Origin of the sequence: Streptomyces sp. NBC_01016 (assembly GCF_026341035.1) — a bacterium.
Taxonomy (GTDB): Bacteria; Actinomycetota; Actinomycetes; order Streptomycetales; family Streptomycetaceae; genus Streptomyces.
In genome coordinates this window covers 278,010-335,680 of the sequence record NZ_JAPEOQ010000001.1, presented here as the reverse complement: position 1 = coordinate 335,680, position 57,671 = coordinate 278,010, and the positions used below count along the sequence as shown (strand labels likewise).

Annotated in this window: 45 protein-coding genes and 1 rRNA gene (2 of these 46 cut by a window edge); 28 read left to right on the top strand and 18 right to left on the bottom strand. The window is 70.3% G+C overall.

Annotated elements, in window-relative coordinates; all coding sequences use genetic code 11:
• Positions 1-646: the 3' portion of a hypothetical protein gene (locus OG746_RS01650; protein ID WP_266718650.1), read on the top strand. Its footprint begins 680 nt before the window's first position; only the last 646 of its 1,326 coding nucleotides appear in the window; its start codon lies beyond the left edge, outside the window; its stop codon occupies positions 644-646.
• Between the two features lie 199 nt (positions 647-845).
• Here the strand turns inward: OG746_RS01650 and OG746_RS01645 are convergent, their stop codons facing one another.
• Positions 846-2,345: a peptide MFS transporter gene (locus tag OG746_RS01645; RefSeq protein ID WP_266710972.1), complete on the bottom strand. Its 1,500-nt coding sequence runs from the start codon at positions 2,343-2,345 to the stop codon at positions 846-848.
• Positions 2,346-2,803: 458 nt separating this feature from the next.
• Here OG746_RS01645 and OG746_RS01640 point away from each other — a divergent pair, with 458 nt between their 5' ends.
• Positions 2,804-3,481: a response regulator transcription factor gene (locus tag OG746_RS01640; protein ID WP_266710971.1), complete on the top strand. Its 678-nt coding sequence runs from the start codon at positions 2,804-2,806 to the stop codon at positions 3,479-3,481.
• 124 nt (positions 3,482-3,605) lie between these two features.
• Positions 3,606-4,886, top strand: a complete 1,281-nt coding sequence (locus OG746_RS01635; protein ID WP_266710970.1) for a sensor histidine kinase — start codon at positions 3,606-3,608, stop codon at positions 4,884-4,886.
• Positions 4,887-4,956: 70 nt separating this feature from the next.
• Here the strand turns inward: OG746_RS01635 and OG746_RS01630 are convergent, their stop codons facing one another.
• Complete coding sequence (locus OG746_RS01630) at positions 4,957-5,481, bottom strand: GtrA family protein (RefSeq protein ID WP_266710968.1); 525 nt, start codon at positions 5,479-5,481, stop codon at positions 4,957-4,959.
• A gap of 130 nt (positions 5,482-5,611) precedes the next feature.
• On the opposite strand from OG746_RS01630, the gene OG746_RS01625 reads away from it, so the two are divergent.
• From OG746_RS01625 to OG746_RS01610, 4 genes are all read left to right on the top strand, one after another.
• The gene (locus OG746_RS01625; RefSeq protein WP_524540361.1) at positions 5,612-6,814 is read left to right on the top strand and encodes a 5-(carboxyamino)imidazole ribonucleotide synthase; all 1,203 of its coding nucleotides are present in this window, start codon (positions 5,612-5,614) and stop codon (positions 6,812-6,814) included.
• The gene (gene purE, locus OG746_RS01620; protein ID WP_266710966.1) at positions 6,811-7,353 is read left to right on the top strand and encodes a 5-(carboxyamino)imidazole ribonucleotide mutase; all 543 of its coding nucleotides are present in this window, start codon (positions 6,811-6,813) and stop codon (positions 7,351-7,353) included. The genes OG746_RS01625 and purE overlap by 4 nt, the downstream gene beginning before the upstream one ends.
• An 8-nt stretch (positions 7,354-7,361) precedes the next feature.
• Positions 7,362-8,549 (top strand): dipeptidase, encoded by a 1,188-nt coding sequence (locus tag OG746_RS01615; RefSeq protein WP_266710964.1) that lies wholly within the window; start codon positions 7,362-7,364, stop codon positions 8,547-8,549.
• A 755-nt stretch (positions 8,550-9,304) separates the two neighbouring features.
• On the top strand, positions 9,305-10,525 hold the full coding sequence (locus OG746_RS01610; protein WP_266710962.1) for a dipeptidase: 1,221 nt from the start codon (positions 9,305-9,307) through the stop codon (positions 10,523-10,525).
• Positions 10,526-10,634: 109 nt separating this feature from the next.
• Here OG746_RS01610 and OG746_RS01605 read toward each other — a convergent pair whose 3' ends face one another.
• Entirely contained in the window at positions 10,635-10,997 is a 363-nt protein-coding gene (locus OG746_RS01605) for a VOC family protein (RefSeq protein WP_266710961.1), read from the bottom strand.
• A gap of 87 nt (positions 10,998-11,084) precedes the next feature.
• On the opposite strand from OG746_RS01605, the gene OG746_RS01600 reads away from it, so the two are divergent.
• Entirely contained in the window at positions 11,085-11,588 is a 504-nt protein-coding gene (locus OG746_RS01600) for a CGNR zinc finger domain-containing protein (protein WP_266710960.1), read from the top strand.
• A 16-nt stretch (positions 11,589-11,604) separates the two neighbouring features.
• Here the strand turns inward: OG746_RS01600 and OG746_RS01595 are convergent, their stop codons facing one another.
• The gene (locus OG746_RS01595; RefSeq protein WP_266710959.1) at positions 11,605-12,930 is read right to left on the bottom strand and encodes a UDP-glucose dehydrogenase family protein; all 1,326 of its coding nucleotides are present in this window, start codon (positions 12,928-12,930) and stop codon (positions 11,605-11,607) included.
• A 204-nt stretch (positions 12,931-13,134) separates the two neighbouring features.
• Here OG746_RS01595 and OG746_RS01590 point away from each other — a divergent pair, with 204 nt between their 5' ends.
• Positions 13,135-14,292, top strand: a complete 1,158-nt coding sequence (locus OG746_RS01590; protein ID WP_266710958.1) for an acyl-CoA dehydrogenase — start codon at positions 13,135-13,137, stop codon at positions 14,290-14,292.
• 37 nt (positions 14,293-14,329) lie between these two features.
• Here the strand turns inward: OG746_RS01590 and OG746_RS01585 are convergent, their stop codons facing one another.
• From OG746_RS01585 to OG746_RS01575, 3 genes are read right to left on the bottom strand one after another with little or no spacing between them, the layout of a single operon-like run.
• Positions 14,330-15,073 carry an SAM-dependent methyltransferase gene (locus OG746_RS01585; protein WP_266710957.1) on the bottom strand — a complete coding sequence of 248 codons (744 nt, stop codon included), beginning with the start codon at positions 15,071-15,073 and terminating at the stop codon, positions 14,330-14,332.
• Positions 15,074-15,085: 12 nt separating this feature from the next.
• On the bottom strand, positions 15,086-15,829 hold the full coding sequence (locus OG746_RS01580; RefSeq protein ID WP_266710956.1) for an SDR family NAD(P)-dependent oxidoreductase: 744 nt from the start codon (positions 15,827-15,829) through the stop codon (positions 15,086-15,088).
• 26 nt (positions 15,830-15,855) lie between these two features.
• Positions 15,856-17,133: an LCP family protein gene (locus OG746_RS01575; RefSeq protein ID WP_266710955.1), complete on the bottom strand. Its 1,278-nt coding sequence runs from the start codon at positions 17,131-17,133 to the stop codon at positions 15,856-15,858.
• Between the two features lie 108 nt (positions 17,134-17,241).
• Between OG746_RS01575 and OG746_RS01570 the strand changes: the two genes are divergently transcribed.
• Positions 17,242-17,787: an acyl-CoA thioesterase gene (locus OG746_RS01570; protein ID WP_266710954.1), complete on the top strand. Its 546-nt coding sequence runs from the start codon at positions 17,242-17,244 to the stop codon at positions 17,785-17,787.
• 88 nt (positions 17,788-17,875) lie between these two features.
• On the opposite strand, the gene OG746_RS01565 is transcribed toward OG746_RS01570, so the two are convergent.
• Positions 17,876-19,348 carry an LCP family protein gene (locus OG746_RS01565; RefSeq protein ID WP_524540360.1) on the bottom strand — a complete coding sequence of 491 codons (1,473 nt, stop codon included), beginning with the start codon at positions 19,346-19,348 and terminating at the stop codon, positions 17,876-17,878.
• 175 nt (positions 19,349-19,523) lie between these two features.
• Between OG746_RS01565 and OG746_RS01560 the strand changes: the two genes are divergently transcribed.
• A complete protein-coding gene (locus OG746_RS01560) occupies positions 19,524-20,570 on the top strand; it encodes a glycosyltransferase family 2 protein (RefSeq protein WP_266710952.1) in 1,047 nt (348 codons plus the stop codon).
• A gap of 81 nt (positions 20,571-20,651) precedes the next feature.
• On the opposite strand, the gene OG746_RS01555 is transcribed toward OG746_RS01560, so the two are convergent.
• The 4 genes from OG746_RS01555 to OG746_RS01540 form a co-directional block, all read right to left on the bottom strand.
• Positions 20,652-22,328: an LCP family protein gene (locus OG746_RS01555; protein WP_266710951.1), complete on the bottom strand. Its 1,677-nt coding sequence runs from the start codon at positions 22,326-22,328 to the stop codon at positions 20,652-20,654.
• Positions 22,329-22,414: 86 nt separating this feature from the next.
• On the bottom strand, positions 22,415-24,121 hold the full coding sequence (locus OG746_RS01550) for an LCP family protein (protein ID WP_266710950.1): 1,707 nt from the start codon (positions 24,119-24,121) through the stop codon (positions 22,415-22,417).
• A gap of 277 nt (positions 24,122-24,398) precedes the next feature.
• A complete protein-coding gene (locus OG746_RS01545) occupies positions 24,399-25,664 on the bottom strand; it encodes an LCP family protein (protein WP_266710949.1) in 1,266 nt (421 codons plus the stop codon).
• 126 nt (positions 25,665-25,790) lie between these two features.
• Positions 25,791-26,546, bottom strand: coding sequence for a TIGR03089 family protein (locus OG746_RS01540; RefSeq protein ID WP_266710948.1), 756 nt, complete (start codon positions 26,544-26,546; stop codon positions 25,791-25,793).
• Positions 26,547-27,064: 518 nt separating this feature from the next.
• On the opposite strand from OG746_RS01540, the gene OG746_RS01535 reads away from it, so the two are divergent.
• The 3 genes from OG746_RS01535 to OG746_RS01525 all read left to right on the top strand — a co-directional run bounded on the left by OG746_RS01535 (position 27,065) and on the right by OG746_RS01525 (position 30,675).
• Entirely contained in the window at positions 27,065-28,330 is a 1,266-nt protein-coding gene (locus tag OG746_RS01535) for a peptidoglycan recognition protein family protein (protein WP_266710947.1), read from the top strand.
• A gap of 91 nt (positions 28,331-28,421) precedes the next feature.
• The gene (manB, locus tag OG746_RS01530) at positions 28,422-29,504 is read left to right on the top strand and encodes a mannose-1-phosphate guanylyltransferase (RefSeq protein ID WP_266710945.1); all 1,083 of its coding nucleotides are present in this window, start codon (positions 28,422-28,424) and stop codon (positions 29,502-29,504) included.
• Positions 29,505-29,697: 193 nt separating this feature from the next.
• Positions 29,698-30,675, top strand: coding sequence for a DNA-3-methyladenine glycosylase family protein (locus tag OG746_RS01525; protein WP_524540359.1), 978 nt, complete (start codon positions 29,698-29,700; stop codon positions 30,673-30,675).
• A gap of 72 nt (positions 30,676-30,747) precedes the next feature.
• Here the strand turns inward: OG746_RS01525 and OG746_RS01520 are convergent, their stop codons facing one another.
• From OG746_RS01520 to OG746_RS01510, 3 genes are read right to left on the bottom strand one after another with little or no spacing between them, the layout of a single operon-like run.
• Entirely contained in the window at positions 30,748-32,055 is a 1,308-nt protein-coding gene (locus tag OG746_RS01520) for a coenzyme F420-0:L-glutamate ligase (RefSeq protein WP_266710942.1), read from the bottom strand.
• Positions 32,052-33,023, bottom strand: a complete 972-nt coding sequence (gene cofD / locus OG746_RS01515) for a 2-phospho-L-lactate transferase (RefSeq protein ID WP_266710941.1) — start codon at positions 33,021-33,023, stop codon at positions 32,052-32,054. Before cofD ends, OG746_RS01520 begins: the two co-directional genes overlap by 4 nt.
• 43 nt (positions 33,024-33,066) lie before the next feature.
• Positions 33,067-33,606: a cysteine dioxygenase gene (locus OG746_RS01510; RefSeq protein WP_266710940.1), complete on the bottom strand. Its 540-nt coding sequence runs from the start codon at positions 33,604-33,606 to the stop codon at positions 33,067-33,069.
• 612 nt (positions 33,607-34,218) lie between these two features.
• Here OG746_RS01510 and OG746_RS01505 point away from each other — a divergent pair.
• From OG746_RS01505 to OG746_RS01495, 3 genes are all read left to right on the top strand, one after another.
• Complete coding sequence (locus OG746_RS01505) at positions 34,219-34,482, top strand: WhiB family transcriptional regulator (RefSeq protein WP_127831770.1); 264 nt, start codon at positions 34,219-34,221, stop codon at positions 34,480-34,482.
• Between the two features lie 214 nt (positions 34,483-34,696).
• Positions 34,697-38,386 carry a glycosyltransferase family 2 protein gene (locus OG746_RS01500; RefSeq protein WP_266710939.1) on the top strand — a complete coding sequence of 1,230 codons (3,690 nt, stop codon included), beginning with the start codon at positions 34,697-34,699 and terminating at the stop codon, positions 38,384-38,386.
• Positions 38,383-39,843 carry a DUF5719 family protein gene (locus tag OG746_RS01495; RefSeq protein WP_266710938.1) on the top strand — a complete coding sequence of 487 codons (1,461 nt, stop codon included), beginning with the start codon at positions 38,383-38,385 and terminating at the stop codon, positions 39,841-39,843. The genes OG746_RS01500 and OG746_RS01495 overlap by 4 nt, the downstream gene beginning before the upstream one ends.
• Positions 39,844-39,904: 61 nt before the next feature.
• Here the strand turns inward: OG746_RS01495 and OG746_RS01490 are convergent, their stop codons facing one another.
• Complete coding sequence (locus OG746_RS01490; RefSeq protein WP_266718647.1) at positions 39,905-40,390, bottom strand: metallopeptidase family protein; 486 nt, start codon at positions 40,388-40,390, stop codon at positions 39,905-39,907.
• Positions 40,391-40,711: 321 nt separating this feature from the next.
• On the opposite strand from OG746_RS01490, the gene OG746_RS01485 reads away from it, so the two are divergent.
• The 7 genes from OG746_RS01485 (at position 40,712) to OG746_RS01455 (ending at position 48,527) form a co-directional block, all read left to right on the top strand.
• Positions 40,712-41,089, top strand: coding sequence for a DUF3499 domain-containing protein (locus OG746_RS01485; RefSeq protein WP_266563502.1), 378 nt, complete (start codon positions 40,712-40,714; stop codon positions 41,087-41,089).
• Positions 41,090-41,235: 146 nt separating this feature from the next.
• Positions 41,236-42,852: an L-lactate permease gene (locus OG746_RS01480; RefSeq protein WP_266710937.1), complete on the top strand. Its 1,617-nt coding sequence runs from the start codon at positions 41,236-41,238 to the stop codon at positions 42,850-42,852.
• A 159-nt stretch (positions 42,853-43,011) separates the two neighbouring features.
• Positions 43,012-44,379, top strand: coding sequence for a phosphomannomutase/phosphoglucomutase (locus OG746_RS01475; RefSeq protein ID WP_266710936.1), 1,368 nt, complete (start codon positions 43,012-43,014; stop codon positions 44,377-44,379).
• 246 nt (positions 44,380-44,625) lie between these two features.
• Positions 44,626-44,796 carry a Trm112 family protein gene (locus tag OG746_RS01470; protein WP_266710935.1) on the top strand — a complete coding sequence of 57 codons (171 nt, stop codon included), beginning with the start codon at positions 44,626-44,628 and terminating at the stop codon, positions 44,794-44,796.
• Positions 44,797-45,114: 318 nt separating this feature from the next.
• Positions 45,115-46,242 (top strand): SIS domain-containing protein, encoded by a 1,128-nt coding sequence (locus tag OG746_RS01465; protein ID WP_266710934.1) that lies wholly within the window; start codon positions 45,115-45,117, stop codon positions 46,240-46,242.
• Between the two features lie 70 nt (positions 46,243-46,312).
• A complete protein-coding gene (gene manA / locus OG746_RS01460) occupies positions 46,313-47,464 on the top strand; it encodes a mannose-6-phosphate isomerase, class I (RefSeq protein ID WP_266710933.1) in 1,152 nt (383 codons plus the stop codon).
• Between the two features lie 85 nt (positions 47,465-47,549).
• On the top strand, positions 47,550-48,527 hold the full coding sequence (locus tag OG746_RS01455) for a cation diffusion facilitator family transporter (protein ID WP_266710932.1): 978 nt from the start codon (positions 47,550-47,552) through the stop codon (positions 48,525-48,527).
• A 72-nt stretch (positions 48,528-48,599) separates the two neighbouring features.
• Here the strand turns inward: OG746_RS01455 and OG746_RS01450 are convergent, their stop codons facing one another.
• A complete protein-coding gene (locus OG746_RS01450; protein WP_266710931.1) occupies positions 48,600-50,741 on the bottom strand; it encodes a fructose-specific PTS transporter subunit EIIC in 2,142 nt (713 codons plus the stop codon).
• 447 nt (positions 50,742-51,188) lie between these two features.
• Here OG746_RS01450 and ahcY point away from each other — a divergent pair, with 447 nt between their 5' ends.
• Positions 51,189-52,652 (top strand): adenosylhomocysteinase, encoded by a 1,464-nt coding sequence (gene ahcY, locus OG746_RS01445; protein WP_266710930.1) that lies wholly within the window; start codon positions 51,189-51,191, stop codon positions 52,650-52,652.
• Between the two features lie 225 nt (positions 52,653-52,877).
• Positions 52,878-53,492 (top strand): hypothetical protein, encoded by a 615-nt coding sequence (locus tag OG746_RS01440; protein ID WP_266710929.1) that lies wholly within the window; start codon positions 52,878-52,880, stop codon positions 53,490-53,492.
• 10 nt (positions 53,493-53,502) lie between these two features.
• Here the strand turns inward: OG746_RS01440 and OG746_RS01435 are convergent, their stop codons facing one another.
• Entirely contained in the window at positions 53,503-54,498 is a 996-nt protein-coding gene (locus OG746_RS01435) for an RDD family protein (protein WP_266710928.1), read from the bottom strand.
• A gap of 105 nt (positions 54,499-54,603) precedes the next feature.
• Here OG746_RS01435 and OG746_RS01430 point away from each other — a divergent pair, with 105 nt between their 5' ends.
• Both OG746_RS01430 and OG746_RS01425 read left to right on the top strand, forming a co-directional pair.
• Positions 54,604-55,611 carry a stage II sporulation protein M gene (locus OG746_RS01430; protein WP_266710927.1) on the top strand — a complete coding sequence of 336 codons (1,008 nt, stop codon included), beginning with the start codon at positions 54,604-54,606 and terminating at the stop codon, positions 55,609-55,611.
• A 586-nt stretch (positions 55,612-56,197) separates the two neighbouring features.
• A 16S ribosomal RNA gene (locus OG746_RS01425) occupies positions 56,198-57,671 on the top strand (it continues 52 nt past the right edge of the window).

The window sequence follows — 57,671 nt, the reverse complement described above, 5'->3', positions numbered from 1 at the left end:
GAGCGACTTCACCGGCAAGGAGGTCAGCGTCCCCTACGCCTGCAAGACGCCCATCGGCGACAAGAGCGCCACGTCTCCGGTGCAGATCAACGCCAAGAAGGACGGCGGGAACTTCGGCCTCACGGTGAAGTTCAAGAAGTCCGTGATGGACAGTCCGGCCGACATCCCGGCCGACTCGGTGAAGCCGTCGATGGCGGTCAAGCTGGGCGGCTCCGACAAGGGCACGGTCTCCGTCGAGGGCCCGACCAACAAGAAGCCCATCAAGTCCGGCGACCCGATGACGATTCCCGACCTGACCGGCACGTACAAGCCGGGCGCCGACGGCAAGTCGACGCTCTCGCCGGGCGTCCTCACGGTGAAGGCGCTGGGTACGACCACCACCTGCACGCCGAAGAGCGCTCCGGTCTCCCTGGAGCTCGACACGTCGAAGCAGGCGGGCGGCGCGGCAGGCGGCTCGGGTTCGGCGGGCGGCGCGGGTGACGCGGCGGCCGGCGGCTCCGCGGCAACCGGCGGCGGCCTCGCCGAAACCGGCTCCTCCAACGACGGCGCCCTCCGCGCCCTCGGCCTGGCGGCCGGCACGGTGATCCTCCTGGGCGGCGCGGTCTTCACGTTCCTGCCACGGGCACGCCGGGTGGTCCGCCGATAGCCCCATCGGACCCCGGCAATTCAAGCCTCTGCAGGGGGCACCTCCCAGCGGTAACTGGGGGAGATTGAGCAGCGGGGTCCGGGGCAGAGCCCCGAGGCCGGGCGCCGGGGGACCGCCCCGTGCGTCGGAGCACACACAGAAGGGGCCGGCCCGCACCGAAACGGTGCGGACCGGCCCCTTCACGTAGCCGAGCGGAGCGCTAGTGCACGCCCGCCATCAGCGGCTTGACCTTCCGGCGGAACATGAAGACCGCGACGCCCGCGAGGACGGCGAGCGCGCCCTGGGAGGCGAACCACCACTCGGTGTCGGTCGGCGCGCCGATCAGCTGGAGCAGGGCGATGACCGAGTCACCGGCGGTGACGGCGAGGAACCAGACACCCATCATCTGCGAGCCGTACTTCTCCGGCGCCAGCTTCGTGGTGAGGGAGAGGCCGACCGGGGAGAGCGTCAGCTCACCGATGGTCTGGATCAGGTAGACCGAGCACAGCCACAGCGGCGTGACCTTGGCGTCGCCGGAGGCCGCGGTCTGGGCGAGCATCATCACGAAGAAGGAGATACCGATCAGGAAGACGCCGTTGGCGAACTTCGAGATGGTGCTGGGCTCCTTGCCGCGCTTGTTGAGCCAGATCCACAGCCAGGCGGCGACCGGCGCGAGCGCCATGACGTACAGCGGGTTCAGGGACTGGAACCAGCTGGACGGGAATTCGAAGCCGAACAGCGTGTTGGTGGTGTCGTTCTGCGCGAACAGGGTCAGCGTGGAACCGGTCTGGTCGTAGATGCCCCAGAACACGGCGGCCACGACGAAGAACCAGATGTACGCGGAGACGCGGGACTGCTCGGTGTCGGACAGCTCGCGGTCGCGCTTCATCTTGACCAGGTACCAGATGGGCAGGACCAGGCCGAGGATGGTGAGCGGCCACAGCATCCAGTTCACGGTCAGCAGGCCACCGGCGCCGGCGGCGGCGTAGACCACGAGGGCGATGGCGGCCCAGATCGCGGACTTCTTCCACAGCACGCGCTTCTCGTCGTCGCTCATCGGCGACGGGACGACGGTGGACTCGTCCGACAGGTAGCGGAAGCCGAACAGGAAGCAGACCAGGCCGAGCGCCATGCCGACACCGGCCATCGCGAAGCCGAGGTGCCAGTTGACCTTCTGGCCGACCGTGCCGATCGTCAGCGGCGCGAAGAAGGCGCCGACGTTGATCGCGATGTAGAAGATCGAGAAGCCGCCGTCACGACGCGGGTCGTTCTTCTCCGGGTACAGGTGGCCGACCATCGTGGAGATGTTGGCCTTGAGCAGACCCGAACCGGCGGCGATCAGACCGAGGCCGAGGTAGAACGAACCGGCCCAGGGCAGCGCCAGCGTGAAGTGGCCGACCATGATGATGCCCGCGCCCACCGCGGTCGTCTTGCGCGGACCCCAGACGCGGTCGCCGAGCCAGCCGCCCGGCAGGGCGAGCAGGTACACAAGGGCGTTGTAGACGGAGTAGATCGCCGTCGCCGTGGCGATGTCGAGGCCGAGGCCACCGTCGATCACACCGGCCGACAGGTACAGCACGAGAAGCGCGCGCATCCCGTAGAAGCTGTAGCGCTCCCACATCTCCGTCAGAAACAGAAAGGCCAGGCCGCGAGGGTGGCCAAGGAAGGTCTTCTCACCGGCGCCGGGCGCGGTGGCTTCCTTCGTCAGGCTGGACGCCATGGGGGTTCCTTGCTCGCTCGGGACGCTGCACCTTCGTGGGGAGCGGGCGCCCGCGTGGGGGAGGCCGGCACCGAAACCCGCCGATGCGGCGGGCCCGAGATCCACACCCCGGCGCGCTTCCTTACACGCGGGGCCCGGCCACAGGTCATTCCTAAAAATGCTGACTGACGTCAGCTCACACAAGAAAGGGACCTTGGGTGCGCAGTGCGCTCCAAAGGTCCCCCTGTAGTGCATCAGGCGTTGAATCACCTTACGAACGACTCAGTGGTATATGGAAGGACTTGAGAGATGGATCACAGGCCTTCACGGAACCACCGGCGCTGTTTCAAAGGTCATCCCCACGATGGCACCCGGACACCGCAGGGCGCGAGCCCGGAGGCCAAAATTCCGTTAGGCACGGGAAGCCGCAGTGGCGGATCACCCTACGGGCGTCGTCCGCCGCGGACTACCATCACCTCATGACCCGTGTACTGCTCGCCGAGGACGACGCGTCCATCTCGGAGCCGCTGGCCCGCGCCCTGCGCCGCGAGGGTTACGAGGTGGAAGTGCGCGAGGACGGTCCGACCGCCCTCGACGCCGGACTGCAGGGAAGCATCGACCTCGTCGTGCTCGACCTCGGACTGCCGGGAATGGACGGCCTCGAGGTGGCCCGCAGAATGCGCGCCGAGGGGCACACGGTGCCGGTCCTGATCCTCACCGCCCGCGCGGACGAGGTGGACACGGTCGTCGGCCTCGACGCCGGCGCCGACGACTACGTGACCAAGCCCTTCCGCCTCGCCGAGCTGCTCGCCCGCGTCCGGGCCCTGCTCCGGCGCGGCGCCACCGAGCCCGTCCAGGCCCCGGCCACGCACGGCGTCCGGATCGACGTCGAGTCGCACCGCGCGTGGATGGGCGAGGAGGAACTCCAGCTCACCGCCAAGGAGTTCGACCTCCTGCGGGTCCTCGTACGGGACGCGGGCCGCGTGGTCACCCGCGACCAGCTGATGCGCGAGGTCTGGGACACGACGTGGTGGTCGTCGACCAAGACCCTCGACATGCACATCTCGTGGCTCCGCAAGAAGCTCGGCGACGACGCGGCGAACCCGCGCTACATCGCAACGGTCCGCGGCGTGGGCTTCAGGTTCGAGAAAAGCTGATCCGGATAAGCCCCTGCAGGGGGCACCTCCCAGCGGTAGCTGGGGGAGATTGAGCAGCGGGGTCCGGGGCGGAGCCCCGAGTCCCTAACCCCGGTGCCGCGCACCAATCCGGGACACTAAGAACATGCGCCGCCGCCTGATCAACTCCACCCTCGCCGTCGTCCTGGTCGTGATCGCCGTCTTCGGCGTCTCCCTGGTCATCGTGGAGACCCGAACCATCACCAACAGCGCCCAGGAACGCGTGGAGTCGGAGGCCGTCCGCCTCGCCTCCATCGTGGACAGCAGAATCCTCAGCGAGGAACAGATCACCGGCAGCATCCTCAAGGACCAGGTCGCAGGGGAGCGCTACGCCGAGATCGACATGCCCGGCCGCCAGCCGCTCACCATCGGCACGGAACCCGTAGGCGAGGTCATCTCCTACACGGCGACGGGCGAGCAGGGCGAGAAGGTCACCGTCGAGGAGGCCCGCTCGGCCGTCACCACGGAGGTCGGCCGCACGCTCCTGATCATCGCGGGCGTGGCCCTCCTCGCGATCGTCGCCGCCGTGCTGCTCGCCGTACGCCAGGCGAACCGCCTCGCGTCCCCGCTCACCGACCTCGCCTCAACGGCGGAACGCCTCGGGTCCGGCGACCCGCGCCCCCGCCACAAGCGCTACGGCGTCCCGGAGCTCGACCGCGTCGCCGACGTCCTCGACGGCTCGGCCGAGCGCATCGCCCGCATGCTGACGGCCGAGCGGCGCCTCGCGGCCGACGCCTCGCACCAGCTGCGTACGCCCCTCACGGCGCTCTCCATGCGCCTGGAGGAGATCACCATGACCGAGGACCTCGACGAGGTGAAGGAGGAGGCGACGATCGCGCTCGCGCAGGTCGAGCGGCTCACCGACGTCGTCGAGCGGCTGCTCACCAACTCCCGTGACCCGCGCACCGGATCCGCCGTCCCCTTCGACCTGGACGAGGTGATCAAGCAGCAGCTGGAGGAGTGGCGGCCCGCCTACCGCAGCGCCGGACGCGCGATCGTCTCCTCCGGCAAGCGCCACCTCACGGCGGTCGGCACCCCGGGCGCGGTGGCCCAGGTGCTCGCCGCGCTGATCGAGAACTCGCTGATGCACGGTGGCGGCACGGTCGCCCTGCGTACCCGCGTCACCGGCAGCCAGGCCATCGTCGAGGTCACGGACGAGGGCCCCGGGGTCCCGCCGGAGCTGGGCTCGCGGATCTTCGAGCGGACCATCAGTGGCCGGAATTCGACGGGCATCGGCCTCGCCGTCGCCCGCGACCTGGCGGAGGCCGACGGCGGCCGCCTCGAAATGCTCCAGACCACCCCGCCGGTCTTCGGCCTGTTCCTCTCCCGTACGCCACTGAAGAAGGCGTCGGGCGACGACGCGGACGAGGAACAAATGATCAGGTAGATCAGGTAGATCAGGTAGATCAGGTAGATCAGGTGGATCAGAGAGCGGTCACTGGATCAGGCAGCCGCGGTCACTTCACGCGCTGCACCGGCGGCGCGGGCGACTCGCCGAGGAACGATTCCGCGCTGGCCACGGCCTCCCTCGCGGGCAGCGCCTTGAACACCCACGTCCGGTACGACCAGAACCGGAACAGGGTCGCGAGCCCCATGCCGAGGAACTTGAAGATGTTGCTCTGCAACGAGCTGTTCCACCCGAACCCGTACGTCGCCGCGTACAGGACACCGTTCTCGATGATCAGGCCCGCCGCGCTGAACAGCAGGAACAGCGTGAGTTCCTTGGTCCGCCCGCTCTTGTCGCGGTCGCGGTACGTGAAGTAGCGGAATCCCACGTAGTTGAAGGCGATGGCGACGACCGTCGCGATCACGCTGGCCCGCACCACCTGGAGGTCGGTGCTGTGCCGCATGAGGTTGAAGACGGCGAAGTTCACGAGGACGCCCAGGGCGCCGACGACACCGAACTTCGCGACCTCACGGGCCACGCCCGCGAGCCGCTGTCGCAGTGCGCCGATGCGGCCGGTACGTCCGGTGATACCCATGTAGTCGCCTCAGCCCCCGTGGTTTCCTGATCTGGGCCGGTCCGTCCGGTCATGACCGACCCAGCCATGCTAACCGGGGCCCCTCCCGGACGTCGGGGGACGGTGACGATGGCCGTACCTCGCCCCTTCCTTGTCCTTTCCTACAGGACGAGGTGCGTACGAGATCCGGTCAAATGGCCGATACCCTGGACCGGTGACGTTCCCCGTAGTCGGCATGGTCGGCGGTGGACAGCTCGCTCGTATGACACACGAGGCAGGCATCCCGCTCGGCATCAGGTTCAAGCTCCTCAGTGACACCCCGCAGGATTCCGCGGCGCAGGTCGTCGGTGATGTCGTCGTCGGCGACTACCGCGACCTGGACACGCTGCGCGAGTTCGCGCGCGGCTGTGACGTGATCACCTTCGATCACGAGCACGTACCGACAGAGCACCTACGGGCCCTGGAGGCGGACGGCATCCCCGTCCGCCCGGGGCCCGACGCGCTGCTGTACGCCCAGGACAAGGGCGAGATGCGCGCGAAGCTCACGTCGCTCGACGTGCCGTGCCCGCGCCACCGCATCGTGCGGGACCCGGCCGATGTGGTCGCGTTCGCCGAGGAGGGCGAGGGTTTCCCCGTCATCCTCAAGACGGTGCGCGGCGGCTACGACGGCAAGGGCGTGTGGTTCGTACGCTCCGAGGCCGACGCCGCCGACCCGTTCAAGGCGGGCGTGCCGGTCCTCGCCGAGGAGAAGGTCGACTTCGTACGGGAGCTGGCGGCCAACGTCGTCCGTTCCCCGCACGGCCAGGCGGTCGCGTACCCGGTCGTCGAGTCCCAGCAGGTCGACGGCGTCTGCGACACGGTGATCGCGCCGGCCCCCGAGCTGGACGAGTCCCTCGCCGGCGAGGCGCAGGAGCTGGCGCTGCGCGTCGCGCAGGAGCTCGGCGTGGTCGGCCACCTCGCGGTCGAGCTCTTCGAGACCCGCGACGGCCGCATCCTGGTCAACGAACTCGCGATGCGCCCGCACAATTCCGGCCACTGGACGATGGACGGGGCGGTGACGTCCCAGTTCGCGAACCACGTGCGCGCCGTCCTCGACCTGCCGCTCGGCGACCCGCGCCCGCGCGCGACATGGACGGTCATGTGCAACGTCCTGGGCGGCGACTACCCGGACATGTACAGCGCGTATCTGCACTGCATGGCCCGCGACCCGCAGCTCAAGATCCACATGTACGGCAAGGACGTGAAGCCCGGCCGCAAGGTCGGTCACGTCAACACCTACGGCGACGACCTCGACGCCGTCCTCGACCGCGCCCGGCACGCAGCCGGCTACCTGAGGGGCACGATCACCGAATGAGCAGCACGACCCGCACGTCCCCCGTCGTCGGCATCGTCATGGGCTCGGACTCCGACTGGCCCGTCATGGAGGCCGCGGCGAAGGCCCTCGACGAGTTCGAGATCCCCTACGAGGTCGACGTCGTCTCCGCGCACCGGATGCCGCACGAGATGATCTCGTACGGGGAGCAGGCCGCCGAGCGCGGCCTCAAGGCGATCGTCGCGGGCGCGGGCGGCGCGGCCCACCTGCCCGGCATGCTGGCGTCGGTGACGCCGCTGCCGGTGATCGGCGTGCCGGTCCCGCTGAAGTACCTCGACGGCATGGACTCCCTGCTGTCCATCGTGCAGATGCCGGCGGGCGTCCCCGTCGCCACGGTCTCGGTCGGCGGCGCGCGCAACGCGGGCCTGCTCGCGGCCCGCATCCTCGCCGCCCACGACGAGGAACTCCTCGGCCGCATGCGGGACTTCCAGCAGGAGCTGAACGACCAGGCGACCGAGAAGGGCAAGCGGCTGCGGGCCAAGGTCGAGGGCTCGGGCACGGGCTTCGGCTTCGGGAAGTGAGCGCGCGCATGAGTACCCCTCTTGAGGAAGCCCGCTCGCTGCTCGCCGAGTTCCCGGTCGTCGACGGGCACAACGACCTGCCGTGGGCGCTGCGCGAGCAGGTCACGTACGACATCGACGCGCGCGACATCGCCACCGACCAGAGCGCCCATCTCCACACGGACCTGGGCAGGTTGAAGGCCGGCGGCGTCGGCGCGCAGTTCTGGTCGGTGTACGTCCGTACGGACCTGTCGGGCGACGCGGCGGTCAGCGCCACGCTCGAACAGATCGACTGCGTCGACCAGTTGATCGCCCGGTACGCGGGTGAGTTGCGCGAGGCGCGGACCGCGGCCGACATGGAAGCGGCGCGGAAGGAGGGCCGCATCGCCTCGCTCAAGGGCGCCGAGGGCGGCCATTCCATCAACAACTCCCTTGCCACGCTACGGGCGTTGTACGCGCTGGGCGTCCGCTACATGACACTCACGCACAACGACAACATCGCGTGGGCGGACTCGGCGACGGACGAGCCCGGTGTCGGCGGCCTCTCGGCCTTCGGCCGCGAGGTGGTCCGCGAGATGAACCGCGAGGGCATGCTGGTCGACCTCTCGCACGTCGCGGCGACGACGATGCGCGCGGCGCTGGACGTGTCCGAGGCACCCGTGATCTTCTCCCACTCCTCGTCGCGGGCGGTGTGCGACCACCCCCGCAACATCCCTGACGACGTGCTGGAGCGGTTGGCGGGGAACGGGGGAGTGGCCATGGCCACCTTCGTCCCGAAGTTCGTATTGCAGGCGGCCGTCGACTGGACCGCGGCCGCGGACGACAACCTCCGCTCCCACGGCTTCCACCACCTGGACACGTCCCCGGAGGCGATGAAGCTGCACCGCGCCTTCGAGGAGGCGCGCCCGCGGCCGGTGGCCACGGTCTCCACGGTGGCGGACCACCTCGACCACATGCGCGAAGTGGCCGGCGTCGACCACATCGGCATCGGCGGCGACTACGACGGCACGGCGTTCACACCGGACGGCCTCGACGACGTCTCCGGCTACCCGAACCTCATCGCGGAACTGGTCGACCGCGGCTGGTCCCGCGACGACCTCTCCAAGCTGACGTGGCGCAACGCGGTGCGGGTGCTCGGCGACGCGGAATCGGTGGCGTCCGACCTCCGGTCCCGCAGGGGCCCGTCGAACGCGACGCTGTCGCAGCTGGACGGGTAGCGGGCGGCTCGGACCGGGTGGGGTGGTTGCGGTGCCCCCGGCTCGCTCGGCTTGCCTCGCCCACCTCCCACCACCCGCCCCCTCCGGGGGCTGCGGTTGGGCGCTTCCCGGCGCTGATTCGCTCTGCCTGCGCCGGGGTTGAGCCCTGGGGCTACGCCCCCAGCCCCAGCCCCAGCCCCGCCGCCCCTGCCTCGGACGAGCAGCCACCGGCATGGTTCAGCCCCAGTCCATGGCGTCGACTGCCGCCCCGCATCGGGTAGTCCGCCGCCGGACGTGACTTCCCCACCCGAGACGGCAGGGCCTGCCACGCCTTGGGCAATCTGCCTTTCCCAAGCTTTCCGACCGGCTCCGGCAGGTGCGACCCCATCGGACGGCAGGGTGGGCACGTCCGCCCCCGGCGCCCCGCGCCCATCGCCTCCGGCGCCGTCCCGCAACGCTTCGAACCCCGCCGCCGCGACGCGTCCGGCGCCGGGGCCCGTTGGGCCGCCGCCCCGCCTATCTCCCACCCACCCCCTCCGCGGGGTGGTGCAGCGGATCGTGCGGATGGCGTGGGGTGCTGTCCCCGGCAAAGCTCGGGGCCCCGGTGCCGCGCACGAGTACGCAGGGCGGGACCCCGGCTCCCCGGACCAGAGACCCCCGGCCCCCCGCCCAACCACACCCCCGCCCACCCGAACGGCACCGCTCACCGAGACCCCACTCGCACCCCGTGCAACGGTGGTCCGAACGACTGTCCCACCGACGTCCGGAGCCCTGCCATGGCAGACCTACAGGACGAACTCACCGCCCCCGCCGAGGCAGGCGACCTGGAAGCCGCGAGGCCCGCCACCGCCGACCTCGCAAGACCCACGCCCGCAGGCCATGTCCCGGCCGACGCGGGCAACGCGCCCCCCACACCGGCGGACCCCACACCCGCAGGCCACGCCCCGGCCGACGCGGGCAACACGGGCAACGCCCCAACCCCCGCCGATCCCACACCGGCGGCCCCGACCCCCGCGGACCCCACCCCACCCCACGACCTCCTCACCCGCCACCCCGTGGCCGACGGATACTGCGGTCTCCCGCAGGTCCTGCGGACTCTGCCCTGGTACGACCTGGAGCTGGGCGAGAGTGCCGTGGAGGCCGATCTGCCGAGGTTGCGCGCAGGCGGCACCGGCGCGCAGCTGTGGGCACCCCACGTAGCCCCGGACGCCCCGGTCGCCACGACGCTGGAGCAGATCGACCTGATCACCAACGTCGTCGCCCGCCACCCGGAGGACCTCCGCCTCTCCCGCTCCGCCTCGGACACCGCCGACGCCCGCGCCCACGGCCGTATCGCCGTCCTCATCGGCCCGGCCCCGGCCATGGCGGCGGCGGACTCGCTCGGCACGCTGCGCTCCCTGCACGCCCTCGGCCTGCGCGCCCTCACGCTGAGCGGCACGTCATGGGCGTCGGACGCCGGCCTGACCCGGTTCGGCGAAGAGGTCGTACGGGAGATGAACCGGCTCGGCATGCTCATCGACCTCACCGGCGCCTCGGCCGCGACCGCCGCCCGCGTCCTCGCCGTCTCCAAGGCCCCGGTCGCCCTGACCCGCTCCGGCGCCCACGCCCTGAACCACCACCCCGACAACGCCCCGGACGACCTCCTTGCCGCACTCGGCGAGGGCGGGGGACTGTGCCTGGTGCCGTGCTCCGCGGACCGTACGGGCCCCGCCCTGCGCGACGTGGCCGACCACGTCGACCACGTGCGGCGCCTCGCGGGCCCCGAGGCGGTCGGCCTGTCGGGGACGTACGACACCGGGGAGGCGCGCCCCGAGGACCTCACCGACGTCGCCGGCTACCCGGCCCTGATCGCGGAACTCCAGGACCGCGGCTGGACCGACGCCGACCTCGCCCTGCTCACCTGGGGCAACGCCCAACGGGTGCTGCGCAGCACGGAGTTCGTCTCCCGCGCCGCGCAACACCGCCGCGGCCCGTCGACCGCCACCCACGAACCCTGACGCGCCAGCCGGCCTCCGGCCGGATCAAGCAGAACGGATGCCCCGCCGGATCCGCGTACACCCGGAAGTCACGCGCGCCGCCCTCGTCGTCAGATGCGTCCCGCGAGGCTCAGCAGGCGCAGAGGCAGAACGGGTGCCCCGCGGGGTCCGCGTAAACCCGCCAGCTGCGGTCGCGGTCCTCCGCGTCGAGCACCGTGGCGCCCAGCGCGAGGATCTCCTTCTCGGCCGCGTCCAGGTCCTCCGCGGTCAGGTCGAGGTGGTACTGCTGCGACGCGTCCGGCGCGGGCCAGGAGGGCGCCACGTACCCGGGCGCCTGCTGGAACGCGAGGCGGTGGCCGCCCGGCGCCGCAACGTCGACCCAGCCCTCTTCGTCCCCGGTGATGCTGCCGCCGAGCACGGCGGCGTAGAACTCCGCCAGCTCACGCGGCCGCGGACAGTCCAGGACGACGACTCCGAGTTGTGCGATGGGCATGATGCCTCCTCGTGTTACCCCTATACGGGGCCAACCGGTAACTTCGGCGTTACTGGATAATCCCGCATTGCGGGTAACGTCGCAACCATGAATGCCCGCCCGACCGCGCCCGGCGGCCTCGCCCTGATCGAGGCCCTGGTGAACACGCTGCTCGACATCGCGACGGGCGAGGACGCGCTGGACCGGGCCGAGGTGCGCGAGCGCTTCGGCATCGCGGCGGACGGGCTGGACGAGGCGCGCGAACTGCGCGAGTCGCTGCGCGCGGCCTGCCTGGCCCACGCGGGCCACCCGCCGCACCGCACCGTGGCCCCGCTGGGCGAGCTGCTCGCGCGGGCGCCGCTGCGGGTGGCGGTCGACGAGCGGGACGGCGCGGCGAGCCTGGTCCCGGTGCGCGGCGGCTCCCTGGCCGGACGCGTGGCGGCCGCCATCGCCGAGGCGCGCGGCGACGGCACCTGGGCGCGGCTCAAGGCCTGCGAGGCGGCCGACTGCCACTGGGCGTATTACGACCGGAGCCCCGCGGGCCGCGGTCGCTGGTGCGACATGGCGGTCTGCGGGGCCCGGGCGAAGATGCGGCGCTACCGCGCCAAGTAGAGCCTCGGAACGGGGTCTACGCGGACGGACGTCCCATCGCCCGGTACGTCCACCCGGCCGCCCGCCACAGCGCACTGTCCAGCGCGTTGCGCCCGTCCAGGACCACCGGGCTCGTGGCGACCTTGGCGAGATCCGCCGGGTCGAGCTCGCGGAACTCGCGCCACTCGGTGAGGTGCAGCACGATGTCCGCCCCGCGCACCGCATCGAGGGCCGAGTCCGCGTAGCCGAGCGTCGGGAAGACGCGGCGCGCGTTGTCCATGCCCTTCGGGTCGTAGACCGTGACCTGGCCGCCCTGGAGGTGGATCTGCCCGGCGACGTTGAGGGCGGGGGAGTCCCGTACGTCGTCGGAGTCGGGCTTGAACGTGGCGCCGAGGACGGCGACCCGCTTGCCCAGGAACGCCCCGCCGCCGAGCGCCTCGCGCGCCATCTCGACCATCGCGCCGCGCCGCCGCATGTTGATGGAGTCGATCTCGCGGAGGAACGTCAGGGCCTGGTCGGCGCCCAGCTCTCCGGCGCGCGCCATGAACGCGCGGATGTCCTTGGGCAGGCAGCCGCCGCCGAAGCCGATACCGGCCCGCAGGAACTTGTGCCCGATCCGCTCGTCGTAGCCGATCGCCTCGGCGAGCTTCGCGACATCGCCGCCACCCGCCTCGCAGACCTCGGCCATGGCGTTGATGAAGGAGATCTTGGTGGCGAGGAAGGAGTTCGCCGACGTCTTCACCAGCTCGGCGGTCGGGTAGTCCGTCACGATGAACGGGGTGCCCTCGGCGAGCGGCTTCGCGTACACCTCGCGCAGCAGGTTCTCGGCCCTGTCGCTGTTCACGCCGACCACGATCCGGTCCGGGTGCAGCGTGTCGTTCACGGCGAAGCCCTCGCGCAGGAACTCCGGGTTCCACGCCAACTCCGCGTGCTGCGGCAGCAGTTCGGTGAGGCGGACCGCCGAGCCGACCGGCACGGTCGACTTGCCGACGACGAGCGCGCCCTCCTTCAGGTGCGGGGCGAGCGAGGAGAAGGCGGCGTCGACGTAGCTCATGTCACAGGCGTACTCGCCGTGCTTCTGCGGCGTGTTCACGCACACGAAGTGCACATCGCCGAACTCGCCGGCCTCGGCGAAGTCCATCGTGAAGCGCAGCCGCCCGCTCGAACCCTCGAACCCCGAGACGTGCCGGCGCAGGAGATCCTCCAGGCCGGGCTCGTACATCGGGACCTCGCCCCGCGTGAGCATGTCGATCTTCTCGGGCACGACGTCCAGGCCGAGCACCTCGAAGCCGAGTTCGGCCATGGCTGCGGCGTGTGTCGCGCCGAGGTAGCCGGTGCCGATCACGGTGATCTTGAGGGCCATATCGGGGGGCTCCAGAGGTGTGGGTGCTTCAGGGCGCTGCCGAGCATAGCCGTGGCGTGTGGAGGCGCCTCACCGGGCAACTTTCCGTTTGTCGCGTAGCTCACGTATCCGTGGTGTGCGCCGAGACCTAAAATTCGAGTTACTTAACGGTAATTAGCATCGACATCTGCACCAGTAAAAGCGTGGCTTGGAGCGTGAGAGACCTTGGCCGGATCGGCTGACTTCGACCTGTACCGCCCGTCCGAGGAGCACGACATGCTCCGCGACACGATCCGTGCGCTGGCCGAGGCGAAGATCGCCCCGTTCGCCGCCGCGGTGGACGAGGAGGCGCGCTTCCCGCGCGAGGCGCTCGACGCGCTGACCGCATCGGACCTGCACGCGGTGCACGTCCCCGAGGAGTACGGCGGCGCGGGCGCCGACGCGCTCGCCACGGTCATCGTGATCGAGGAGGTGGCGCGCGTCTGCTGCTCGTCCTCCCTCATCCCCGCCGTGAACAAGCTCGGCTCCCTCCCCGTGATCCTCTCCGGCTCCGAGGAGCTGAAGAAGAAGTACCTGGGCCCGCTGGCCAAGGGCGACGGCATGTTCTCGTACTGCCTGAGCGAGCCGGACGCCGGTTCGGACGCGGCGGGCATGAAGACCCGCGCCGTGCGCGACGGCGACTCCTGGGTCCTCAACGGCGTGAAGCGCTGGATCACCAACGCCGGTGAGTCCGAGTACTACACGGTGATGGCCGTCACCGACCCGGAGAAGCGCTCGAAGGGCATCTCCGCCTTCGTCGTGGAGAAGAGCGACGAGGGCGTCTCCTTCGGCGCCCCGGAGAAGAAGCTCGGCATCAAGGGCTCGCCGACCCGCGAGGTCTACCTCGACAACGTGCGGATCCCCGCCGACCGCATGATCGGCGCCGAGGGCACCGGCTTCGCCACGGCGATGAAGACCCTCGACCACACCCGCATCACGATCGCCGCCCAGGCGCTGGGCGTGGCCCAGGGCGCCCTCGACTACGCCAAGGGCTACGTCCAGGAGCGCAAGCAGTTCGGCAAGCCGATCGGCGACTTCCAGGGCGTCCAGTTCATGCTCGCGGACATGGCCATGAAGATCGAGGCCGCCCGCCAGCTGACCTACGCGGCCGCCGCCAAGTCGGAGCGCGGCGACAAGGACCTGACGTTCCAGGGCGCCGCCGCCAAGTGCTTCGCCTCGGACGTCGCCATGGAGGTCACCACGGACGCCGTCCAGCTGCTCGGCGGCTACGGCTACACCCGCGACTACCCGGTCGAGCGCATGATGCGCGACGCCAAGATCACCCAGATCTACGAGGGCACGAACCAGGTGCAGCGCGTCGTCATGGCGAGGAACCTTCCGTAACACCGCTCACGCCGAGGCCCCTGATCACCCGCACGGATCAGGGGCCTTCGTGAGTCCGCCGCAGCACCAGGCACGCGAAGCCGAAGCAGTGGCGGTAGCCGCGCAGCCATTCCGTGCGGCGCTCGCCGACCAGTTCCAGGAGGTCGGCGCCGGCGGGGTGGTCCGGGTGGTCGAGGGACCAGTTCGCGACGGAGCCGAGCCAGGACCATTCGTACGCGTCCAGCTCGTGCCGGGTGCTGAGGTGCGCCGCGACCGGGGTCCAGCCGGCCTCGGTGACCCGGTCGAGCGTGGTCGCCAGGTCGGCGAAGTCGCCGAGCATCTCGACCGCCTCGGCGGAGGGCGTGGCCTCCCAGTAGCCGTCGCCGATCACGACCCGGCCGCCCGGAGCCAGGTGGGGGCGGGCCGCGTCGAGTGTGGGGAGCAGGCCGCCGAAGGCGTGCGCGGCGCCGACGCTGAGCACGGCGTCGAACGGCTTCTCCGGCACGAAGTCCTCGGCCGCCTTGTGGTGCAGCGCGAGCCGGTCGCCCACGCCCGCCGCGGCCGCCCGCTCGCGGGCCTCGGTCAGGGAGTCCTCGTCCAGGTCGACGCCGTCGGCCCGGACGCCCGGATGCGTCGCGAGGGCGCGCAACAGCCATTCCGCGGGGCCGCAGCCGAGGTCGAGGACGCGCTCGTCGCCGCGGGGCAGGGCGTGGCGCAGCAGTTCGCGTACGGAGTCGTCGCCGAGCGGGGCCTTGATCGGGTGGTCGGTGTGGGCGATGCGGGAGATCTCTTCGCGATCCATCGGCGCAGCGTGTCAGGGGCGGGGGCCCGCCGCACCACCTTTTGTGACTTCCGGCAGCGCCGCGAGGTAGCCGCCGTCCACGGGCAGGCAGACCCCGTTGACGTACGAGGAGGAGGGCCCGGCCAGGAAGGCGACGACGTCGGCGATCTCCTCGGGGGAGCAGAGGCGGCCGAGCGGGTAGTCGGCCTCGACGCGGGCGCGTGCGGCGGGGTCGCGCCAGCGGTGGGCATTGCGCTCGACGGGCACGAAGCCGGGCTCGACGACATTGGTGCGCACCCCCAGCGGCCCCCACTCGGTGGCCGCCGCGCGGGCGAGCGCGCCGAGCCCCGCCTTGGCGACCGCGTACGGGGCGCAGCCGGGCGCCGCACCGTGCGCGTGCACAGAGCCGACGAGGACCACGGACGCGGGCCCCGCACCCTTGCGCCGCACCAGCTCTGCGGCGGCCTGCCAGGCGGAGACGAGCCCGACGTCGAAGACCCGGTGCCACTGCGGCGCGGTCAACTCACCGAGTGGCGCCCGCAGTTCGTGCAGCAGTGCGTGCACGAGGACGGTGGGCGCCTCGGGAGCGGCGTCGAAGGCCCGTCCGATGACGTCCGGTTCGGTGGCATCGCCCACCAACACCGCGTGCACGCCCGGGAGTTGACGGACCGTCGGGTCCTGGTCGACCGCGACGACATGCGTACCGCCGGTGGCGAGCCGGGCCACGATCGCCCGGCCGACCCCACCGGCGGCACCGAGAACGAGAGCGGACGTCATGACGACATCATGACGACATCCTGGCCTCAGTCGCTGGAGACCGTGACCTTCTCGTCGTTGTTGAACTGGTCGACCAGCTGCTTGACCTTGGCCTTGTCCCACAGCAGGTTGCCGCCGACCGAACCGCTCGTCGGCATGTTCATGGACTTGCCGTCACCGCTGTTGGTGGACTTCATCGCCATGAACATCTTGCCGAGGTCCCACAGGCTCATGTCCTTGTCGACGGTGAGCGAGTCGAGGCCCGCGCCCATCGTCGGGTACAGCGTGAACGGGTTCAGGACCGTCGAGGGCGAGGACACCTTGTGGGCGAGCGCCCCGAGGAACTGCTGCTGGTTCTTGGTGCGCTGCAGGTCGGACTGGGCGAAGGCGTGCCGCGTACGGACGAAGGCGAGGGCCTGCTGGCCGTCCAGGGTCTGCTTGCCCTTCTGGAAGTCGGCCCCGGACCACTTGTCCTTGAAGCCCTCCTTCAGGTTCATGTCGACGCCGCCGACCGCGTCCACGATGCTCGCGAAGCCGCCGAAGCCGATCTCCGCGTAGTGGTCGATGTGCAGACCGGTGTTGGACTCGACGGTGCGCACGAGCAGCGTCGGGCCGTCCTCCGCGTACGTGGCGTTCAGCTTCGTCTGGCGGCCCGTGGCGGGGTACGTCTTGCCGGACTCGGCGCCCTTGTACGAGGGGATCTCGACGTTCGAGTCACGCGGCAGCGAGACGAGAGTGTCCCCATTGGAGCCGACGTGCAGGATCATCATCGTGTCCGTGCGCTTGCCCTCGGCGGAGCCGGTGTGCAGCTTCTTCTTGTCCTCGGCGGTCATGCCCTCACGGCTGTCGGTGCCGACGATCAGGTAGTTCGTGCCGTCGCCCGCCTCGGGCCGGTTGATGACCTTCGACAGGTCGACGTCGCGGTGCAGCTTGGAGTCGGCCCAGAAGTACGTGCCGATGCTCGCGACGACCACCACGAAGAGCACGGTCAGGACGGTCCACTTGATGCGCTTGCCCCAGTTGCGGGGGCGCACCGGCCGGCCGCTCGGCGGCCCGTAGTCGCCACCGTCGTCGAAGCCGGGACCCCGGCCCCGGCCGCTCGGCTGGCCGTAGACCTGGCCCGTGTTGTACCCGTCGTCGTGCGACGCGTTGTACCCGCCGCCACCGCCGTCGTACGCGGGCGGTTGCTGCTGCTGCGGTACGGGGCGCTGCACGTGCCCCATGACACGGGCGCCTTCCGGGCGTGCGCTACCGCTGCCACGGCCGTATCCGCCGTTGCCGGCGCCGCCCTGCCTGTCGCTCCGCCCGTCGGGCCACTCATTCATAGGGCTCAGTGTGCCGTGCCCGAATGTGTGCCTCACAAGCCCTGAAGAGAAATCGCACCAGTGCTGTTGCAGAGCTAACACATTCGGTACGCGCATAAGGTTGGTGCCATGACAGACCTGGCCCACGGCACGGAATCGGATATTCCGGGCAAGGCGACTTCCGCTTCCCGCACGACGTTGTCGCACATCATGACGCACAACGACACCAACCTCCTCGGCACGGTGCACGGTGGCGTGATCATGAAACTGGTGGACGACGCGGCGGGTGCCGTGGCCGGCCGGCACTCGGGCGGACCTGCGGTGACGGCCTCCATGGACGAGATGGCGTTCCTGGAGCCCGTGCGCGTGGGCGACCTGGTGCACGTGAAGGCGCAGGTGAACTGGACGGGGCGCACGTCGATGGAGGTGGGCGTGCGGGTGCTCGCCGAGCGCTGGAACGAGTCGACGCCCGCGCAGCAGGTCGGCTCGGCGTACCTGGTCTTCGCGGCGGTCGACGCGGACGGCAAGCCCCGCACGGTCCCCCCGGTGGAACCCGAGACCGACCGCGACCGCCGCCGCTACCAGGAGGCCCAGATCCGCCGCCAACACCGCTTGGCGAAGCGCCGCGCAATCAAGGAGCTGCGCGCGAGCAGTTCAAGCCCCGCCGGCGATTGAGCCGAATCAAGCCCGCTCTTCGGACGAGAGCCCGCGGGGTCCGGGGCAGAGCCCCGCGACCGCAACCCCGGCCGACCGCAACAAGAGGTCAACCACACACGACCTGGTCCCCGGTAACCGCCCCGAACGCCCCCGGATCCGCATCCTGAGCCCGCACCGCCCGCACCCCCTTGTAATCCGCCCCGGCGACCACCTTCAACGTCGACCCAAGACCGTCCACCGGCGTCATCTCCGCCCCCGGCAGGGACGCCGCCAACGACTTGGCCGACCGGTCCCACCCGGGGTCGTACAACACGGTCGTCCGCTTCGCGGTGCGGTCGTCCGCGTTGACCGGCGCCCCGGTCGTCCGGAACCCGGTCCCCTTCAACGCGGCGTCGACCTTCTTGCCGAGCCCGGAGGACATCGTCCCGTTCTCGACCTGGACGCTGATCTCCTTCGGTGAGACGTCGACCACGGCCGCCTTCTTCGCCTTCGGCAGGTGCGGAGCGAGCGGCTTGTCCTCGCGCAGCGCCTTGAACAGCGCCGCGGACTTCTTGTCGTCCCACTTCACGGTGGAGCCGATGTTCGGCACGGGGTAGCTCATGTTCCCGATCGGCACGGTCGTGAACTCCGAGGACGACGGCGAGAAGTTCCGCATCGCCCGCGCCAGGTCCACCATCTCGTCCGACCCGAATCCCTTGTCGGCACGGACCGACTGGAGCAGCGTGGAGGCGACACCGCGGAACCGGACCGGATTGAGCAGCACGCCCGACGACGTCGCCTTCGAGATCAGCGCGGCCATGAACCGCTGCTGGCGCTGCATCCGGCCGAGGTCGCCCGCACTGTCCATGTGCCGGGCCCGCACGTACTGCAGGGCCTCCCCGCCGTTCAACCGGTGCGTGCCGGTGTCCAGATCGAGCCCGGTGTAGGAGTCCTTGAGCGGGGAGTCCGTGCAGATGTCGACGCCGCCGAGCTCGTCGACCGTCTTCATGAAGCTGGTGAAGTCGACCTCCAGATAGTGGTCGAGCTTCACCTTCGTCATGTGCTCGACCGTGCGCAGCGTCAGCTGCGGCCCGCCCTCCGCGTACGCCGCGTTCAGCTTCACGGGGTGCTGGTGGTGCTTCTCGCCGCTGTTGATGTCGGTGTGCGCCGGCATCTCCGCGTAGCTGTCGCGGGGGAGGGAGACGACGGAGGCGCGCTCGTGGTTCGCCGAGATGTGCACGATCATCACGGTGTCCGTGCAGTGGCACGGCGCGCCGCCGAGCTTGTACTTCTGACGCTCCTCTTCGGTGATCTTGTCGCGGCCGTCGGTGCCGACGAGCAGCACGTTCATGCCGTCGCCCGCCGCGGGCCGGTTCTTCATGTCCTTGAAGGGGTCGATCCGGTGGATCCCGGCGTCGATGCCGGTGACGAGCGCGTGCCCGACGCCGGCCGCGGTGAGCACCGTCACCGACAGCGCCGTCGCCACCCGCATGGCCCACCTGGACTTCTTCCTGAGGGGCGGACGACCGTTCCTGCGGGCCTGCCCCCGGGGACGGGAGGGCCGCTGCGGACGGTCGGGGGAGCGGGGCGGCGTGGGCACCGGGGGACACCTCCGCGGCAGTGGGCGTGGGACGCGAGCACAGTAGGCCCATACGATCTGCTGCCCACGGCAGCGACTCGGCGGCGCGCGCCCGTGTCCCCCATTAGCGGTAACGTGACCCGCGATGCTGCACTTTCCGGGGGCAACCCCCGGACCCCCGGCCGTGAAAGACGAAATGGACACCCAGAACACGAATCCCGACCGGCAGCTCCCGGCCGTCTCCGTGATCATGCCCATCCTCAACGAGGAGCGGCATCTGAAGGAGGCCGTCGAGGCGATCCTGACGCAGGAGTACGACGGCGAGATGGAGGTCGTGCTCGCTCTCGGCCCCTCCACCGACCGTACGGACGAGGTCGCCGCGCGGCTCGTCGCCGAGCACCCCAAGGTGTCCACGGTGCCGAACCCGACGGGCCGCACCCCCGCCGCCCTGAACGCCGCGATCAAGGCCTCCCGCCACCCGGTCGTCGTCCGCGTCGACGGTCATGCCGCGCTCTCGCCCGGCTACATCGCCACCGCCGTCCGCCTCATGGATGAGACCGGCGCGATGAACGTCGGCGGCATCATGCACGCCCAGGGCACCAACGCCTGGGAGCAGGCCGTCGCCGCCGCGATGACGTCGAAGATCGGCGTCGGCAACGCCGCGTTCCACACGGGCGGCGAGGCGCAGCAGGCCGAGACGGTCTATCTGGGCGTCTTCCGGCGCGAGGTGCTCGAGAAGCTCGACGGGTACAACGAGGAGTTCATCCGCGCCCAGGACTGGGAGCTGAACTTCCGGATCCGTGAGTCGGGCGGCCTCATCTGGTTCTCGCCCGACCTGAAGGTCGCCTACCGGCCCCGGCCGAGTGTCAGGGAACTCGCCAAGCAGTACCGGAACTACGGCCGTTGGCGGCACGTCGTCGCCCGCTTCCACTCCGGTTCGATCAACCTGCGCTACCTCGCCCCGCCGACCGCCGTGTGCGCGATCGCGGCGGGCGTCGTGGTCGGCGTCGCCCTCACGCCGTGGGGCTTCGTGATCCCCGGCGGCTACCTCGCGGCGATCGTCGCGGGCTCGGTCCCGGCGGGCAAGGGGCTGCCGCTGAAGGCGCGCGCCCAGATCCCCGTCGCGCTCGCCACGATGCACATGACGTGGGGCTGGGGCTTCCTGACCAGCCCGAAGTCGCTCGCGAAGAAGGTCATCGCGTCGCGCCGCCCGGCCGTGCCGCAGGAGCCCGCGGTCAACTGACCGTCAACTTCCTTACGGGGCGCGGGAGTTCATCTCTCGCGCCCCGTTCTCGTAGGAGCGTGTCTCGTAGGAGCGTGGGAGCTACCAGGTGTAGCCCTGCTCCACCTCCATGCACTTCGAGTCGTCCGCGCCGTTCTGTGTCTGCTCCTTGTCCAGTGCCTTGCTCGCGTCCTCGTCGTCCGTCGACTTCGGGTAGGCGGTGCCCGTCTTCCAGTCGGCGCCCACGATCAGCGTCACCCCGGAAACCTCCGTCGACTCCTGGACCGAACTCAGCGGAATCCCGAGGTACTTGGCGACCGCCTGGGCGTCGCCCTCCAGGTCGTCCGACGGATAGCGGATCACTGTTCTGTCCTCGACGAGGGACTGCGCCTGGTCCGGGACCGCCTGCGTGAAGCCCTCGGCGGTGAGCGCCTGCGCCACCTGCGCGGCCCGACCGGGCGCCGCGGGTGTCGTCGCCGTCCGCGTGCCGTTGCGCACCTGCACCGCGATCTTGCCGTCGGCCGCGGCCGGATCGTCGGACGTCTCGTCCTTCGGCTTCTTCTTGTCGTCCTTGTCCTTGCCGTCGAGCGCGATGTCGTCACGGAGCAGCCGCCACAGCGAGTCGGCGTCCTTCTCCTTCGGCACCACGCGCGCACCCTCGTACACGAACGGCATCGTCGTCATCGTGATCCGCTTCGGCGCGGGCCGCTTCAGCTCGTTGCTCAGGTCGTACAGCTTCTTGACCGTGTCGAGGCCGTCGTCGACGCCGAGCGCGTTCGTCGCCTCCTCGGCGAGCGTGCGCAGCTTGGCCGGGTGGCTGAACGTCGCGTTCTTGCGCAGCTCGCGGACCATCGAGCTCATGTACATGTGCTGCGCCTTGGCGCGCGCGATGTCGCTGCCGTCCTCGAAGCCGTGCCGGGTCCGCAGCCACTGCAGGGCCTGCTCGCCCTTGACGGACGTCGTGCCCTTTCGCAGCTTCAGGCCCGAGCCCTCGCCCGAACTGTTCCTGGAGTAGACATTGGCGTTGACGCAGACCGGTACGCCGCCGATCGCGTCCGCCATCGACACGACACCCGAGAAGTCGACCATCATGTAGTGGTCGATGTGGATGCCGGTCATCTCCTCCCAGGTGGCGACCGTGCAGCCGGCGCCGCCGCGGGCCAGCGAGGAGTTCACCATCTGCCGGGAGAACGTCGCCTCGTACACCTTGCCGGACTTCGGGTCGGTGCACTTGGGCAGCCGGGTCAGGGTGTCGCGGGGCATGCTCACCACGGACATGTTGCTGCGGTCGGCCGACAGGTGCAGCAGCATCTGTACGTCGGCCAGCGGGGCGGAGCCGACGCTCTGCTTGTGCCCGCCGAGCTTCAGGTTCTCCTTGGTGTTCCGGCTGTCGGAGCCGATCAGCAGGATGTTCAGCGGCCGTTGACCCGCCGCGTTCGGCGTCGGTTCGGGCACCTTGTGCTCGCCGAGATTGAGCTTGCCCGTCTCGAGATTTCCGTTCAGATGGCGGTAGTAGAGGTATCCGGCGCCCGCCGTGCCGATGATCAGGACCGCGAGGATGCTCGCGGTCCAGCGCAGTATTCGTCGTCTGCGGCGGCGCGGCCTGACGGCCGCGCGCTGCCTGCTGCGGGTGGTGCGACCGCGGCTGTCCGCGTCGTCACTGCCCGGTGCGTCCTCGTACAGGCTGTCGTCCCACCCCAGGTCGGACGCCTGTTTCGGTGGTTCTCCCCGCCCGGCAGGCCGCCGTGTGCGCTCCCCACGCACAGTGCCTCGCCCCATGTCCTACCCCGCCCTCCCCGCCCTGTGACAGCGGCTCGGCCGCCCTCTGTCACTTACTTAGACAGTCAACAGGCGGCCGAGGTTGGTCACTTGGCGCACACAGCCTTGTCCGCTGTTGTCTTGTCGACCTCCGGCGCCTTTGCCGAAGCTCCGTCGACGGGTGTCCCCGCACCCTTGAAGTCGCCGCCGAGGATGAGCTTCATCGCCGGCAGCCCCTGATCGTTGGTCTCGCTCTGGCCCTCCTTCAGCGCGGACGCCGGAAGGCCCATGATGTCCGCGAGCCGCCGGGCCTGACTCGCCTGGTTCGGCGAGTACTCGAGGCTCGTCTTCGCCTGATTCGGCTTGTTGCCCATCTGGCTCGACTTCAGTACGCCCTCATTGTTCTGCAGTTCCGTGAGAGTTTCCTGAGCGGCGCCGGTCTTGCCACTGCCGTTGTAGATGTTGACGCGGACCGCGGAGGCGGCGGACTTGGAGCCCTTGAGCTTCGCGTCCTGCTTCTCCTTCTGCTTCTTCTTCGTCTCCGTGAGGGACACGTCGTTCTTGATCGCGTTGAAGACCGGCGGCCCGGCCGTCGGGTTCACGACGACGGTCACGGGAGTCGGCTCCGCCGGGTTGTCGATCACGGGAACCGTGGTGAACGACAGGTTCTTCGGCGGCACCTTCCTGATCTCGAGGGCCAGGTCCTTGAGGCTGCTCAGGCTGCCGATGCCCTTGTCGACGGTGAGCGCCTTGGTCGCCGCCTCCGCGAGGCTCGTCAGCTTGCGCGGGTTGGTGAGCGTGTCGCTCGAACTCATCTTGCGCGCGAGCGAACCGAGGAACTGCTGCTGCACCTTGATCCGGTCCAGGTCGCCCTGGTTGCCGAAGCTGTGCCGGGTGCGCAGGAAGGCCAGCGCCTGCTCGCCCTGGAGATTGTGCGTGCCCGCCGACAGCTTGAGGTGCGAGTCCGGGTCGTTGACGTCCTTGGCGACGCAGACCTGGACGCCGCCGACGGCGCTGGACAGCGTCTTCACCGCGTTGAAGTCCGCCATCATGAAGTGGTCGACGGTGATGCCCGTGACCGCCTTGACGGTCTTCATGACACAGCCGGCGTCGCGTTCGTCCTGTCCGAGGCTGGTGTTGAAGCGGACGTTCGGCGTGCCCTTGATGGTCTTGAGCGAGCCGTCCTTCTGCTTCACCTCGCAGTCCGGCACATCCACGACGAGGTCGCGCGGAATACTCAACGCGGTCGCGTTCGTACGGTCCTTGGAGACGTGCAGCAGCACATTGGTGTCGGCGTGGCCGACGCTGCCCTTGTCGCCGTAGCCCTCGTTGCCCTTGCCGGTGCGCTTGTCGGTACCCATGACGAGGACGTTGATCGCCTCGTCCTTGGCGAAGCCGTTCTTGGCGCCGACCACGTCCTGCGACGTGATGTTGCCGTTGAGGTGCTCCCAGTACCAGTAGCCGACTCCGGCTCCCACCAGGACGACCATGGCCATGCCGCCGGCCGTCCACAGCATGACCTTCTTGGCCTTCGACTTCTTCTTCGGCCGCGAACGCCGCCGGCCGGAGCCCTGGTCCTGCGCGGGCGCCTCACGGCGTCTGCGCTGCGGAGGAACGTCGCGTCGACCGCCGCCACCCTGCGGATTGCCACGGCGGGAACCGCCACCGCGCGGCGCGGCGCGGCGCGGGCTGGGCACTGCCGACTGCCCAGCGGAGGGGGTCAGTCGCAGTTCGTAGTCACCGGTGTGGGGGTTGAGCACCCACTGATCTGCGGGGTCGATGTTCTCCGCCCGCCCACGGCCTTGCGCGTCCACGGTTGTCTGTGTCCTCCGTCGGGGCCACGCGGCGCCCCACCCCCCTTAAAAGCGGGCGCCCGGTCAAGTCGGTCAGTAGTGCGCGACCTGGCTCGCAAGCATGGCCGGGTGCACCGGATCGCTCACACTATCCGCCCAGTTCAGCGTCAAGCGAGGACGGTGACAAATTCCACTCCCATACAACTGGGCAATACGGACCATATCTTTGAACCTGTGAGTCGGTTGATGACTTCCGCTTTACCCAGGGGCCGTTGAGGCGCCGTCCGGACGTCCGTTCTCAGCCGCAGGAGGCCTGTCCGGCCGTGTTGCCACGAAAGGTGGGGGCGGCAGAGGCGCCGGGTTTCCCGACGCTGCCGTAGCTGCCGTATTCGTCGTACTCGTCGTATCCGTCGTATCCGTCGGAGTATCCGCCTGATTCGCCGTCTGTGCCGTATTCGTCCTGAGCGCCGTACTCCTCGGCCGGGGACGACTGTTCGGCCACCTTCACGGGCGTGTCCTTGCGCAGCTGCGTGAACAACCGCTCGGCCGCGGGCTGCACGAGCTGGTCCCGATTGGCGTTGTACTCGTACGACTCGCGGGGCACCGTCAGGAACCGGACGCGATCGGCGGGAATGCCGCGCATGCCGCGCACCAGGTCGTAGAGGCCGCGCAGGCTGGCGAGTCCGGGGTCGGTGGTCAGCGAGGAAGTGGCGGCGTTGAGCACGGGGTAGAGCCGGGTCGGGTTCAGCAGCACGCCGTTGCTCTGCACCTTCGCGACGAGCGCGCCGAGGAACCGCTGCTGACGGTCCATCCGGTCGGTGTCGCTGCCGTTGCCGAGGCTCTTGCGGGCGCGTACGTAGCCCAGGGCCTGCTCGCCGTTCAGATGGTGGGTGCCCGCGGCCAGCCGCACATGCGCGTCGTCGTCGTCGATCGGCCGGTCCAGGCACACCGTGACGCCGCCGACGGCGTTCACCATGTCCTTGAACCCGTCGAAGTCCACGACCATGTGGTGGTCGACCCGGACTCCCGTCATCTTCTCGACCGTACGGATCGTGCAGGCCGAACCGCCCACCTCGAAGGCGTAGTTGAACATCGCGAACATCTCGTCGTGCCGGGAGCCGTCCCGCTGCCGGCAGGTCGGCACCTCGGTCATCAGATCGCGCGGGAACGAGACGGCCGTCGCGCTCTTCCGGTCCGCCGCGACGTGCAACAGGATCGTGGTGTCGGAGCGCTGGGTGCCGTCGTTGCGGCCGTACTTCCCGTTCTTGCCCGCCCGCGAGTCGGAGCCGATGAGCAGCAGGTTCTGCGCGCCCTCGGCCAGCACGGTGGGCCGTTCCTTCTCGTAGCGCGCGAGCTCGGCGGCGGTGTCCGTGTCCTCGGTGATGTTCCCGTTGAGCCTGTCGTACGCGATCCAGCCGACGCCGCCGGCGACGAGCACCAGGAAGGCCGCGCAGATCGCCGAGTACCGCAGCCATCTCCCGCGCCGCCGCGCGCGCCCCGCGCCGGTGGGCGAGGAGCCGTGGGCCGGCCCGGGGTCCGGGGGCGTGGCAGCGGAGTCGGTCACGTACAGGTCCCCCTCATGGAAACGTAGGCGTACCTACGACCATGGACCCCACCGCGCGAACGGGCCGGGGGAGCTGAGCCGAACGGACTAGCTGTGCTTCCCTACGAGGTCAGCGGGCTTATTGGCTCAGCGGGCGGTCGCGGTGACCCGCTCGCTCTCCACCCGCTTGGCGAGGGCCTCTTCGTCGAGCCGGTCGAGGTTGCGGCACAGCACGACGGAGCCGCCGGTGGCCAGCGGCGCGTAGAGACCCGCGGCGAGCCCCTGCCAGGTGTCGTACGCAAGACCGGACAGCAGCCGCGAACCGGGCCCGGTCAGGCCGAGCCCGGTGGCGTCGGCGGCGGCCTTCTCGACGACCTCGGCGCCCGTCAACTCGGCGCCGGCCACGACGAGCGCGGGCTCGTCCGCGTCGACGGGTGCGAAGGGGGCGAACCGGTCGCCCTGCCCCGGTACTTCGACGGCGTAGTCGAGGAAGCCCTCGGGCGGCTGCGGGAACCGCCCGCCGAGCGGCCGCAGCGCGAGCGCGATCCGCTCCCCGGAGCAGGCGCGAGCGACGTCGAGCGTGTCGGGCCCGCTCACGACGAGATCGGCGCCGGCCGGGTCCCCGCCCACATCGGCGACGACGCCGACGGACGAGCAGGCCAGCAGCCACACCGCGGACTGCCAGTGGGCGGGCAGCAACAGGGCGAGTCGGTCGCCGGGTTCGGCGTTCAGGTCGCCCTGCAGCAGATTGGCGGTCTTGGACACCCAGTTCGCGAGCGTGGCCACGGACAACTCCACGCGCTCCCCGGTCGCGTCGTCATAGAAGGTGACGAGCGGCCGCCCCGGATCGGCGACGAGAGCGGCCTGAAGCAGAGCGGCGGGAGTACGAGCAGCAACATTCACACAAACCACCCTACGCACCACCCCCGACCCGACCCGGCCTACCCCGCCTTGGACAATCCGCCGCCGCCCCGGCTCCCCACCCGTTGCGGTCGACGTCGCCCCCCGCCTTGGGCAATCTGCCGCCGCCCCGGCTCCCCACCCGAGACGGCCGACGCCGCCCCGCCTTGGGCAATCTGCCGCCGCCCCGGCTCCCCACCCGTTGCGGCCGACGCCGCCCCGCCTTGGGCAATCTGCCGCCGGCCCGGCTCCCCACCCGTTGCGGTCGACGTCGCCCCCGCCTCGGGCAATCTGCCGCCGCCCCGGCTCCCCACCCGAGACGGCCGACGCCGCCCCGCCTTGGGCAATCTGCCGCCTTGGGCGGCAGGGTGGGCAAGGCGGCACCCCGGCGCCGCGCAACGAAACCCACGGCGCCGACCCCGGCACAGCCTCCCCTCGGCGCTGCGCAACGGGCCTTCGCCCAACACCCGTATGACCCTCCCCAATGGCCGATGCCCAAGGATCCGCACACGATCGTGCGCATGCGTGGATTTCTGGCTTCATCGATCGGTGTCACCTGCGCGGCGGCCCTGGCCCTCCCGCTCACTCTGCCCACGGCCTCGCACGCCGCGCCGTCCCCGACGCGCGAAGCGGTCCCCGGCAGCACCCAGTCCCTGCCCCTCGAATCGTCGCCCGGCAGCACCTCGACACGCGCCGCCGGCGCCCCGCAAGAACAGGGGCTCGCACGCCGCGACGTGCGCCCCTTCTCCCTCGTCGGCGTCGTCTGGGACGACCCGGACGCCCACCTCGACGGCCACGTACAAGTGCGTACGCGGACCACGGACACCACCCGCTGGTCCACCTGGCAGGACGTGGAGACCCACAACGACGACGCCCCCGACCTGGACACCCCGGAACGCGCCGCGGGCAGCCTGCACGGCTCGACCGCCCCGCTCTGGGTCGGCGACAGCGACGGCGTGGAAGTCCGCGTGAAGTCGGACGAGCCCGAGCGCGCCGCGCAGCCGTCCCCCCTCCCCAAGGGCCTGCGCCTCGAACTCGTCGACCCCGGCGAGGAGCCCCCGCAGGGCTCCCGCGCCGAAGGGGCCAACGCCGGCGTCATCCCCGCCCTCGACAAGAAGCAGACGGAGGACGAACTGATCGAGGCCCGCGGCGGCAAGCCGGCCGCGGCCGAGTCCCGCCCGTTCATCGGCCCGCGCCCGCGCATCATCACGCGCAAGGGCTGGGGCGCCAACGAGAAACTCCGGGAACGCAAACTCGGCTACACCAAAACCGTCAAGGCCGCCTTCGTCCACCACAGTGCTTCCGGCAACAACTACCGCTGCTCGCAAGCCCCTTCAGTCATCCGCAGTATCTACCGCTACCACGTCAAGAGCAGTGGCTGGCGTGACATCGGCTACAACTTCCTCGTGGACAAGTGCGGAAACATCTACGAAGGACGGGCCGGTGGCGTCGCCAAGCCGGTCATGGGCGCACACACCCTCGGCTTCAACACCAACAGCACGGGCATCGCGGTCCTGGGCACGTACGGCAGCTCCAACCCGCCCTCCGCGGCCGTCAGGGCCATCGCGCGTCTCACGGCCTGGAAGCTCGGGCTCTACGGCGCGAATCCGCGCGGGTCTACATATCTGAAGTCGGGCGGTGGCAATCTCTACCGCAAGGGAAAGAATGTACGACTCAAGGTGATCTCCGGTCACAGGGACGGTTTCGCGACCGAATGTCCGGGACGCCGTCTCTACAACAAGCTCGGCAGTGCCCGCTCCAGCTCCGCCCACCTACAGGGTCGCTGACGCCGGCCGGCCTGGGCGCCTCGCACGGTCTGCATACACTGGCCGGCCGAAAGACAGTTCGGCCGGCCCAAGCAGGAAGCAGAGACGACAGGTGACAGAAGCGATCCTCCTGGTCGGCGGCAAGGGCACCAGACTCCGGCCACTCACGGTGAACACCCCGAAACCGATGGTCCCGGCGGCCGGTGTGCCGTTCCTCACGCACCAGCTGGCGCGCGCGAAGGCGGCGGGCGTCGACCACATCGTTCTGGCCACCTCGTACCTGGCCGAGGTCTTCGAGCCGTACTTCGGTGACGGCTCCGGCCTCGGCCTGCACATCGAGTACGTCACCGAGGTCGAGCCCCTCGGCACCGGCGGCGCCATCCGCAACGTCGCCTCGCGCCTGCACTCGGGCCCCGACGACCCGGTCCTGATCTTCAACGGCGACATCCTCACGGGCCTCGACATCGCCGCGCTGGTCGACGAACACAAGACGACCGGCGCGGACGTCTCCCTCCACCTCTCCCGCGTCGAGGACCCGCGCGCGTACGGCCTGGTCCCCACGGACGACACGGGCCGGGTGACGGCGTTCCTCGAAAAACCCCAGACCCCCGAAGAGATCGTCACGGACCAGATCAACGCGGGCGCGTACGTCTTCCGCCGCTCGGTCATCGACACGATCCCCACGGGCCGCCCGGTCTCGGTGGAACGCGAGACGTTCCCCGACCTCCTGTCCTCCGGCGCCCACCTCCAGGGCATGGTCGACTCGACCTACTGGCTGGACCTCGGCACCCCCCAGGCCTTCGTCCGCGGCTCCGCCGACCTGGTCATGGGCCGCGCCCCGTCGCCCGCCGTCCCCGGTCGCCGCGGCGACCGCCTGATCCTGCCGACGGCACGGGTGGCCCCGGACGCGAAGCTCACCGAGGGCACGGTCGTGGGCGAGGGTGCGCTGATCGGCGAGGGCGCGCGCATCTCCGGCTCCGCGATCCTGCCCGACGCGGTGATCGAACCGGGTGCGGTGATCACGGACTCCCTGGTCGGCACCGCCGCCCGCGTGGGCGCCCGCACGACCCTCAAGGACGCGGTGATAGGCGACGGCGCCCACGTGGGCGCGGACAACGAACTCCAATCCGGCGCCCGCATCTGGTGCAACACAACCCTCCCCCCGGCCTCCATCCGCTTCTCATCGGACCAGTGAGGCTGCTTCGCATTTCAAGCCCCGCCGGCGATTGAGGCGCGGGGGTCTGGGGGGCAGAGCCCCCAGTTCCGGGAAGGGGCGGGTCGGGGAAGAAAACCCCCTACCCTCGAAGACCCACCCGCCCCACACGAAGGACCCCGTGGCCGGCCGCCGATACGCCCCCCGTACGCAACCCCCACCCACCCGCACAACCGTGCGTGGCGGCGAAACCCGCGTACCCACCCCCACCCCGGCGCCCCCCACCACCCCAACCGTTCACACGCACACCCACACCCCCGAAGCCCCCCTCCACCTCGGCCTCACCCTCGGCCCCCTGCGCCGCGGCCCGGCCGACCCCACCTTCCGCACCACGCCGACCGGCGCCCTGTGGAGAGCCAGCCGCACCCCGGAGGGCCCGGCCACACTCCGCGTAACCCACCACCCCGACACGACAACCGTCGAGGCACACGCCTGGGGACCGGGCGCCACCTGGTTCCTGTCCCAACTCCCGCACCTGCTCGGTGAGTCGGACGACCCCACCGCCTTCGAACCCCGCCACCGCCTCGTCGCACAGACGACCCGCCGCCGCCCCGGCCTCCGCCTCACCCGCACGGGCCTGATCCTCGAGTCCCTGATCCCGTCGATCCTGGAACAGAAGGTCACGACGGACGAGGCGTACCGCGCCTGGCGCCTGCTCCTGAACAAGTACGGCGAACCGGCCCCGGGCCCGGCCGGCGAAGAACTGCGCATGCGCGTGATGCCGGACCCCCGCACGTGGGCGCTGATCCCGTCCTGGGAGTGGCACAAGGCAGGCGTGGACAACAAGCGCGCCGCGACGATCATCAGGTCCGCAAAGGTGGCCCGCCGCCTTGAGGAGGCGGCACAGATGGAGCCCGCGGCGGCCCGCGCCCGTCTGGAACTGGTCCCCGGCATCGGCCCCTGGACCTCCGCGGAGACGGTCCAGCGCACGCACGGCGCCCCGGACGAGGTGACGACGGGCGATCTGCACCTGCCCGGCATCGTCGGCTACGCCCTCGCGGCCAACAGGGACGCGACGGACGAGGACATGCTGGAACTCCTGGCCCCGTACGCGGGCCAGCGCCACCGGGCGGCCCGCCTGATCATGCTCAGCGGCGTCTCACCACCGCGCAGGCAACCCAAGATGCGCAGGGTGAACATCGCGGAGTGGTGAGCCAACGCGCCCGCCACCACAGCGACCGGGCGGCCTACCGAACCTCCACGAAGTCCGGGCGGCCGACCGCCCCTACCGAACCTCCACGAAGTCGGAGACGCTCCGCTCCGGCCGCACCCCCGGCGCCCCCGCCGCATGCCCCACCGCGACGGCCCCCATCGGGTCCCACGCCTGAGGCAGCCCGAGCACGTCCCGCACGACATCCCGGCAGAACATGGTCGACGAGACCCACGCGGACCCGAGCCGCTCCCCGGCCAGGGCGACCAGGAAGTTCTGCACCCCGGCCCCGGTGGCCACCACGAACATCTCCCGCTCGGCGGCATCCCGCCGCGCGTCCCCGTACGTGTGCGACCCGTCCATCACGAGACAAGGCACCACCAGGTAGGGCGCGTTACGGAGCACATCCCCGCGCCGCACCCGCTTCGCGATCGACTCCTCGCTCTTCCCGTCCCGCCGCAAATCAGCAACCCACGCGTCCCGCATCGCGTCGAGCAGCCGCGTCCGCGACTCCTCCGACTCCAGGAGCACGAACCGCCACGGCGTCGTGTGATGCGGCGCGGGCGCCGTGACGGCCGCGGCGACGGCCCGCCGCACGGCCCCCGGGTCGACCGGTTCGTCGGTGAACGCCCGCACGGTCCGCCGCTGCGTCACGGCCTCCCGTACCGCCTCCGACGTGCCGAGTCGGAACATGTCGTCGCGTGCGACCCGCACCAACTCCCTTGCGGATCCGCCCTGTTCACCCTCGGCCGCGGCCGCGTCGAGCCCGCGCACCACGGCGACCGGGAGACCGCCGGCCTTCCCCTTCACGAGGTCACCCGCGGCCGCCAGCTCGTCGGCGGTGGCCACCACGGTGGCGCTGAGCGGATTCCCGTACGCGTCCGTGCCGCCCCGCAGGTCGTCGAGTACGCGCACGCCTGCCGCCCCGATGGCGACATCCGTCAGCCCGTTCCGCCACGGCCTGCCGAAGGTGTCGGTGACGACGACCCCGACGTCCACTCCGAGCGCGTCCCGCACGCCGTCCCGGATCGCGGCCGCCGAGGTGTCCGGATCCTCGGGCAGCAACAGCACCGTCCCGGCAGGGGTGTTCGAGGCGTCGACCCCTGCCGCGGCCATCACGAGCCCCAGCTTGTTCTCGACGATCCGCAGCGTGCCGCGCCGCGCCACGACCCGTACGGTCTCGGCGTCGATCGCGGCCTCCCGGTCGTCGGCCAGCATCACGCGGCCCTCGGCCTTGCTGACGATCTTCGAGGTGACGAGCAGTACGTCACCGTCGACGAGCCCCGGCTCGGCGGCGACGATCAGCTTCGCGATGTCGTCGCCCTCCCGTACCTCGGGAATGCCGGGGAGGGCCCACGCGCGAAAGCCCGGGGTTCCGGTCACGCGCCCCGCACCTCCTCCGCGAGCTTCAGCGCCTCGCGCGCCATCTCCGCGGCGGCGGTGCCCTCCACGGGGTCCGTCATCATCAGCGGCACGGCCCGGCACGGGATCCCGGCCGCCTCGACCCGCTCCACGGCCTTCTCGTCCACGGTGTCGACCAGCCAGCCGTCGAGCAGCCCCACGCCGTAGTGCTCGGCGACGGCGGCCGCGCTGGACTCGACGCCCACGGCCGCGAGCACCTTGTCGGCCATGCCGCGCACCGGGGCGTCACCGACGATCGGCGAGAGCCCGATGACGGGGGCGTCGGACTCGGCGATGGCCTCCCGGATCCCGGGGACCGCCAGGATCGTCCCGACGCTCACCACGGGGTTCGACGGCGGGAAGATGATCACGTCGGCCTCGGCGATGGCCTCCAGGACGCCCGGCGCGGGCTTCGCCTCCTGGGCGCCGACCGGCACCACGGCCTGCGCGTCCACGGAGGCGCGCAGCTTCACCCAGTACTCCTGGAAGTGCACGGCCTTGCGCTCGCCGTCCACATCGACCGCCACGTGCGTCTCCACGCGGTCGTCCGACATGGGCAGGAGCCGCACGCCCGGCTGCCACCGCTCGCACAGGGCCTCGGTGACCGCGCTGAGCGGGTAGCCCGCGGCCAGCATCTGCGTACGGACGATGTGGGTCGCGAAGTCCCGGTCGCCGAGCCCGAACCACTTGGGTCCGACCCCGTACGCCGCGAGCTCCTCCTTGACCGTGAACGCCTCGTCCGTACGTCCCCAGCCCTGCTCCTCGTTGATGCCGCCGCCCAGCGTGTACATCACCGTGTCGAGGTCCGGACAGACCTTCAGACCGAAGAGGTGGATGTCGTCCCCGGTGTTGCCGATGACCGTGATGGCCGCACCGTCCGGCGCGGCCTGCTTGAGACCGCGAAGGAACCGGGCACCACCGATGCCGCCTGCCAGAACCACAATGCGCATGTGCCCAGCATCTCAGGCACCTCTGACAACGCGTCGGCCGGTCTCAGACAGTGGCGCCGGTGCCTTCGGCGACCGAGCAGGTCGGGGAGGGGGTCCCCGCTGCCAGGGCGGAGTCGGCGGCGTGGGGGTGCATGGGCATCCGGGTCAGGCCGGGGAAGTAGACGTGCAGGCTGACCGCGGGTTCCAGGGAGTCGTTGACGACCTCGTGGGCGTAACCGGGCGCGAAAACCCGCTGCGCGCCGGTGCCGAGTGCCCGCACGCCCCCTTCCGTACGTTCCGTCAGTTCGCCCTGCAGCAGCGTCAGTACGCCGGAGGACCCGCCGTGGTCGTGCAGCCCGCTGCCCTGGCCCGGCACCCACGACAGGAGCCACACCTCGTAGCCGGGTCCTGTGCGCAGGCGGTGGTACCAGCGGGTCGTGGCGTCGTACTCGACGAGGTGCTCCCACTGGGAGCGGTCGGCCGCGATGGAGCGCGCGAGACCGACGAATTCGGCCACCGTCCCGGGGTGCTCCCGGACGGGCTGCAGCAGGTGCGGTACTTCGAGGATGTCGCCGGCGATCTGGAGGTCGCTGTCGCTGTTCATGGGGTGGTGGTGTTCCTCAAGGGAGTGCGGTGCACAGAGCCGTACTGAGATGAGAAGAAGCGTGGTCGGAGCCGACAGGCTCAACGACTCAACAGCTGGAACAGCAACAACACGCGAGGGCAACGCGAACGGACCCGGCGGTGCGGGTCGTCGAGGGTGCCGAAATCGCGAGCATGCCCAACAGGACAGCGGGTCATGCCCTTGTTGTCAACCCAATGTCCGGATTGTGGAATATGGTTCACCTCATCCGGTGTCCTTGGCAGGCGAAAGGTTTGTGCAGCGAGGCCTCGGGACATGTGGCGCAGCAACCAGGCGTGCAAACGTCGGAACGGCAGTGATCTTTGCGGCGTCCTTCCTTGTAGCGGTTCATCGAAGGAGGGGTGACTGCATGGAGTGCGGCCGGCTCCGCATGAGCCGCGGGCAAGTGTCATGGTTTTTGGCGATTTGAACACTTTCCGCATAGCCTTGGTTCCGCAGAGTGAATAACGGGCCCAATAGCAGATCTCGGCTTGACTGCCCCGGATCGGCACACTTGTAATTTCACTCGTGTCGTTCAGCCGAAATCGGTAACGGCAACATCACGGGGACGCACGGACAGACGAGGGGCGCACTATGACCGAGTCGTTTCAGGATCTGCTGGTCGAGGACGCGGAAGAAGAACTCGGCTGGCAGGAGCGCGCGCTGTGCGCCCAGACCGACCCCGAATCCTTCTTCCCGGAGAAGGGCGGCTCCACGAGAGAGGCCAAGAAGGTCTGCCTCGCGTGTGAGGTCCGCTCCGAGTGCCTCGAATACGCGCTCGCCAACGACGAACGCTTCGGAATCTGGGGCGGCCTCTCCGAGCGCGAGCGCCGCCGACTGAAGAAGGCCGCTGTCTAGGGCCTGTCGTTCGGATCAGGCCTGGGGCCTGTTCTCGAACTCCCGTCGTCGCCCGAGATGTGCGGTGCTTTCCGGCCCGCTGCCAGTGGTTGTCCACAGGCGGCGGGTCGCTGTTGTTGGCAGCCGTTAGTGTGGGGCCCCGTCCCGGACGCCACCGTGTCCCCATCGGGCGCGGGCGTCCACCGCAGTCCAACGAACCGGGGCCCGTACCTCGATGTCCGTGCACAGCCACTCGGCAGGCCAATTCGGTACTGCCGCCGCCGCGTTCAACCCGGGGCCCGCAGCAGGGGTCGACCCGAGCAGCGCCCCCGAGTTCCCCAGGCATGTCGTCACCGCCGTCGTCGTCTCGCACGACGGAGCGCGCTGGCTGCCCGACGTTCTGACAGGACTGCTCTCCCAGGAGCGCCCCGTACAGAACGCGATGGCGGCCGACACCGGCAGCGCCGACGACTCCGCCGCGCTCGTCGCGCAGGCCATCGGTGACGACCGCGTTCTGCACCTCGCGCGCCGCACCGGCTTCGGCCAGGCCGTCGAGGAAGCCGTGCGCAGCGCGGGCGTCCTCACCCCCGAAGAGCTGCCGTACCTGAAGCGCCCCAGCGGCTGGGATCCCGTCAGCCGCTCCTGGCGCGACGACGCGTACGACATGCCGGACCTGCCGCACGGCGAACCCGAGCAGTGGCTGTGGCTGCTGCACGACGACTGTGCGCCCGATCCCGACGCGCTCGCCCAGATGCTGCGCGTCGTCGAGAGGGAGCGCGAGGCCGGCAGCGACGTCGCGATCGTCGGCCCCAAGCTGCGCGGCTGGTACGACCGCAGGCAGCTGCTCGAGGTCGGCGTCTCCATCGCCCACTCCGGGCGCCGCTGGACCGGCCTCGACCGCCGCGAGCAGGACCAGGGGCAGCACGACCATGTGCGGCCCGTGCTGTCCGTGTCCACCGCCGGCATGCTGATCCGGCGTGATGTCTTCGAGCAGCTCGGCGGCTTCGACCGCAGGCTGCCGCTGATGCGTGACGACGTCGACCTGTGCTGGCGCGCCCACGCAGCGGGCCACCGGGTCGTCGTCGCCCCCGAAGCCGTCGTGCGGCACGCCGAGGCCGCCTCCCGCGAGCGCCGCACCGTCGACTGTGTCGGCCGCACCGCCACGTCGCCGCACAAGGTCGACAAGGCGGGCGCCGTCTACACGCTGCTGGCCAACGCGCGCGGGGCGGCCCTTCCGTGGGCCCTGCTCCGCCTCGTGTTCGGCACGCTGCTCCGTACGCTCGCGTACCTCGTCGGCAAGGTGCCGGGACAGGCCTTCGACGAGATCACCGGTCTGCTGGCGACGCTGCTGCGGCCGGGGCGGATTCTCGCCGCCCGTAGGCAGCGCGGCAACGGCGTCGTCGACCCCAAGGAGCTGCGCCCGCTGTTCCCGCCGCCGGGCGCGACGGTGCGGCTCACCGTCGAGCAGGTGGCGGGGAGCCTCTTCGAAGGCTCCGACCCGGAGACCGCCAGGGCGGGCCGGCACGGTGGCGGTGGCCTCGTGTCGCCCGACGACGCCGAATTCGTCCGGGTCGAGCGGTTCGCGCGCCTCAAGCGCATCGCCCGCAACCCCGGACCGATGCTCCTGGTGGTGCTGCTCTTCGTCTCCCTCATCGCCTGTAGAGGGCTGTTGGGCGGCGGAGCGCTCGCGGGCGGTGCGCTGCTGCCGGCTCCCGCCGACGCGTCCGAGCTGTGGGCGCGGTACGTCGACGCCTGGCACGCCACCAGTACGGGCGGCACCCAGGCTGCGCCCCCGTATCTCGCGCTGCTCGCCACCCTCGCCTCCGTGCTGTTCGGCTCCACCGGGCTCGCGGTCACCGCGCTGCTCGTCGGCTCGGTGCCGCTCGCCGGTTTCACCGCGTACTTCGCGTCCAGGCCGCTCGTCACCTCGCGCCTGCTGCGCGCGTGGGCGGCCGTCGCGTACGCCTTCCTGCCCGCCGTCACGGGCGCCCTCGCGGGCGGCCGCATCGGCACCGCGGTCCTTGCGATCCTGCTGCCGCTTCTCGCGCGCGCGGGTCTCGCCGCTTCGGGCCTGACACACACTCAGGGCGGGCGCGGCAGCTGGCGGGCCACCTGGGCGTACGCGCTGCTGCTCACGATCACGACGGCCTTCACGCCGATCGTGTGGCCGATCGCGCTCGTCCTCGGCATCGCCCTCCTTGTAGTGCGGCGTTCCGACATCACCGCCTACGGGCTGCGTTTTCTGGCCGTGCTCGGCACGCCGCTGCTGATGCTCGCTCCGTGGTCCCTCTCGCTGCTCCCGTTCGGCTTCTTCAAGGAGGCCGGAATCCCGTACGGGGCGGGCTCCGCGACCGGGCTCGGACTGCTCGGCGCGTCGCCGGGCGGCGCCGGGACCACGGGCAGCCTGCTGCTCGTCGGTATCGTCCTCGCGGCGCTGGCCGCCCTGCTGCGCCACGAGCGCCGCCGCGCGATCGTCGCCTCCTGGTCCGTCGCCGTCGTGGCACTCGTCTTCGCGGCCCTGTCGAACGGTTCGGCGTGGGCAGGACCCGCCACCCTCGTCTACGGCATCGCGCTCCTGGCCGCTGCCGCGCTCGGCGCCGACGGCGCGCGCTCGCGCGTGGCCGAGCAGAGCTTCGGCTGGCGTCAGCCGGTGGCCGCGCTCATCGCGTTCGCCGCGGCGGCGGGCCCTGTGCTGCTCGCCGCGGGCTGGATGATCGGCGGCGCCGACGGGCCCGTCGAGCGGCGCGACCCGGTGCAGGTGCCCGCGTTCGTCGCCGAGGAGGCCGGCACCCGTGACCAGGCCCGCACGCTCGTCATGGACGGCTCCACGGGCGACGTCGCGTACTCGCTGGTGCGGGGCTCGGGCGTGCGTCTCGGTGACGGCGAGCTGACCGAGGCCGCGGGCGAGAACGCCAAGCTCGACAAGGTCGTCGCCAACCTGGTCGCCGGCTCCGGCGCCGACCAGGCCGACCAGCTCGGCGGCTTCGCCGTGCGCTACGTCCTCGTACGGGGCGGTGCGCCGCGCGAGATGAGCCGCGTCCTCGACGCGACGCCCGGCCTGACCCGGCTCAGCCAGCAGGACGGCACGGCGCTGTGGCGCGTCGACCGGCAGGTGGCGCGGGCCGTCGTCCTACCGAACGCCTCCGCCGGTTCCACGGCGGAGGAGGCCGTGCCGGTCGCGGCGGGCCCCGTCGAGCTGCACACGAAGGTGCCGCAGGGCAAGGAGGGCCGCATCCTGCGCCTCGCCGACCAGTCCGCCGAGGGCTGGACCGCGACGCTGGACGGCACGCCTCTTACGAAGACCACCGTCGACGGCTGGGCGCAGGGCTTCGAACTGCCCTCATCGGGCGGCACGTTGGACGTCACGTACGACGCGCCGATCACGCACGTCGCCTGGCTGTGGGCGCAGGGCGCGCTCGCCCTCGTCCTCGTGGTGCTCGCCCTGCCGGGCCGGCGCGAGAACGTCGACGACGACCTGCCGGACGAGCCCGTGGTGACCGCGGAGGACCTCGCGGGCGACGGCCGAAGGGCCCGCCGACTGCGCGCCCAGGCCGAGGCGGAGCAGGCGGCACAGGCGGAGCCGGCGCCCCAGCCGGTTCCCGGGGCCGACATGCCTCCTCCTCCGGAGGAGGTCCCGGTGGCGGGCTTCCCGCACCAGCAGACCTACGCGGAGTGGGACCAGCCCAGCTACGCGGGCGCCGAGTACGGCACGTACGCGGCGGGGGAGCAGCAGTACCAGGGCGGCGCCTACGGGTACGACCAGCAGGCCGACCCCTACCAGGCGGGCCAGTACGACCCGTACGCCTACGGAGGCGGGTACGAGATGCCTCAGCCCCAGCCCCCGCAGTACGACCCGACGTACGAGCAGCAGCACGGCCACGGCAACGGCGCCGACAATGAGCGCCCCGACGGGAGCCAGCAGTGAACCGCACGACCCTGTCCCTGATCGCCGCCGTGACCGCCCTGGCCGCCGTCACGGGCTTCGCCGCGGCCACCACGCCCGGCGAGGACGACACGTCTGGCAACGCGGCCGCCGCGCGCCTCCCTGTCGAGCGCTCCAGCCTGCTGTGCCCGGAGCCCAGCCAGTCCGACCTGGCCGAGACCGCGTACACCTCGTACACGCCCGAGACCAAGGGCACTGAGGGCTCCGGCACGGCCGAGCTGATGCCCGCCAAGGGCGGCAAGAAGGGCAAGGCGGTCGTCACCCCGAAGAAGCCCGGCACGCCCGTCGCGGGCGACGCCACAGGGGCCGAGGCGCCCGCCCTGACCGGCACCGCCGACGGCCCCCTCGCGCCCGGCTGGACCGTCCAGCAGACGACCAGCGTGACCGCAGGATCGGGCCGCGGCCTGCTCGGGGTGAACTGCTCGGAGCCCGACACGGACTTCTACTTCCCCGGCGCCAGCACCGCCAAGGGCCGCAGCGACTACGTCCACCTCACGAACCCGGACGACGAGGCCGCGGTCGTGGACGTGCAGATGTACGGCCCCGAAGGGGCCATCAAGTCCGAGGTCGGCGAGGGCATCACCGTAGGGCCGCACTCCAGCGTCCCCGTGCTGCTGTCGACGCTGACCGACAAGGCGTACACGAACCTCACGCTGCACGTGACCGCGCGCAGCGGCCGGGTCGGGGCGGCCCTGTCGGACGTGGACGAGAAGCAGGGCGGGGACTGGCTGCCCGCCGTCGCCGACCCGGCCGCGTCCCTCGTGCTGCCCGGCATCCCGAAGGACGCCAAGAACGTGCGCCTGGTCGCCTTCGCACCGGGGCAGGACGACGCCGACCTGAAGGTCCGGCTCGCGACCTCCAGCGGCAAGATCGCGCCCGCCGGGCACGACACGCTGCACCTGAAGTCGGGCATGACCACGGCCGTCGACCTCGGCGCGGTGACGCGCGGCGACGCGGGGTCGCTGATCCTGACGCCCTCCGAGGGCTCCGTGCCGGTCGTGGCCGCCCTGCGCGTCACGCGCGGCAAGGGCGCCGACCAGGAGACCGCGTTCATCCCGGCCACGCGGAGCATCGGCGCGCGCGCCACGGTCGCCGACAACCGCTCCAAGGGCTCCACGCTCGCCCTGACCGCCCCCGAGTCGACCGGCAAGGTCAAGGTCACCGCGTCCCCGGGCACCGAGGGCGGCACGGCGACCACGAAGGAGTACACGGTCAAGGGCGGCACGACCATGTCGGTCACCCCGCCCGTCCCGTCCGGCCTGAAGGGCAGCTACGCGCTGACGGTGGAGCCGGTGTCCGGCGGCCCGGTCCACGGCTCGCGGATGCTGGAGAGGAAGCAGGGATCCGTCCCCGCGTTCACGGTGCAGACGCTGCCGGACGACCGGGGCATGGTGTCGGTACCGAAGGCGGACGAGGACCTCTCGGTGGTGCAGAAGTAGCTGCCTACATAAAGAAGCGGCTGCCTACGTAAAGAAGGCGGCTGCCTACGGGGCGGCGGGGTCAGTCCTCGCCGTCTCCGTAGTCCCCGTAGCGGGGATCCACGGTCTCCGGGGTGAGCCCCAGGACCTCCGCGACCTGCTCGACGACGACCTCGTGCACGAGCGCCGCCTGCTCCTCGCGCCCCTTGGTGCGGATCTCCACGGGGCGCCGGTAGATGACCACGCGCGCGGGGGTGTCCTCCTGCGCGGGTACCGTGCCGCCGAGCGGCACCGTGCCGCCGACCCACGCCTCGTCCTCGGCCGTCAGCCGGGGCACGTCCAGAATCAGGAAGTCGACCTCGGCGAGCTGCGGCCAGCGCCGCTCCAGGCGCTCCACGGAGTCCTGTACGAGGTCGGAGAAGGCCTCGGCACGGCTCGCGGACAGCGGCACCTGCGGCGGCGCCACGGGGCCGCGCATGCCCCGGCCGTGCCGGTCGCGGCGGCGCGGCGGGCACGGTTCCCCGGAGGGCGGCGAAACCGCGTCGTCTGTGTTGACTGGCCTTTCCATCACTGACGCAGCGTAGTCCTCCGCGGCGCCGGAAGCGGGGCGGCGCCTGCCGGAGCGCTCCATGTCGCTTCCTGACCGATCAAGCCAATCTTGGGGCTGATTCAACTTCTTTCCCGGATCGATGATCTCGCGGCAATTGGCGCTATATGCCCCGAGTGGTGACCGCTTTCAACTGCCGCATGGGGCGCACAACCCGGGGTAGACGCAGGTCATCGGGGCGCCCGCGCGCGGTGGTGTGCGCCGTGTCACGCCACGACACGGTGGGGTGACCTCGGGGAGAGTCGTCGCGGCCCGCTCAAGAGTGCGGTACCGTCCAACGCTGTGAGCCCTGTACGTCGCTGTTCGCGCACCGCTTGCGGCCGTCCCGCCGTCGCGACGCTGACGTACGTCTACGCCGACTCGACCGCGGTCCTCGGCCCGCTCGCCACCTACGCCGAACCCCACTGCTACGACCTGTGCGCCGAGCACTCCGAGCGCCTCACCGCGCCGCGTGGCTGGGAGGTCGTCCGCCTCGCCGACACCAGCGGTCCCAGCCGCCCCAGTGGGGACGACCTGGAGGCACTCGCCAACGCCGTGCGCGAGGCGGCCCGCCCCCAGGAGCGCGCGGCCGAGGCCGGCGGCTCGGGGCCGCGCGCCGCGGACCCCATGGAGGTCGCGCGCCGTGGCCACCTCCGTGTGCTGCGCTCGCCCGACAACTGACCGGGCCGGCGGCCAGTCGACTTCCTCGGTCAACTTCCTTGTAGATCAGCCCCCTTCACGGGATCTTCACAGTCGTACGCGTTGACCCGCGATTGTTGAGGACACGACGATTTCGCCACCCGACTCCGGGATTCCGGGAGGCGCACGTGTTCGTCCAGCAATTGGAGCCCGTAGGCGGCTCGCTCGGCCTGTCCGCCCTCGTCGCGGCCCTGCCGCTCGTGACCGTCCTCGTCCTGCTCGGCGCCGTGCGCATGAAGGCGCACCGGGCGGGCCTGATCGGTCTCGCCGTGGCAGCCGCCGTCGGCTGGCTCGTGTACGACATGCCCCTTGGGCAGACCGTCTCCAGCGCCGCACAGGGCGCGGTCTTCGGTCTTTTCCCCATCATGTGGATCGTCGTCAACGCCCTGTGGGTGTACCGGATGACGGTGCGCACCCGGCACTTCGACATCCTGCGCCGTTCCTTCGGGCGGCTCTCCGACGATCCGCGCATCCAGGCGCTCGTCGTCGCGTTCTGTTTCGGCGCGCTACTGGAAGCGCTCGCCGGATTCGGTGCGCCGGTCGCCATCTGCTCGGTGATGCTGGTCGCGCTCGGCTTCGACCCCGTGAAGGCCGCGGTCGTCGCGCTCGTCGCCAACACGGCGCCCGTCGCCTTCGGGGCCATGGGCACGCCGGTCGTGACGCTGGCTCAGGTGACGGGCCTTCCGCTGGACGCCGTCGCCTCTGTGGTGGGTCGTCAGACGCCGCTGCTGGCCCTCGTGGTGCCGCTCGTGCTCGTCGGCCTGGTGGACGGCAAGCGGGGCCTGCGCGAGACCTGGGTGCCTGCCCTCGCGTGCGGATTCGCCTTCGCCGTCGCCCAGTTCGTGGCCTCCAACTACGTGTCCGCCCAACTCGCCGACATCGGCGCCGCCCTGGTGGGCGCCGGCGCCCTCGTCGCGGTGCCGCACGCGCGCAGGCCGGCCGCCGAGCCCGTACGCGCCGCCGTCCTGACCGGCGTACGCAGTGAGGACCTCGACGAGGAGGACGCGCGGTCCGAGGTGCTGCGCGCCTACGCCCCGTACGCGCTCATCGTCGTGATCTTCTCCCTGGCGCAGATCCCCGCCATCAAGGACTGGCTCGCCAAGGCCAACTGGGTCTTCGACTGGCCCTTCCTGAACGTCGCCGACCCGAGCGGCAAGCCCGTGGGCGGCAACATCTTCACGCTGCCGCTCGTCTCCACCGGCGGCACGCTCGTACTGATCGCGGGCGTCTTCACCGCGGTCGTGATCGGGGTGCACGCGCGCGATGCGGTGCGTGAGTGGTTCGGCACCGTGCACGAACTGCGGTTCGCGATCCTGACGGTGACGAGCGTGCTGGCCCTCGCATACGTCATGAACCTGTCCGGACAGGCCGCCACCATCGGGCACTTCGTGGCGGCCGCGGGCGCCGGGCTCGCCTTCTTGTCACCGGTCCTGGGGTGGTTCGGCGTCGCGGTCTCCGGATCCGACACCTCGGCCAACGCCCTCTTCGGCGCTCTCCAGGTGACGGCCGCCCAGCAGTCGGGCCTCTCGCCGGAACTCCTTGCCGCGGCGAACAGTTCGGGCGGCGTCCTCGGCAAGATGATCTCGCCGCAGAACCTGACGATCGCCTGCGCGGCGGTCGGCCTCGCGGGCCGGGAGGGCGACCTGCTGCGCAAGGTGCTGCCATGGAGCGCCGGGCTGCTGCTGGTGATGTGTCTGATCGTGTGGGGGCAGAGCACGGCGGTGCTGGGGTGGATGCTGCCGTGAGCGATGTCGGTACTCACCGGTCACAGCTGAGTACTTCTGTGACCAGTGAGGACGTGGGAGGTCGGGTTCCTCGGGAGGAATGAGGGGTTCACGATCCGCTGTCAGTGCGGCCAGGTACTTTGTGGGTCCGTGCAGGACTCCAGGAGGGCTGGGCAGACCGTGGCTGCTGCTGATCTGTCGCAGATCGTGAAGGCGTACGACGTGCGTGGGGTGGTCCCGGACCAGTGGGACGAGGAGCTCGCCGCGCTGTTCGGCGCCGCGTTCGTGCGGGTGACGGACGCCTCCGCGATCGTCGTGGGTCATGACATGCGGCCCTCCTCGCCCGGCCTGACGAGGGCGTTCGCGCGCGGGGCCGCCGCCCTCGGCGCGGACGTCACCGAGATCGGCCTGTGCTCGACGGACCAGCTGTACTACGCGTCGGGCGCGCTCGACCTGCCCGGCGCCATGTTCACGGCCTCGCACAACCCGGCGCAGTACAACGGCATCAAGATGTGCCGGGCGGGCGCGGCGCCGGTCGGTCAGAACACGGGCCTCGCGGAGATCCGCCGGCTGGCCGAGGAGTGGAGCGCGTCGGGCGCCCCGGAGCCGGCCGCCACGCCTGGGACCGTCACGCGGCGGGACACGCTGCAGGACTACGCGGCGCACCTGCGCGGCCTGGTCGACCTGACGGCGATCCGTCCGCTGAAGGTCGTGGTGGACGCGGGCAACGGGATGGGCGGGCACACGGTCCCGACGGTCCTCGGAGGACTGCCGCTCGACGTCGTGCCGATGTACTTCGAGCTGGACGGCACGTTCCCGAACCACGAGGCGAACCCGCTGGACCCGGCGAACATCGTGGACCTCCAGGCACGCGTGCGTGCCGAGGGCGCCGACCTCGGCCTCGCCTTCGACGGGGACGCGGACCGCTGCTTCGTGGTGGACGAGAACGGCGACCCGGTGTCCCCGTCCGCGATCACCGCCCTGGTCGCCGCCCGCGAACTCGCGCGAAACGGCGGCTCGGGCACGATCATCCACAACCTGATCACCTCCTGGACCGTGCCGGAGGTCGTGAAGGAGAACGGCGGCACGCCCGTGCGCACGCGCGTGGGCCACTCGTTCATCAAGCAGGAGATGGCCACCACCGGCGCGATCTTCGGCGGCGAGCACTCCGCGCACTACTACTTCCGCGACTTCTGGAACGCCGATACGGGCATGCTGGCGGCGCTCCACGTCCTCGCGGCGCTCGGCGGCCAGGACGGCCCGCTCTCCGCCCTGGTCTCCTCCTACGACCGCTACGCGGCCTCCGGCGAGATCAACTCCACGGTCGCCGACCAGACCGACCGCCTCGCCGCGATCAAGGCGGCGTACGCGGGCCGCGAGGGCATCACGACGGACGAGCTCGACGGCCTGACGGTCACGGCGACCGACTGGTGGTTCAACGTCCGCCCGTCCAACACGGAACCGCTGCTCCGCCTGAACACGGAGGCCCGGGACACCCCAACGATGGAAAAAACCCGCGACGAGGTCCTGGCGATCATCCGGGGCTAAGGCTCCAAATCAAGCCCCTGCGGCGATTGAGCAGCGGGGTCCGGGGCGGAGCCCCGTGGCGTCAAGCCCGGCTGAGCCTGGGCAGCCCGCCCCCACATCCCGGCGCGGCGCACGCTCACCGGAAGGCCCCGGCCACGGCACCGCCTCCGCCGGTAGGCTGGTGACCAGCGCCGCACCCCGGTCGGCCACCCGGCCACCGCACAAGGTGCATCGCACCCGAACCCCACTCACCCCCGGAGGGAAACCATGCCGCTCGAAGCCGGCCTCCTGGAGATCCTCGCCTGCCCGGCCTGTCACGCCCCGCTCAAGGAGGCCGATGCCGAGCTGATCTGCACCGGCAAGGACTGCGGCCTGGCCTACCCGGTCCGCGACGGCATCCCCGTCCTCCTGATCGACGAGGCGCGCCGCCCCGCCTAGGGCCTGTCTTCAAACTTCCGTCTGCCCGGCGGCGTCTGGCACGCACGCTCGCGGCGTTGCCGAAAAGCCCGAGTAGCTCCGCTACTAGGACTTCCCGGCGCCTTGCGATCGCACGCTTCCCCAAGCTCTCGGCTTCGCTCGAGCAGGGGAGGCCCCATTACGCCGCCGGGCCGCCCTCCGGGCGACGACGGGAGTTTGAAGACAGGCCCTAGGACCTCACCGGCGCCGACGGATCAGGGCCGCCCGCATGGGACCCGATCCGCCGGACACCCGGACAGGCCCTGACCCTCCACCACGCCCCGCAGGAGGCCCGACGCCATGTTCGACGAATCGCTCTTGGACGACCCGGACGCACTGGCCAGGGCCGACCGCCGCGGCCTGCTGCGCGGCGCCGCAGAAGCCGGCGCCCGCGTCCGCACGGCGGCCCGGCACGCGGCAGAGGCCGGCATCGCCGACCTGAAGCCCGACGGCCGCCCCCGCGCCGTCCTGATCGCGGGTCCCGGCACGGCCGCCGCGGGTGTCGCCGACCTCATCGGGCGCCTGGCAGGCGCGGCCTCCCCGGTCGTCCGCCTGCGCCCCACCGGCGTGGCCCCCGCTGCGGGCGCGCTGCGCTGGGAGCTGCCGGGCTGGGCGGGCTCGGTCGACCTCCTCCTGATCGCCACCCCGGACGGCACGGAGCCGAGCCTCTCGCTCCTCGTGGAGCAGGCGTACCGGCGCGGCGTCACGGCCGTCGCGGTCTGCCCCTCCGGCGCCCCGCTGACCGAAGCCGTGGCAGGGGCGCACGGCCTCTTCGTACCGATGGCCACGGCCCCGTACGAGCAGGACGAACCCGCGGCCGCCTCCGCGCCGGGCGCGCTTTGGGCGCTGCTCACGCCCCTCCTCGCGCTGCTCGACCGCACGGGCCTCCTCCCGGCCGCGCCGGACACGCTCGAGAAGGTCGCCGACCGCCTCGACCAGGTCGCCGAGCGCTGCGGCCCGGCCATCGCCACGTACAGCAACCCGGCCAAGACGCTCGCCGCCGAGCTCGCAGAGGCGCTCCCGCTGATCTGGACCGAGGGCGCCGCCGCGGGCCCGGCGGGCCGTCGCTTCGCCGCCGCCATCGCCGAGCTCGCCGGGTACCCCGCGCTCGCCGCGGACCTGCCCGAGGCGATGGTCGCCCACGGCGCGCTCCTCACCGGCGACCTGGCCGCCGGCGCCGACCCCGAGGATTTCTTCCGCGACCGCGTCGAGGAGGTCCAGATGCTGCGCGCCCGCGTCGTCCTGTTGCGCGACCGGCCGGCCGGCGGCCTCACCGCCGCACCCGCGGCCCGCGAACTCGCGCTGTCGCACGACATCGCCATCAGCGAGCTGGAACCGGAGGAGGGCAGCGACCTGGAGACCCTCGCGGAGCTGATCGCCGTCACGGATTTCGCCGCCGTTTACCTGGGTCTCGCCTCGCGCGCCTGACAGCTTCAGAACAATCAGCTTCAGAAAAATCCTTGTCGTCCGCCCGGACCGCGTATCGAAAGAAAGCCTCATGGACCGCCTCACCAACACCATCCGCCCCTACGCCTGGGGCTCCACCACCGCCATCCCGCAGCTCATCGGCGTAAGCCCGACCGGTGAACCGCAGGCGGAGATGTGGATGGGCGCGCACCCGGGCGCCCCCTCGCGTACCGAGCGCGGCCCGCTGAACGAGGTCATCGACGCGCACCCGGCCGACGAACTGGGCGACGCCGCCGTCGAAAAGTTCGGCCCCCGCCTCCCGTTCCTCCTCAAGCTGCTCGCCGCGGGCGCGCCCCTCTCCCTCCAGGTGCACCCCAACCTCCAGCAGGCGAAGGAGGGTTACGAGGACGAGGAGCGGCGCGGCGTCCCGATCGATGCCCCGCACCGCAACTACAAGGACGCCAACCACAAGCCCGAACTGATCTGCGCGCTCACGCCGTTCGACGGCCTGTGCGGCTTCCGTGCGCCCGAGGAAGCCGCCCAGCTCCTCGAAGGCCTCGGCGTCGACAGCCTCAAGCCGTACGCCGATCTGCTGCGCGCCCACCCCGAGGAGGCGGCGCTACGCGAGGTCCTCACCGCCGTACTGAGCGCCGATCCGGGGGAGATGGAGCGGACCGTCGCCGACGCCACGGCCGCCGCCCAGCGCATCGGCGGCGCCTACGAGCCGTACGCGGGCATCGCCCACCACTACCCCGGCGACCCGGGCGTCATCGCGGCGATGCTGCTCAACTACGTCCAACTGCAGCCCGGCGAGGCCCTGTTCCTCGGCGCCGGCGTCCCGCACGCCTACCTCAACGGCCTCGGCGTCGAGATCATGGCCAACTCGGACAACGTGCTGCGCTGCGGACTCACCCCCAAGCACGTCGACGTGCCGGAGCTGCTGCGCATCGTCCGCTTCGAGGCCACCGACCCCGGCGTGCTGCGCCCCGAGGCGTCTCCGGAGGGCGAAGAGGTCTACGACACCCCCATCGACGAGTTCCGCCTCTCGCGCTTCGTCCTGCCCGAGGGCGGCGCGGACCACGACCTGACGGCCGCGACGCCGCAGGTCCTGCTGTGCACGGCAGGCACCGTCCGGGCCGGCGAGCTCGCGCTCGCGCCCGGCGAGTCGGCCTTCGTTCCGGCGGGTGAAAAGGTGAATGTGTCCGGATCCGGCACGGTTTTCCGTGCGACCGTGGTGGCCTGAGAGGCACCTGCGACGTCCCGTGCTGCAACAATGACCCACCGCGCACGGGACGTACGTAGAACCTCGAAAGGACACCAGGAACGACATGAGTGCTTCAGGCGGAGCCAAGGCGATCGTGGCGGCGCTGGCCGCCAACCTAGCGATCGCGGTAGCGAAATTCGTGGCGTTCCTCTTCAGTGGCTCCTCGTCGATGCTCGCCGAGGCAGTCCACTCGCTCGCGGACTCGGGCAACCAGTTCCTGCTGCTGATCGGCGGCAAGAAGGCCCAGCGAGAGGCGACTCCGCAACACCCCTTCGGGTACGGACGCGAGCGTTACATCTACGCCTTCTTGGTGTCGATCGTCCTCTTCTCCGTAGGTGGCATGTTCGCCGTCTACGAGGGCTACGAAAAGATCAGCCACCCGCACGATCTGGAGCACTGGTACTGGCCGGTCGGCGTGCTCGTCTTCGCGATCATCGCCGAGGGCTTCTCCTTCCGTACGGCCATCAAGGAGTCCAACGCGCTGCGCGGCAAGCTCACTTGGGGCCAGTTCATCAAGCGCGCCAAGGCCCCTGAGCTGCCGGTCGTCCTCCTGGAGGACTTCGGCGCGCTCATCGGTCTGGTCCTCGCGCTGTTCGGCGTCGGCCTGACCCTCGCCACCGGCGACGCCGTCTGGGACGGCATCGGCACCCTCTGCATCGGCATCCTGCTGATCGTCATCGCGATCGTCCTCGCCCTGGAGACCAAGTCGCTGCTGCTCGGCGAGGCCGCCGGCGCGGAGGAGGTCGCGAAGATCGAGCAGGCCGTCGTCGATGGCGAGACCGTCACCGGCCTGATCCACATGCGCACGCTCCACCTCGGCCCCGAGGAGCTCCTCGTCGCCGCGAAGGTCGCCGTCCAGCACGACGACACGGCCGCCGAGGTGGCCCGCGCCATAAACGAAGCCGAGGCCCGCATCCGCGCCGCCGTCCCGATCGCCCGCGTCATCTACCTCGAGCCCGACATCTACAGCGAGTCCGAGGCCGCGAAGGGCTCCGACCGGGAGGCCAGCCCGGGCGGCCCGACGCAGACGCCGGAGCACTGAGCACTTCCTTACGTAGATGGGGCCCAGCCGAGAATCTCGGCTGGGCCCCATCTACGTAGACACCTGGTTCGGTTACTGAACCTCTGCCAGCACCCGCAGGATCGCGGCCTCGTCCGGCGCCGCCTGCAGCCGCGCCCGGAAGTCCGTGTCCATCAGCTTCCGCGAGAGCAGCGCCAGGATCCGCAGGTGCTCGTCGCCCGCGGCGGCCTCCGGCACCGAGATCATGAAGACGAGCCTGGCCTTCGTGCCGTCGAGCGAACCCCACTCGATGCCCTCGTCGGACCGCGCGAAGCAGACGACCGGAGCGGTCACCGCGTCCGTCTTGGCGTGCGGGATGGCGATCTCCTCGCCGAGCCCGGTCGTGCCCTGCTCCTCGCGCCGCAGCGCGGTCTGTACGAGCTCTTCCATGTCGGCGACCTTGCCGGTACCGGCGGCGAGGCCCGCCATCTCCCGGATGGCCGCTTCCTTGTCCTGCGCGTCCAGCTGCACCTTGACGGTCCGGTCGGTGAGGTAGCCGGAGAGGACCTCGGGCTCTGCGGCCTCGTCCGCCGCGGCGTGCGCCTCATCGGCCTCCTCGGCCTCGGCGGCGCCGGAGGCGGTGGCACTCGCCGTGGCCGCCTGGAGCGAGGCGGAAGCGGACGCGGAGGCGACCGACGCCGTGGCGTGGGCCGGCTCCGGCGCGCTCTCGGCGGCGACGGCCGGAGTGGCACCGGCCGCGACGGCCTCAGCAGGCTTCGCGGAGTCGGCCGCGGCCTGCTTGGCGGCGGCACGCCGGTTGCTCACGCCGACGAGCGCGTTCGTCGTCACGGCGGTGATCACGGTGCCCGCGACGATCGCGATGAAGAACCAGGCAAGCCCGCTGATCGCGCCGAACACCGCGACGATCGGACCGCCGTGCGGCACGGAGTCCTCGACCCCGGCGATACCGGCGATCGCACCGGCGACCGCGCCACCCAGCATGTTCGCCGGGATGACCTGCGCCGGACGTGCCGCCGCGAACGGGATGGCACCTTCGGAGATGCCGAAACAGCCCATGAACAGCGCCGCGATACCTGCCTCGCGTTCCGCGTCCGTGTAGAGCTTGCGGCGGATCATCGTGGCCAGGCCCTGGCCGAGCGGCATGACCGGGATGGCCGCGGCGGCCATACCCATGACGGCGTTGTTCGTCCCGATCAGCCCGACGGCGAACAGGAACGCGGTCTTGTTGACCGGGCCGCCCATGTCGAACGCGATCATCAGACCGATGAGCGCACCGAGCAGCACCGCGCTCGACCCGGTCATCCCGCCGAGGAAGTCGGTGAGGTGCGTGAACACCCAGGAGATCGGCCCGCCGAGGATGTAGATGAAGGCGAGACCGACGGCCAGCGTGGACGCGATCGGGACCACGATGATCGGCATGATCGGCTGGATGGCCTTCGGGACCTTGATCTTCCTGATCGCGATGACGATGTAGCCCGCGAGGAAACCGGTCACGATGGCGCCGAGGAAGCCGGCGTTGGCGTCGGAGCCGTAGATGCTGGCGTCGGCGGCGAGGAAGCCACCGATCATGCCCGGCACGAGCGCGGGCCGGTCACCGAGCGCGTAGGCGATATAGCCGGAGAAGATCGGCAGCATCAGCTTGAAGCCGAGCGTGCCGAGCGCGTTGACGTTGAACCAGAACGTGTCCTTGGGGATCTGGATGCCGTCGGGCGTCGCGTGACCGCCGATCGCCAGCGAGACGGCGATCAGCAGACCGCCGACGACGACGAACGGGATCATGAAGCTGACGCCGTTCATCAGCGCCTTGTACGCCGCGCTGCGCTCCTTGCCGCCGGACGCCGCGGCCTCTTGCGCACCACCGCCCTCCGAGCCGGCCACGGGCGCGCTCTGCACTCGCTCGATCAGCTGCTCGGGGTGGCTGATGCCCTCCGACACGCCGACCGACAGCACCCGCTTACCGGCGAACCGGGCGCGGTCGACGTCCTTGTCGGCGGCGATGATGATGCCGTCGGCGGCTTTGACATCGTTGTCGGTCAGGACGTTCTCGGCCCCGATGGACCCTTGCGTCTCCACCTTCATGTCGATACCTGCGGCATCCGCTGCCTGCTGCAGCTTCTCCGCCGCCATGTAGGTGTGCGCGATGCCGGTCGGACATGCGGTCACCGCGAGCAGCTTCAACTTCTTCTGCTGCTCGACGGCCCCTCCGCCCGCGTGGGGGTCGGCCGGACTGGTCACGTGGCTCTCCTTCAAGCGTTCCGTGCAAGAGCGCGCAAATCTTTGCCGCTCTCCCAGCATGGTGCAACACATACGCACAGAGTCGACAGTTCAAAGGTCCCTGATCCAGCAGTCCGTCGTCATGTCTCCCTATTTATTCCTCGCCCATCCCTCCCAGGAGGCCCGGTCCGGAACGCGCCCGACCGGATCGAGAGGCGGGGTGGGTTCGGCTGGGCCGATCGGTGTAGCTTTGTACCGAGCCAGACGTCGCTGCTGATGGCGGTCGGGCGGCCCGTACGCCGGGTCGGCCGAGGGAGAGAGGGCCTCCGACGGACTGCGCTGCGAGCGCCAGGGGACACTTGTGTCCCAGGACGCCGCAGGTCAGCTCCATGCGCGCATGCCCATACCGTGGACAGGCGCGTCAGCCCACCTCGACCGACTGCAACAGCACCGAGGAGCAGCTCACTTATGACTTCTGTCGCCAACCGACAGGACCAGGACTTCAAGGTCGCCGACCTCTCCCTCGCCGCCTTCGGCCGCAAGGAGATCACCCTCGCCGAGCACGAGATGCCCGGCCTCATGGCGATCCGCAAGGAGTACGCCGACGCCCAGCCCCTCGCGGGTGCCCGCGTCACCGGCTCCCTCCACATGACGGTCCAGACGGCCGTCCTCATCGAGACCCTCGTCGCGCTCGGCGCCGAGGTCCGCTGGGCCTCCTGCAACATCTTCTCCACGCAGGACCACGCCGCCGCGGCCATCGCCGTCGGCCCGAACGGCACGCCGGACAACCCCCAGGGCATCCCGGTCTTCGCCTGGAAGGGCGAGACGCTGGAGGAGTACTGGTGGTGCACGGAGCAGGCTCTGACCTGGCCGAACACCCCCACCGGCGGCCCGAACATGATCCTCGACGACGGTGGTGACGCCACGCTCCTCGTCCACAAGGGCGTCGAGTACGAGAAGGACGGCAAGGTCCCCTCGGTCGACACCGCCGAGTCCGACGAGCACCGCGTCATCCTCCAGCTCCTGAACCGCACGATCTCGAACGGTTCACAGAAGTGGACCCAGCTCTCCTCCGAGATCCGCGGCGTCACCGAGGAGACCACGACCGGCGTCCACCGCCTGTACGAGATGCAGCGCGACGGCGACCTCCTGTTCCCGGCGATCAACGTGAACGACGCCGTGACCAAGTCGAAGTTCGACAACAAGTACGGCTGCCGCCACTCGCTCATCGACGGCATCAACCGCGCCACCGACGTCCTCATCGGCGGCAAGACCGCCCTCGTCTGCGGCTACGGCGACGTGGGCAAGGGCTGCGCGGAGTCGCTGCGCGGCCAGGGCGCCCGCGTCATCGTCACCGAGGTCGACCCGATCTGCGCGCTGCAGGCGGCGATGGACGGCTTCCAGGTCGCGACGCTCGACGAGGTCGTCGACAAGGTCGACATCTTCGTCACGACGACCGGCAACAAGGACATCATCATGGCCAGCGACATGGCCAAGATGAAGCACCAGGCGATCGTCGGGAACATCGGCCACTTCGACAACGAGATCGACATGGCCGGCCTGGCGAAGATCGACGGCATCGTCAAGGACGAGGTCAAGCCGCAGGTCCACACCTGGACGTTCCCCGACGGCAAGGTCCTCATCGTGCTCTCCGAGGGCCGCCTGCTGAACCTGGGCAACGCGACGGGCCACCCGTCCTTCGTGATGTCCAACTCGTTCGCGGACCAGACGCTGGCCCAGATCGAGCTCTTCACCAAGCAGTCCGAGTACCCGACCGGCGTGTACGTGCTGCCCAAGCACCTGGACGAGAAGGTCGCCCGCCTCCACCTGGACGCGCTCGGCGTGAAGCTGACGACGCTCCGCCCGGAGCAGGCCTCGTACATCGGCGTCGAGGTCGAGGGCCCGTACAAGCCGGACCACTACCGCTACTGAGCACGCGCCTGCCGAGCACTCGTCTCCTGACCACTCGACTCGGCACCGCGCACCAGCCGCCCGTCGGCTGACCGCTTCGCAGGACAGGCCCCCGCACCCCCGTGTCGGGGGCCTGTCCCGTGTCCGCGCACACCGCTGGCTACGGTGGACACGTCCTTCGACGACCGCCGACGCCGCACCCGACGGCGGCCGTCACCAGGCCAGACAGAGGACTCCACGAACGCCATGCCCCGCGGCCGTTATTCGCTCCACGATCTGCACGATCACACCCCCCTCGGCGAAGAACACTTCCAGTGCGCGCCCGGCCCTTCCGGCTGGCGCTACGTAGCGCAACGGACCACCCCCTCCGGCGACCACGCCGGCTCGATCGACCTCGCCCTCGACGAACTCGGCCGCCCCATCCGCCTCGAACTGAATGCGGCGAGCTGGCAGGTGAGAGGCGCCGCCATCGACGGCGTCACATGGGTCCGCACCGACCCCACCGGCACTCACGCGACCGAAGGAAACGCCCCCGCGCACGCGTTCACGGGAACATCCCCCGCGTTCCTCATCGCCACCGCACGTCTGCTCGGTCTCACCCCCGCTTCCCCTCCGACCCGCGTCCGCCTCGTCGCCCTGACGGATCCCGTCCTTGCGCCGCGCACTCTGGACCAGTCCTGGACCTTGCTGAACAGCGAAGCACACGCCACTGACAACGGACCTCTGACCGTGGACGAATACCAGGTCACAGCCCTGGACACGGGGGAGCAGCAGACGGTCCACATCAGCGGCGACGTGGTCCTCGCGGCCCCCGGCATCGAGCTGGAGGCCCTCGAGACCCCGCCGTCGGCGTTCCGCTGACGGCGCGCGCTCAGGCCGGCGGCACGAACCCGGTAGCCGGTCGGTCCGAACTCCCGGATCCCGCCGGGGGGTTGTCGGCCGGGGTCGGGCCCGGGCGCTGCGCGGGGGAGCCGGCCGGGCCTGCTGCGGGGGCCGGAGGAACAGGAGGAGCGAGGGGAGTCGCGGGCGGCACGGGCCCTGCGGCCTCCGGGTATCCGCCGTACGGCCCGGGAGCCGCACCAGCCACGCCGGAAGCCGCCTGACCACCCGCGGCGGCGCTCGCTCCGAACGCGCGCTGAGCCTCCCGCGACTGCCGCTCGTGCGTCACGGCCGCCAGGAACGCGGCGGGCGGCACATCACTCGGCACAGGCGCCCCCGTGTGCGCGGCGAGCTCATCCGCGAGCCGCTCGGCAATCCCCCACCCCACCTGCGGATCCAACTGCCCCATCCGCGTCAGGTACTGCCGCACCGCGAGCCACAGCCCCTCCGGCACGGCCGACAGATCCAGCTCGGTGAACCTTCCCACCAGCCACGGCGGGGGAGGCGGCACGCCCGCCAACTGCCCGGTCGGCACCCTTTCCCGTACGACGAGGGTCCCGGCGAACACGTCCCCGACCCGCCGGCCCCGCGCGGACACGAGCGAAGCGATGCACGCCACGACCCCGAAGGTCATGAGGATCTCCACGACCCCGACAGCCCCCCGCACCAACGCATGCCGGAACCGGATCGGCCCACCGTCGTCCCGCACGACGCGCAGCCCGCACGCGAGCTTCCCCAGCGACCGCCCATGGCTCAACGTCTCCACGGCGATCGGGATCCCGACCAGCACCAACAGAAACGTCGCCACCGCGACGGCCGCGACCGCCGCGTCGTCGAGCGAAGCGGTCGCAGCCGCGAAGGCCATGGTCACCGCGATATAGACGGCGAACGCCACCGCCAGATCGATGAGCACCGCAAGCGCCCGACTCGGCAGCTTCGCGGGCCGAAGCTCCAGCGCCACCGCCTCACCCGTCACCAGCTCACTCACGCCGGCCACCCACCCTTCAACGAGCTGCCCCAGGAACCGCCAGTCTGCCAAGCTGAAGGACCATCGCGCCGTACAGGTGCCGGAAAGCGAGGAGCAGCAGACCGGATGGACCTCGACGTCTTCGTGTCCGCCCACCGGGCCGAGTGGGACCGACTGGACGCCCTGCTGCGCCGTCGACGCCGCCTCACCGGCACAGAGGCGGACGAACTGGTGACCCTGTACCAGCGCACCGCCACCCACCTCTCGCTCATCCAGTCGAGCGCACCGGACCCCCGGGTGATCGGCCGCCTCACCCAACTCGTGGCCCGCGCGCGTAGTGCGGTGACGGGTACCCGCCGTGCTTCATGGCGCGACGTCACGCACTTCTTGACCCACGGTTTCCCGGCAGCCGTCTACAGGGCGCGCCACTGGTGGGTACCCACCGCGCTGCTGTCGACCGCGATAGCCGCCCTCATCGGCTGGTGGATCGGCACCCACCCCGATGTCCAGGCCTCCATCGCAGCCCCCTCCGAGCTCCGCGAGATGACCCGCCCCGGAGGGCAGTACGAGACGTACTACTCGAGCCACCCGGCCGCGTCGTTCGCCGCCCAGGTCTGGACGAACAACGCTCAGGCCGCTGCCATGTGCCTTGTTCTGGGCGTCTTCCTGGGCCTGCCGGTCCTGTGGATCCTCTTCCAGAACATGCTCAATGTAGGTGTGGGCATCGGCCTGATGGCCTCCGTCGGCCGCCTCGACACCTTCCTGGGGCTGATCCTCCCGCACGGCTTGCTCGAACTGACCGCGGTCTTCGTAGCGGCCGGGACCGGCCTCCGCCTCGGATGGACCGTGATCGACCCGGGCCCCCGTACGCGCAGAACAGCCCTGGCCGAAGAGGCCCGCGCGGCCCTCGGCATGGCCATCGGACTGGCCCTGGTCCTCTTCATCTCCGGGGCCATCGAAGGCTTCGTCACCCCTTCCGGCCTCCCGACCTGGGCCCGCATCGCCATCGGCATCGCGGCAGAGCTGGCCTTCCTGGCGTACGTCTATGTCCTCGGCGGCCGAGCGGTTCGTGAGGGCGAAACGGGCGATGTGGCCACGGACGAGCGCAGTGCGCTGCTGCCCACGGCCGCCTGATGTGCGAGCGCCCCGCTGACCTGCTAGTCTCCTCTTCGCCCCGGAAAGACCGTTGACACGGACAGACCGGGGAGGTAGATTCGAACAGTTGCCCCGAACTCGACAGGTTCGATTGCAACGGCTAGTATCTAGCTCGCTTCACGAAATTCAATTCTTTCGAGAAGCCCCTCCCGATTAATCGGAAACCCTGAGCCGGTCAGACCGGCCCAAAACTTCTGATAAAGTCGGCACCGCCGAAAGGCAAAGGCCCTCCAACGGCCACCGGAAATGAAATCCGAACCGGAAACGGAACGGAAAACGGATCTGGTAGAGTTGGAAACACGAAATACCGAAGGGAAGCGCCCGGAGGAAAGCCCGAGAGGGTGAGTACAAAGGAAGCGTCCGTTCCTTGAGAACTCAACAGCGTGCCAAAAATCAACGCCAGATATGTTGATACCCCGTCTCCAGCATCTGCTGGGGCGAGGTTCCTTTGAAAAGTCCTGCAGGCCTTCTGGTCGGCAGGCGCACAGCGAGGACGCTGTGAACGGTCGGATTATTCCTCCGACTGTTCCGCTCTCGTGTGTGTCACCCCGATGACGGGGAAACATTCACGGAGAGTTTGATCCTGGCTCAGGACGAACGCTGGCGGCGTGCTTAACACATGCAAGTCGAACGATGAAGCCCTTCGGGGTGGATTAGTGGCGAACGGGTGAGTAACACGTGGGCAATCTGCCCTTCACTCTGGGACAAGCCTTGGAAACGAGGTCTAATACCGGATAACACTCCCATTCTCCTGGATGGGGGTTAAAAGCTCCGGCGGTGAAGGATGAGCCCGCGGCCTATCAGCTTGTTGGTGAGGTAATGGCTCACCAAGGCGACGACGGGTAGCCGGCCTGAGAGGGCGACCGGCCACACTGGGACTGAGACACGGCCCAGACTCCTACGGGAGGCAGCAGTGGGGAATATTGCACAATGGGCGAAAGCCTGATGCAGCGACGCCGCGTGAGGGATGACGGCCTTCGGGTTGTAAACCTCTTTCAGCAGGGAAGAAGCGAAAGTGACGGTACCTGCAGAAGAAGCGCCGGCTAACTACGTGCCAGCAGCCGCGGTAATACGTAGGGCGCAAGCGTTGTCCGGAATTATTGGGCGTAAAGAGCTCGTAGGCGGCTTGTCACGTCGATTGTGAAAGCTCGGGGCTTAACCCCGAGTCTGCAGTCGATACGGGCTAGCTAGAGTGTGGTAGGGGAGATCGGAATTCCTGGTGTAGCGGTGAAATGCGCAGATATCAGGAGGAACACCGGTGGCGAAGGCGGATCTCTGGGCCATTACTGACGCTGAGGAGCGAAAGCGTGGGGAGCGAACAGGATTAGATACCCTGGTAGTCCACGCCGTAAACGGTGGGCACTAGGTGTGGGCAACATTCCACGTTGTCCGCGCCGCAGCTAACGCATTAAGTGCCCCGCCTGGGGAGTACGGCCGCAAGGCTAAAACTCAAAGGAATTGACGGGGGCCCGCACAAGCAGCGGAGCATGTGGCTTAATTCGACGCAACGCGAAGAACCTTACCAAGGCTTGACATACACCGGAAACGTCTGGAGACAGGCGCCCCCTTGTGGTCGGTGTACAGGTGGTGCATGGCTGTCGTCAGCTCGTGTCGTGAGATGTTGGGTTAAGTCCCGCAACGAGCGCAACCCTTGTTCTGTGTTGCCAGCATGCCCTTCGGGGTGATGGGGACTCACAGGAGACCGCCGGGGTCAACTCGGAGGAAGGTGGGGACGACGTCAAGTCATCATGCCCCTTATGTCTTGGGCTGCACACGTGCTACAATGGCCGATACAATGAGCTGCGATACCGCAAGGTGGAGCGAATCTCAAAAAGTCGGTCTCAGTTCGGATTGGGGTCTGCAACTCGACCCCATGAAGTTGGAGTTGCTAGTAATCGCAGATCAGCATTGCTGCGGTGAATACGTTCCCGGGCCTTGTACACACCGCCCGTCACGTCACGAAAGTCGGTAACACCCGAAGCCGGTGGCCCAACCCCTTGTGGGAGGGAGCTGTCGAAGGTGGGACTGGCGATTGGGAC

What these genes read in the sequence shown, in the direction of transcription:
- OG746_RS01560 (WP_266710952.1), top strand. Translation starts at nt 19,524, where the DNA reads ATGGACACCCAGAACACGAATCCCGACCGGCAGCTCCCGGCCGTCTCC.
- ahcY (WP_266710930.1), top strand. Translation starts at nt 51,189, where the DNA reads ATGACTTCTGTCGCCAACCGACAGGACCAGGACTTCAAGGTCGCCGAC.
- OG746_RS01595 (WP_266710959.1), bottom strand. Translation starts at nt 12,930, where the DNA reads ATGGCCCTCAAGATCACCGTGATCGGCACCGGCTACCTCGGCGCGACA.
- OG746_RS01430 (WP_266710927.1), top strand. Translation starts at nt 54,604, where the DNA reads ATGGACCTCGACGTCTTCGTGTCCGCCCACCGGGCCGAGTGGGACCGA.
- OG746_RS01610 (WP_266710962.1), top strand. Translation starts at nt 9,305, where the DNA reads ATGGCAGACCTACAGGACGAACTCACCGCCCCCGCCGAGGCAGGCGAC.
- OG746_RS01635 (WP_266710970.1), top strand. Translation starts at nt 3,606, where the DNA reads ATGCGCCGCCGCCTGATCAACTCCACCCTCGCCGTCGTCCTGGTCGTG.
- OG746_RS01555 (WP_266710951.1), bottom strand. Translation starts at nt 22,328, where the DNA reads ATGGGGCGAGGCACTGTGCGTGGGGAGCGCACACGGCGGCCTGCCGGG.
- OG746_RS01630 (WP_266710968.1), bottom strand. Translation starts at nt 5,481, where the DNA reads ATGGGTATCACCGGACGTACCGGCCGCATCGGCGCACTGCGACAGCGG.
- OG746_RS01585 (WP_266710957.1), bottom strand. Translation starts at nt 15,073, where the DNA reads ATGGATCGCGAAGAGATCTCCCGCATCGCCCACACCGACCACCCGATC.
- OG746_RS01640 (WP_266710971.1), top strand. Translation starts at nt 2,804, where the DNA reads ATGACCCGTGTACTGCTCGCCGAGGACGACGCGTCCATCTCGGAGCCG.
- OG746_RS01615 (WP_266710964.1), top strand. Translation starts at nt 7,362, where the DNA reads ATGAGTACCCCTCTTGAGGAAGCCCGCTCGCTGCTCGCCGAGTTCCCG.
- OG746_RS01465 (WP_266710934.1), top strand. Translation starts at nt 45,115, where the DNA reads ATGTTCGACGAATCGCTCTTGGACGACCCGGACGCACTGGCCAGGGCC.
- OG746_RS01535 (WP_266710947.1), top strand. Translation starts at nt 27,065, where the DNA reads ATGCGTGGATTTCTGGCTTCATCGATCGGTGTCACCTGCGCGGCGGCC.
- OG746_RS01505 (WP_127831770.1), top strand. Translation starts at nt 34,219, where the DNA reads ATGACCGAGTCGTTTCAGGATCTGCTGGTCGAGGACGCGGAAGAAGAA.
- OG746_RS01510 (WP_266710940.1), bottom strand. Translation starts at nt 33,606, where the DNA reads ATGAACAGCGACAGCGACCTCCAGATCGCCGGCGACATCCTCGAAGTA.
- cofD (WP_266710941.1), bottom strand. Translation starts at nt 33,023, where the DNA reads ATGCGCATTGTGGTTCTGGCAGGCGGCATCGGTGGTGCCCGGTTCCTT.
- OG746_RS01605 (WP_266710961.1), bottom strand. Translation starts at nt 10,997, where the DNA reads ATGCCCATCGCACAACTCGGAGTCGTCGTCCTGGACTGTCCGCGGCCG.
- purE (WP_266710966.1), top strand. Translation starts at nt 6,811, where the DNA reads ATGAGCAGCACGACCCGCACGTCCCCCGTCGTCGGCATCGTCATGGGC.
- manA (WP_266710933.1), top strand. Translation starts at nt 46,313, where the DNA reads ATGGACCGCCTCACCAACACCATCCGCCCCTACGCCTGGGGCTCCACC.
- OG746_RS01570 (WP_266710954.1), top strand. Translation starts at nt 17,242, where the DNA reads ATGACAGACCTGGCCCACGGCACGGAATCGGATATTCCGGGCAAGGCG.
- OG746_RS01455 (WP_266710932.1), top strand. Translation starts at nt 47,550, where the DNA reads ATGAGTGCTTCAGGCGGAGCCAAGGCGATCGTGGCGGCGCTGGCCGCC.
- OG746_RS01600 (WP_266710960.1), top strand. Translation starts at nt 11,085, where the DNA reads ATGAATGCCCGCCCGACCGCGCCCGGCGGCCTCGCCCTGATCGAGGCC.
- OG746_RS01490 (WP_266718647.1), bottom strand. Translation starts at nt 40,390, where the DNA reads ATGGAAAGGCCAGTCAACACAGACGACGCGGTTTCGCCGCCCTCCGGG.
- OG746_RS01580 (WP_266710956.1), bottom strand. Translation starts at nt 15,829, where the DNA reads ATGACGTCCGCTCTCGTTCTCGGTGCCGCCGGTGGGGTCGGCCGGGCG.
- OG746_RS01645 (WP_266710972.1), bottom strand. Translation starts at nt 2,345, where the DNA reads ATGGCGTCCAGCCTGACGAAGGAAGCCACCGCGCCCGGCGCCGGTGAG.
- OG746_RS01470 (WP_266710935.1), top strand. Translation starts at nt 44,626, where the DNA reads ATGCCGCTCGAAGCCGGCCTCCTGGAGATCCTCGCCTGCCCGGCCTGT.
- OG746_RS01575 (WP_266710955.1), bottom strand. Translation starts at nt 17,133, where the DNA reads ATGAATGAGTGGCCCGACGGGCGGAGCGACAGGCAGGGCGGCGCCGGC.
- OG746_RS01500 (WP_266710939.1), top strand. Translation starts at nt 34,697, where the DNA reads ATGTCCGTGCACAGCCACTCGGCAGGCCAATTCGGTACTGCCGCCGCC.
- OG746_RS01440 (WP_266710929.1), top strand. Translation starts at nt 52,878, where the DNA reads ATGCCCCGCGGCCGTTATTCGCTCCACGATCTGCACGATCACACCCCC.